Source organism: Serratia sp. A07 (assembly GCF_058725505.1).
In genome coordinates, this window is the sequence record NZ_JBZXDO010000006.1 from 112,325 (window position 1) to 167,397 (window position 55,073).

The window sequence follows — 55,073 nt, forward strand, 5'->3', positions numbered from 1 at the left end:
TCCGCCGCCATCGCCAGGCGGATACTGTTGGGTAATGAAGTCATCGCGAATACGGCTCCTGCGGTTTGCGCACTGAGTTTAATGAACTGACGTCGATTGGTGACCGGCAAAATCAAGCTCCTTTTGAGTCGGCTGCAACGCCGCCCCGTCGTGGGCGACAGCCTGTGAAATAAGAGTCATTTTCAACAAGGTAGGCGTTTGGCGGCGCGGAGTCAAAGCCCACGGCCGCCGCGTTGAGTCAGGATTGAGGATAGTGGATCAGATCGTGGATACGCACCGTTTGTGAACTGGCGTTGCGGTAAGCGTGCGGCCGATCGGCCTGAAAGCGCATCGCCTCGCCGGCGGCCAGGCTGTGCCATTCGCCGTCTATCGCCAACTCCAACCGGCCGCTGATCACGATGACATGCTCGATCACGCCCGGCTCATGGGGCGACGACTCGCTGAGCGCGCCCGGCGCAAGATCGATGACGAACATATCGAAACCCAGCTGACGATCGTAGGGAAACAGCGGCACCACGCGCATATCGGCGTTGTCCTGATCGTACACCGGCAGATCGCCGTAGCGGTGCAGCGTCGCCTGCTGCTGCGCGGGGGAGGCCTCAAGAAAAGCGGAGAACGCCACGTTGAAACCGGTGGCGATCTTCCACAGCGTCGCCACCGTCGGGCTGGATTCGCCGCGTTCGATCTGCCCGAGCATCGCCTTGCTGACGCCGGTGTATTCCGCCGCCTGCGTCAGGCTCCAGCCGCGCTGCGCGCGCAGCGTGCGAAGGGTGTGTGCCAAATGGCCGGCAAGTTCCTGCATCCAGTTCTCCTCTGCGTGTCGAGCCCGATTATACCCGCTTGTACGCTATAGCGCACGGTGCTATGCTGATTTCTCAACGTGCGTTATAACGCACAATCACCGATTGGAGCCACTCATGCGCCCAGCCCTCTCCCTGCGCCATCTGACCCTGCCCGCCATCATGGCCGGCTTTGTCGCCGTTCTGGTGGGTTACACCAGCTCCGCCGCGATCATTTTCCAGGCCGCCGCCGCTGCGGGCGCCACGCCGGCGCAGATCGGCGGCTGGCTGAGCGCGCTGGGGATCGCGATGGGCGTCACCTCGCTCGGACTCTCGCTTTACTACCGTACCCCGATCCTCACCGCCTGGTCGACGCCCGGTGCGGCGCTGCTGGTCACCAGCCTGCCCGGCACGCCGATCAACGAGGCGATCGGCGTGTTTATCTTCGCTTCCGGTCTGATCCTGCTGTGCGGCGTCACCGGGCTGTTCGCCCGCCTGATGGACTACATTCCGCAGGCGATTTCCGCCGCGATGCTGGCGGGGATCCTGCTGCGTTTCGGCCTGGACGCCTTCGCTTCGCTGCAGCTCAATTTCCCTCTGAGCGCCGGCATGGGGCTGGCCTATCTGCTCAGCCGCCGTTATCAACCGCGCTACGCCATCGTGCTGACGCTGGCGGCCGGGCTGGCGATCGCCGCGCTGCAGGGCAATATCCAGCTGACGCAGCATGCGCCGGCGTTCGCCATGCCGGAATTTATCGCGCCGCACTTCAGCTGGCCGACGCTGCTGGGCATCGGCGTACCCTTCTTCGTGGTGACCATGGCTTCGCAGAACGCTCCCGGCATCGCCACGCTGCAGGCGGCGGGCTACCGCGTGCCTACGTCACCGCTGATCGCCTGGACGGCGCTGACCGCGTTGCTGCTGGCGCCGTTCGGCGGCTTCTCGGTGTGCATCGCCGCGATCACCGCCGCCATATGCATGGGGTCGGACGTGCATCCCGATCCGCAGCGGCGCTATATGGGCGCGGTGGCCGCCGGCGGTTTCTACCTGCTGGCCGGGCTGTTCGGCGGCGCCATCGGCCTGCTGTTCAGCGCGTTGCCGGTCGCCCTGATCCACACCATCGCCGGGCTGGCGCTGCTCGGCACCATCGGCGGCAGCCTGCAACGCGCCCTGCATGATGAAAAGCAGCGCGACGCGGCGCTGATCGCCTTCCTCATCACCGCCTCCGGCGTCACGCTGCTCGGCATCGGTTCGGCCTTCTGGGGCATTGTCGGCGGCGCCATCGCCCACCTGCTGCTGTCGCTGCCGCGGCGAGGAACGGCAGCATAAAATGCCAACCGCACGCCGTGCATTGACAAGCACGGCGGTGACGCCTTCACTGGATGGGCACACTGCGATTTCCGCACGAGGCCCACATGAAAGAAAAGGAACAATGGTCCCAGGTCGATCGCTATATCGCAGACAGCCTGGTAGAACAAGATGATGCCCTGTTGCAGGCGCTGGCGACCAACGCCGCCGCCGGGCTGCCGGCGCATGATGTGGCACCGAATCAGGGCAAACTGCTGCAGCTGTTCGCCCGCATGGTGAACGCCAAACGCATTTTGGAAATCGGCACGTTGGGCGGCTACAGCACTATCTGGCTGGCGCGCGCGCTACCGGCGGATGGCAAATTGATCACGCTGGAAGCAGATGAAAGCCACGCCGCCGTCGCCCGCCGGAATATCACTCGCGCCGGTCTCGACGGCCTGGTTGAGCTGCGCTTCGGCCCCGCCATGACTCACCTGCCGACGCTGCACACCCTGGCCCCCTTTGATCTCATCTTCATCGACGCCGACAAACCCAGCAACCCCGATTACCTGCGTTGGGCGCTTAAACTCGCGCGCCCGGGCACGGTGATTATCGGTGACAACGTGGTGCGCGATGGCGCAGTCACCGACGCCGCCAGTACGGACGCCCGTGTACAAGGCGTACGCGAGTTCTTCACGATGATGGCGCAGGAACCCCGTTTGACCGCCACCGCCTTGCAAACCGTGGGCAGCAAGGGCTGGGACGGATTTTCTCTGGCTATCGTCAATTTTTAAGTGACAATGTCACCAAGGAAGCCTATGACTGAGAAAGCCGCGCTGTTAGCTCAGCGCTTGATACGCAATGTCGAACGGGTAGATAAGCAACACGATCGGCGGCCGCCGCTGTATGACAGCGTCGGCGCTCGCCTCGGCACCGGCACCGCCGCCGACAAGCTGGGCGCCTCCTTCGATTGCGTGGCGCCGGGCATGCGTTCCTGCCCCTACCATTTTCACTACGCTCAGGAGGAAATGTTCATCATTCTGGAAGGCAGCGGTACGCTGCGGGTGGCCGGAGAAATGCTGCCGATCGTCAGCGGGGATGTCATCTTCATTCCGCCGGGCCCGGAATACCCGCACCAGATCATCAACACCTCCGATGCGCCGCTGAAGTACCTGTCCGTCAGCACGCGCGAGCAGCCGGAGCTGGTGATGTACCCGGATTCCGGCAAATACCAGGCGATGGCGCGCAGCGCAGACGGCGAGCAGGTACGCTACCTGCAGCGCCCTTCAACCTCGCTCGATTACTGGCAGGATGAACCCTGAATCGCCGTCCGGGAGCGGGAGATCCAATGCGCGCGCCGCCAGCTCGGCCACGCGGAAGTCGATATCCGCCGCCTGCCCGTCTTCCATAAACCAGGCGGCGGAAAGCCCCGACCAGGCCAGGATCCATTGCAGCAAGCGGCGGCGCTCCAGCCCGGCCAAGCGACAGACCTGTTCCACGCGCCGCTGGAAAATGGCCGGATCGGTGGCGATGCCGTAGTTGGGATTACAGAAGATATTGGCGTAATCGAAGCCCCGTTCGCCGTACAAGCGCTTGGGATCGATCGCCAGCCAGCCGCGTTCGCCGAAGTCCAGCACGTTGTCATGGTGGATATCGCCGTGCAGCACGCTTTCTTCTCGCGGGCTGCTCAGCAGCTCCGCCGCCGTCGTGGCGCTGAGACGCAGCATGCCGCCGTGCGCCTGTGCCGCCGGCCACAGCGAGCTGAACCACTCCTGCAGCGGGATCAGCTCGGGCAACGGCGCGGCACGCGGCGCATGCAACGCGGCGATCGCCCGACAAAGGATCTGCGTGGCCTGCTCATCGTCGCCGTCACGCACCAGCTGCGCCAGCGAACCTTCACCCTGCGCGCGCTCCAGCAGAATGCCGTCGTCGTGCCACGCCAGCACCTGCGCGGCGCCTTCCCCGCGCCACCAGCACATCAGCTGGCCGCCGAAGCGCTCTTCCTGCTCGCGAGCGATCTTCAACATAGCCGCCTCGCCCCGGTAACGCACCGGCATCAGCAGGCTGCTGTGGGTTTCGAAGGCTTTGCCGTCCTGTTCCAGTTGCCAGCGTTGCAGGTAGGGAGTAAAAAGCGGGTTCATCGTCTCATGCGTCCTTGTGGCCGATCTGCGCCGCACTGTCACATTCGCGTGAGAGACGACGTATAAAATAAAGAGGGATGATACTCTCAGATATCATCGGTGTGCGGCGTCTGGCCGCCGTTTCCTCAGTATCCTAACCAAGTTTGTCGATTTTATTAACCGGTCTTGCGCGGGGTTTGATCATGACATCATTAAAACGCACGAATTATCCGCAGTTGCCTACGCCGGGCGGCCCCTATGTGCATGCGGTGCGCCACGGCGATCGCCTGTACGTGTCGGGATTGACGGCCTTCGCCACCGACGCGCAAGGCTTGAGCGCGCCGGAACAGACGCAGGAGATCCTCGAACAGCTGGCGACCATCGCCGCCAGCGAAGGCGTGAATCTCAAGGCATTGATTAAAATCAGCGTGTTCCTGACCGACATTGCCGATCTGGCGGGGGTGCGCCCGGTGCTGTTTGACTATTTCGATGGCGCGCTGCCGGCCTGTTCATTGGTGGCGGTCAGCGCGTTGTTCTCACCGCAGGTGTGCGTAGAGATAGAGGCGGTAATGGCGTTGCAATAATGCGCGGCTAGAGCGCGCCCTCATCCGGCACGCAGGGGCCGATCTTGAACCAGGCTTTGGCGATCTGCCCCTGTTCCACTTCGTAGATGGCGATGACATCCATTTTGCCGCGCCCCTGCGGGAAGTTGCGCGTCACCACTTCCTGATTGACCACCATGTTCCCCACCGCCATGCGTTTTATCCGTTCGCCGTACAGACTCGGCTCCTGGAAACGCACCAGATGCCGTTCGCGGATCGCCGCCTTGCCGCTGGCCAGCAGCGTGTCGGGATGTTCGTAATACTGCGCGTCGTCCGCCCAGCAGGCCATGAAGGCGTCGATGTCGCGGGCGTTATAGGCGTCAAGCTGTTGTTGAACCACATCCTGCGGGCGTGCCGTTTTATCGTTCATCACATCCTCCTGCCGAAGTTAACCGCCGCATGTATCGAACCCAACACGTTAACCGCCCAGTGCTGCAGCTTGATGACACGGCGAGAATTGAATAAAAACCCAAAAATAGCGAATAAATAACCTACCACGCCCAATGGACAATTCAAGCACCCGCGCACAAATTTTCTGCGCCGCGCCAGGGGCGGTGAAAACCGCATGGCACCGCGCGTTAATCTTTGCGACGGTGAGGGAAATTCTGTTAATTTAGCGTGAACAGCCTGATGATAACGAAATGCTATGCAGCAAAAGCCGGTGTTGGACGAAGCCAGACAGTTAAAGCGACTCAACGCCGCCACGCGGCGTCAATCCCATATGTATAAATGGATCGCGCTGATTGCGGCGCTGGATGCGCTGCTGGTGTTTTGGTATGACCGGGATATGCGCAACGTCACCTTCTCGGGAGCGGTTGCGCTGGTGTGCGGCTATCTGTGGATCCGCGATCGCAACAAGGCCCGGGGTTACCGGCGCGAGTTCGACCGCAAATTCGGCAAGCGCAGCGGCGATTAAGGCTGCATCGCTTCCAGCACTTTAGCGCTGTCGACAATCTGCACGAACTTCACGATTTTGCCGGCGCGCAGCGTATAAATATGCGCAAAAGAGGCGCTGAAGGATTTGCCGGTGGCACGGTAGGTGCCGTGATAAAAACCTTGCGCGATCACATTGTCGCCGGCGTCGTAAAAGTGGTCGACATCGGCGCGGTAGCCTTGCCATTCGCTGCCCAGGCGCTGATGCACGTTCTTGATATTATTTTCCGGGCCGATATAGGTACCGGCATAGGGGAAACCGGCGGCTTCGGTCCACTCGGCATCGGGGGCCAGCGCCGCCAGCAGATTACGGCCGTTTTCTTCGGAACTGCCTTCATAGGTTGCGCGCACTATCTCAAGAGGGGTTGGCATGTCTCTTCTCCAATGGCTGATGAGGATATTCCGGCCATCTCCGCGGACACAGGCTCTCACCAAGCGGAGACGGCGGAATGCAGCTATTCTAGGTTGCTTGTTTCGCTGCAAAAACCGCAGTTATGACAATAGTGGGTTGCACTTTAGTAAACAATAGCCGTTTTACTGTCATTCTCCCGGCATCCGGCGCGGCTATGCTGATTGACCGATTTCCCCCAACAGGAGCTGAACGTGTCTTTACCTTCGCTGACGCAAGAGCTGTTACAACCTTTCTCACCCTACCAGGCGCTGGCGCAAACGTTGCTGCCGCTTACCCTCGAGTCGGACGACGGTTCGCATGACGTCGCGCACCTGCACCGGGTCTGGAAGAACTGCCGCCGAATCAGCAAGCTGGAAGGCGGCGACCGGCGCATTCTCTGCGCGGCGGTGCTGCTGCACGACGCCGTCGCGGTGGAAAAAAATTCGCCGCAGCGCCATTTGGCCTCGCGCATGGCGGCGGAGCAAGCCACGTTGACGCTGACCCGGCTGGAATGGGCGCCGGCGGATATCGCGGCGGTGGCTCACGCCATCGAAGCGCACAGTTTTTCCGCCGGCATCCCCCCGCAAACGCTGGAGGCGAAGATCCTGCAGGATGCCGATCGCCTCGACGCCATCGGTCTTATCGGCGTGGCGCGCTGCTTCTATATCGGCGGCCGCATGCGCAGCGCGCTGTATGACGCCGCCGATCCGCGGGCCGAGCATCGTCAATATGACGACAAGCGTTTCAGCCTGGACCACTTCGAAACCAAGCTGTTCAAACTGCAAGACGGCTTCCAGACCGCCGCCGGGCGGCACATGGCCGAACTGCGCACCGAACGCATGCGGCGCTTTGTCGACGATCTGCTGGAAGAGGTGTAATGCCGGCTTACCGGGTATTTTCGTTATGCCCATAACATTTTCGGTCACATAACGCCGCTAAACTGTAAGTCAACTTCACCGAACGGGCGGCACAGATGAAAAAGTTGACGTTGAAAGAGATGACGGAAAGCGAACAGCGGGAAGTGAAAACCGAACTGGACAAGGCGCGCAAAAGCCATGGGCGGCCACTGACCAACGCCGAACAGCACAAGGTCAAGGATGAAGTGGTGGCGCGCATCATGGCCGCCAGAGCGAAGCTCGCCAAGGCGGAGCGTGCAGAACGCAAGGCCAACCGCTACCGGCCGAGCGGCGACACCTTCAGCTGGTCCGCCACCATCGGCTCCCGCCCGCCGCGCTGAGCCGGCCAAACCCTCCCCGCCGCCGCGGGGATTTTTATTTATTAGCCAAACTCATTCCCGCCGACGAATCATGAATAACAATGTTATCAATCTGTTGTAAATTGACAGCCTGATGAAGACTATTCATTATCACCCCACTTCCCCTTTTCGCGAGACCGCTATGGCCTACCCACGCAACGCTGACATTCTGATGACGCCTGCGTTGCCTATTGGCGGTTTGGCGGCGGTAAAATCGAAGAAACAGACGCTCATTTGACCGGGGCGAGCTGTCCCGTCAGATGAGCTGACTGGATGGCACGCAACGCCCCGCCTTCAATTTTCTCATCTGGCTTCTCTGTCGGTCACACAGAAGGAATATTTTATGGCCTCATTTTCGGGTATTTGGGTGGCGATGGTTACCCCTTTCAATCACGATGCCGTCGATCTGCCGGCGGTGAAACGCCTGGCGCGGCACCTGCTCGACGCCGGCATCGAGGGTCTGGTGGTCTGCGGCTCCACCGGTGAAGCCGCCGCGCTGAGCAAAGAAGAACAGCTGGCGGTGCTCGACGCCGTGCTGGACGTGGCGCCCGCCCATCAGGTGGTGATGGGCCTGTCCGGCAATAACATGGTCGCCACGCTGCAAATGCAGCAGGCTATTCAGCTGCGCGATATCGCCGGCGTGCTGATCCCGGCGCCTTACTACATCCGCCCTTCGCAATGCGGCCTGATCGACTATTTCACCCAGCTGGCCGACGCCTCAACCGTGCCGGTGATCCTGTACAACATTCCGCAACGCACCGGCATCGCCATGGAGCTGGCCACGCTGCGCCGGCTCGCACGCCACCCGCGCATCGCCGCCATCAAGGACTGCGGCGGCAACCCTGACGCCACCATGGCGCTGATCGCCGACGGCGAGATCGATGTGATGACCGGGGAAGACAATCTGATCCTCACCACGCTGTGCCTCGGCGGCACCGGCGCCATTTCCGCCGCGGCCCATGTTCACCCGGAACGCTTCGTTCAGCTGACGCAGCAGGTCGCCGCCGGCGATCTGGCCGCGGCGCGCAGCAACTTCTATGAGCTGCTGCCGATGATCCACCAGATGTTCAGCTTCCCCAATCCGGCGCCGGTCAAGACGGTGCTGGCCCAGCAGGGGCTTATCGCCAACGAGCTGCGCTCGCCGATGCAGGTGGCACCGCAGGCGCTGCAGCAGCAGATCGCCGCAACGCTGGCGCAGCTGCAGCCCGCCGAGGCGATCATCGGTTAAATTTGTTAGCTAAGCCGCTGTAATTTTGGCGCTATGGGACTACGATGAGAGGTTAAGCATGCCCGTCATTCGTCATCAACAAGGAGCTTCCGATGAAACTGTTCTATAAAGCCGGCGCCTGTTCGCTGTCCCCGCATATCGTGCTGCGTGAGGCAGGGCTGGATTTTACGGCGGAGAAGGTCGACCTGGCGCAGAAGAAAACCGAGAGCGGCGCCGATTACCTCACCATCAATCCCAAGGGACAGGTACCGGCGCTGCAGCTGGATGACGGCAGCCTGCTGACCGAGGGCGTGGCGATCGTGCAATACCTGGCGGATCGCGTGCCGGACCGCAACCTGATCCCGGCGGCGGGCACCCTGTCGCGCTACCACGCGATCGAATGGCTGAACTACATCGCCACCGAGCTGCACAAAGGATTCAGCCCGCTGTTCAACCCGAAAACGCCCGAGGAATATAAAACCATCGCGCGCGCCAAGCTGGAGCAGCAGTTCAGCTATCTGGATTCGGTGCTGGCGAAGCAGCATTTCCTGTTGGGAAGCCGTTTCAGCGTGGCTGACGCCTACCTGTTCACCGTGTTGCGTTGGGCGTTTGCCCTGCAGTTCGACGTGCGCAAGCACGCCCATCTGGCGGCCTGGTTCGATCGCGTTGCGGCGCGCCCGGCGGTAGATGCGGCGCTGAACGCCGAAGGATTGAAGTAAACATCGGGCCCCGGCGACTGTCGCCGGGGCCGAATGCCACTTACAGTTTGACCGCTTTGAACTCGCTGCGCGGCTGCACGATCCGATCCTGCGCCGCCACCACCTGCAGTTCGTACTCGCCCATCTCCTGCGTGGTCAGCATCACCTCATACACGGCGGCGGTGACGTGCTCCAGCGCTTTATCCAGCGCCTCGCCCTTCAGCAGATCCACCAGCAGCAGACCGCTGGTCAAATCGCCGACGCCGACCGGCTGACGCGCGCCGAAGTCCACCAGCGGCCGGCTGATGTGCCAGGCCTCGTCCGCCGTCACCAGCAGCATTTCGAAACAGTCGGCATGATAGCCGGCGCGGGCCAGGTGCTTGACCAGCACCAGCCGCGGCCCTTTGCCGATCAGCGCGCGGGCGGCCTGCACCGCATCGGCCACGTCGGCGACGGCCATCTGGCTCAGCATCTCCAATTCCAGCAGGTTCGGCGCCATCATGTCGCTGCACGGCAGCGCCTGGCGGCAGTGAAACTCGGCCACGCCCGGCGCCACGATGCAGCCCTTTTCCGGATGCCCCATCACCGGATCGCAGAAATACCAGGCATTCGGGTTCGCCTGCTTAACCTGACGCACGATCTCCAGAATATGGTCACCCTGCTCCGGCGAACCGATATAGCCACTCAACACCGCATCACAGCACTTCAGCTGATCGATATTGGCAATGCCCTGCGCGATCTCGGTCAGGTGGCTGGCCGGCATGACGCAGCCGGTCCACTGACCGTATTGCGTATGGTTGGAGAACTGCACCGTGTTTAGCGGCCAGACGTTGACGCCCATGCGGCGCATCGGGAACTCCGCCGCACTGTTGCCGGCGTGACCAAACACCACGTGCGACTGGATAGAAAGAATGTTTTTCATCGACAGAACTCGTTCGGAATACGGCAGCCGGGCGGCTGCCCAAAAATAAAGGGGCCGCCAGGGCCCCTTACCGTCATTATTCGTTATTGCCAATCCACCAGGCAGTAGTGTTTCTTGCCGCGGCGCAGCAGCGTGTAGCGGCCGAACAGACGGTCTGAATCGCTGAAGCGGTATTCGGCATCGGACTGCTTCTCGCCGTTGATGGTCACCGCGTTGGAACCGATCATGGTGCGCGCCTGGCCGCGTGACGGCACCAGTTCGGCATTCACCAACGCCTGCTGCAGATCGGCGTCGCCATCCAGTTTGATGGTCGGCATGCCGTCCTGCGCCAGCTGGGCGAAGTCCGCTTCGGTCATGTCGTGCAGCGCGCCGGAGAACAGGCTCTGGGTGATGCGCTTCGCGGCCGCCAGGCCTTCCGCACCGTGCACCATGCCGGTCACTTCTTCCGCCAGCACGTACTGGGCGCGTGGCGCCTTGCCGCTGTTCTTGTCTTCTTCTTCCAGCGCGTTGATGTCTTCCAGGCTCATGAAGGTGAAGAACTTCAGGAAGCGGTAAACGTCGGCATCGGCGGTGTTGATCCAGAACTGGTAGAACTTGTACGGGCTGGTTTTTTCCGGCGCCAGCCAGACCGCGCCGCCTTCGGTTTTGCCGAACTTGGTGCCGTCTGCTTTGGTGATCAACGGCACGGTCAGACCGAACACCTGCTTCTGGTGCTGGCGACGCGTCAGATCGATACCCGAGGTGATGTTGCCCCACTGATCGGAACCGCCGATCTGCAGCTCCACCTGGTGGCGGTTGTACAGCTCGGAGAAATCGAAGCCCTGTAGCAGGTTATAGGAAAACTCGGTGAAGGAGATGCCGGAGTCGTCGCGATTCAGGCGCTGCTTAACCGCTTCCTTATTGATCATCTGGTTGACGGAGAAGTGCTTGCCGATGTCACGCAGGAAGGTCAGCACGTTCATGCCGCCGAACCAGTCGTAGTTGTTGGCCGCGATGGCGCTGTTGCTGCCGCAGTCGAAATCGAGGAACGGAGAAACCTGCTTGCGGATCTTCTCGACCCACTCGTTCACCGTATCGATGGTGTTCAGCTTGCGCTCCGCCGCTTTGAAGCTCGGATCGCCGATGAGGCCGGTGGCGCCGCCCACCAGTGCGACCGGCTTGTGGCCGGCCAGCTGGAAGCGCTTCAGGCACAACAGAGGAACCAGATGGCCCAAATGCAAGCTGTCAGCGGTCGGATCGAAACCGCAATACAGTGCAATTGGCCCTTGCGCCAGTCGCTCCGCTAACGCTTCCTCATCCGTAACCTGGGCAACGAGGCCCCGCTCTTGCAGTTGTTTAATCAAGTTGCTGCTTGCCATCAATGACTCCATGTATAAACGAATGCACCTTTGCCGGTACACGGCCTTTCGCCCAGTGGCGAAATAAAAAATTCAGGGTAGCGCATAGAATAAAGCGCCGGCGGCGTCAGCACCAGCGCTTAGAGGGGATTTTCCGTCTTCAGGGTGCCAGTCGGTCAATTTTCCAGTCATTCCCGTCCCGCTGATACAGGAAACGGTCATGCAGGCGATGGGCGCCGCCCTGCCAGAACTCGACGGAGTCGAATTTTACGCGGAATCCGCCCCAGAAACTCGGCAACGGCACCTCGCCCTGCTGGAACTTCTGCTTCAGCTCGAGGAATTTGCTTTCCAGCACGCCGCGCGCGGAAATGCGCGAAGATTGCTGCGATACCCAGGCGCCGATCTGGCTGTCTTTCGGGCGACTGTTGAAATACTTCAGCACGTCGAGGGTCGACAGACGCTCCACCTGGCCGAGGAAAATCACCTGGCGATCGAGCATGTGCCAGGGGAACAGCAGGCTGATATGCGGGTTGTGCGCCAGCTGCTGCGCCTTGCGGCTGCCGAGGTTGGTGTAGAACACCAGCCCCTGCTCATCGAAATGCTTGAGCAGCACGATGCGTTGATAAGGCTGGCCGTGTTCGTCGACGGTCGCGACGCACATGGCGGTAGGATCGGCCAGGCGGGCGTCGCAGGCCTGTTTCAGCCAACGCTCGAACAGTTCGAGCGGATTGGCGGTCAGATCGTTGCGGCGTAGGCCGCCTCGGGTGTATTCACGGCGCAGGTCCGCAACATCAAACTCATTCTTTTCAATCATCTGGGTTATCGACCAACTGAAAAATCCGTCGTTACATTCTGCGCCTGCGGCGCCAGGAACTCAATCGCTCCGACGCCGCCGCCGACCGTCACTCCGTCAACACGCAGTCGCTCATGACTACCTTGCCGTTGCGCTCAAGATAGGCGTTACGGTCTTTCGACCAAAAAGTGTATTTGCCGTCGCTGTATTTGGCACCGGTCAGCGCCAGCACCTGCTTGAGATGCAGCTGTTCGCCATCCATCAGCAGGCTGACTTCGCTCGCCTTGCCGTCGAGCGCCACCGTCAGCGGCGTAGTGCCGCACTGGTAGTGCATCGTCTGGCTGCTTTGCGGCAGGATGTAGCTGCAGCCGGACAGCGCCAGCGCGCCGGCGACGAAAATGACTTTTTTCATGCTGTTGCTCCTTAGAAAAATCCTTCACAGGCTATCCTAACAGAGCTAACGGGCCCCCAATGGCAAAACCGGATAAATCCCACCCAACACCGTTTCACGGCTGGCGCCGGTCACCGAAGGCAGGTTGCCGGCCTGGCCGGACAGCGTGCGAAACGCCAGCCAGGCGAAGGCCAGCGCCTCCATGTCGTCGCCGCTGACGCCGAAATCGTCGGTCAGCCCGACCTCCGTCCCCGGCAGCAGCGCAGACAGGCGCGCCATCAGCAGCACGTTGCGCGCCCCGCCGCCGCACACCAGCAGGCGCTCGCACCCGCCGGCCAGCAGCACCTGTTCGCTGATGCTGACGGCGGTCAGTTCCGTGAGCGTGGCCTGCACGTCGACCGGCGCCATCGCCGGCAATCCGGCCAGCTGCCGCTCCAGCCAGGCGATATTGAAATACTCGCGGCCGGTGCTTTTCGGCGCCGGCAGCGCAAAGTAAGGATCCGCCAGCATCTGCTGCAACAGCGGTAAACAAATCCGCCCCTGCATGGCCCAGCCGCCGTCCTGATCGTAAGGCTGCGCACGGTGGCGCCACACCCAGGCGTCCATCAGCATGTTGCCCGGCCCGGTATCGAAACCGCGCACCGGCGTACCGGGCAACAGCAGAGAAAGGTTGGCGATGCCGCCGACGTTCAGCACCATGCGCCTCTCGACGGGATGCCCCAGCAACGCCTGATGAAACGCTGGCACCAGCGGCGCGCCCTGCCCGCCGTAGGCCATGTCGCGCCGGCGGAAATCGCCGACGGTGGTGATATTGGTCAGCGCGGCGATGCGGTTGTTATCGCCGAGCTGCATCGAGAAACGCGCGTCGCCTTCCGGTTCGTGCCACACCGTCTGGCCGTGGCAACCGATGGCGGTGATCTGCTCAGCGTCGATGCCGGTTTGCTTCAGCAAGCCGAGCACCGCCTCGCCGAACAGCGTGCCCAGTTGAGCGTCCAGCCGGCCGACGGCCGCCAACGTGGTCTGCTGCCCCTGGCACATGCCCAGAATCTCTTTTTTCAGCGCCATCGGCATCGGGTGGCTATAGCTGGCCTGCTGCGCCACCATGCGATCGTCGATCGCGGCCAATACCACATCGATTCCGTCCAGACTGGTGCCGGACATGACGCCTATATAGCGGCCTGACTTCATAGCAACATCCTCTAACCCGCGCGGTAAGCAAATTTTATCCTGACAAATAAACCAGAATTGCCGGATTAACGCCATGAATTATGATGCTTTTTTTACAGGCCGTGAGCCAGACACCGCCTCCCGGCGCCGCTGTGGCACATGTAATGTGTTAAACCGTGCCATAACAGGCAACGGAATGTCGCCAAGGCTGTCATAAAGGTAAACCGCGGTTTATTATTGGTTGAACAGAGAAAAGTTAAGCTGCGTGCAGCGATGGAGCATGGCGGTGTGTCAACTTTCAGCCATACTTTGTCTATCATTTTCACTGAATCTTGCCTGGAGAGCATTGCCAGGTTATGGACTACTACCATCAGGAGTTTTGTATGATCAAGCGTCTTCTCGTCGTTGCCGTCGCCGCCGTTACGCTGGCCGGCTGTGCCAATGAATCCATGTCCGGCGATGTCTACTCGTCCTCGCAGGCCAAGCAGGTGCAGAACGTCACCTACGGGACGCTGGTTTCCGTGCGTCCGGTTAAAATCCAGGGCGGCGAAGGCTCCAACGCCTTGGGGATGATCGGCGGCGCGGTGATTGGCGGCCTGTTGGGTAACACCGTAGGCGGCGGCACCGGCCGCACGCTGGCTACCGCGGCGGGCGCCATCGCCGGCGGCGCGGCGGGCAACAGCATCGGTGAAGTGGCCGGCCGTACCTCAGGCTACGAGCTGGAAATCAAAACCGACCAGAAAGAGAACATCGTGGTGGTACAGAAAGCGGGCGACACCAAGTTCAGCCCAGGCCAGCGCGTGCGCATGGCGCGCATGGGCGACACCATCACCGTCTCTCCGCTGTAAGTCAGTCGGCGACAAACGGCAAACCGGAGGCAATCGCCTCCGGTTTTATTTCTGATGCTGTGAAACTGTAATCGTAGAAAATAAGAATATTATTATTTGTTCTGCAGTTCGGTGATATTTTGTTCTAACTTGCCAATCAGCCCTACCAACAGATGCACTTCGTCGGCGGTAATGCCGCTTAAAATCTCACTGCGTGTCGACGTGATCACACTGTCCACTTCCCTGATGATCGGATCGGCCGCGTCGGTCAGCTTGATGCGCTTCGCGCGGCGATCGTTGGCACAGGTGTGGCGCGTGATCAGCCCCTTCTCCTCCAGTTGGTCCAGCGTGCGAACCAGTGATGGTTGCTCGATACCGATCGCCTTGGCCAGCTGGATTTGCGACTGCTCCGGCGGCAAGCGATTGATATTGTGCAAAGTGACCCAGTGCGTTTGGGTCAGCTCCAACGGCTTGAGCCGATGATCGATGAGCGCGCGCCAAACACGAACTAATCGTGCTAAATCTGAACCTAATGTTGACTCCACTTCCCCCTCCTTATAATTAGCATGCTAACATTACCTCCCAGAGTTTAGACTATTTTGGGTAACTCACATTAAAAACACAAATGTATATAATGTATATTGTGGAAATAGCCACTATTTTTAGCCGCTATTGTTTAATCGTTATGCAAATATTCAACATATTCACCCTTAGGGATTGTTAATGTGAATACATCATGGTTACACACCTCATCCCCCTTACCCGATTTGGTCCTGGGGGCATCGCTTTATTTTCCACCTATATTTAAAGCTTTTTTACTAGGACTGGTCTTATGGCTGCTGATTCATCAGCTGCTGAGAGACTGGATGTATTCCGGTGAAATCTGGCATCCCATGTTGATGGACCTGTCCATTTTCGTTCTGACCGTCAGCGGTTCCTTATGGATTTTAGCGAGTTGGTAACCCATGCAGCATAAAACATTAAAATACTTTTCTACGGTGATCGTCTGCGCCATTGCCGTCTGCGCCGGTTGGTGGCTCTGGAATTATTATATGCAATCCCCATGGACCCGTGATGGAAAAGTGCGCGCCGAACTCGTCAATATCACCCCTGAAGTCTCTGGAAGATTAGAGAAAATAAGCGCGAATGACAATCAGTTCGTACCTGCGGGAAGTCTGATTTTTACCCTCGACCCGGTGCCCTACCAGATCGCGCTGGACAATGCTGAGGCCGCGGTGGCAAAAGCGCAATCCGATCTGGCCAAGGCAGACCACGAGGCCGCCCGCCGCCGCGGTTTGCCGCGTAACGTTATTTCCGCTGAAGATTTGGACGCGTCCAATTTAGCCGCTCAGGCAATGAAGGCCGCCTATAAAGCCGCCCTGGCCAACCTGGAACAGGCCAAATGGAATTTGAGCAAAACCAAAATTTACGCACCAACCGACGGCTATATCACCAATCTGCAGGCGCGGGTCGGGAACTACGCCAACGCCGGCACGCCGCTGGTGGCGTTGGTGGATGTACATTCGTTTTATGTACTCGGTTATTTCGAAGAAACCAAGCTGAAGCATATAAAAGAAGGCAATAAAGCGGACATCGTTTTATATAACGGCAACACGCCGCTGCAGGGGGAAGTAGAGAGCATCGGCCGCGCCATTTACGATCAGAGCGTCGACAGCAGCAACGATCTATTAATGGACGTTAAGCCTAATGTTCCCTGGGTACGTTTGGCTCAGCGCGTGCCGGTACGGATAAAATTGCTCAACGTGCCCGCCGATTTGACGCTGGTCGCCGGCACCACCTGCACCATTTCGATTCATCAGCGGAACTAAAGTGTGAACCTGCCTTTTTTGGAGTGGAGCCGCACCCCCTGGGGTAAGGCGACCGGCGGCCAATGGCGCTATGCGCTGCGCAATTCGCTGGCGATGTGTCTCGCACTGTGGGTGGCGTTCGTGCTCGAGCTCGACGAGCCCTCTTGGGCGCTCACCTCCGCAGCGGTGGTGAGTTTCCCCACCGTCGGCGGCGTGATCAGCAAAAGCATCGGCCGCATCTTCGGCAGCCTGATGGGTGCCGCCGCGTCGGTGGCGATCGCCGGCCACTGTCTGAACGATCCCTGGCTGTTTACGCTGTTCATCGCCGCGTGGATCGGGCTGTGCACCTATATCTCCAACCATTACCAAAACAACGTCTCTTACGCGTTCGCGCTGGCGGGCTATACCGCCGCCATCATCGCCTTCGGCACGGTCAACGTCACCGATACCCAGCAGATTTTCGATATCGCGCAGGCGCGGGTTTGCGAAGTGATCACCGGCATTCTGTGCGGCGGATTGATGATGATGATCCTGCCCAGTACCTCCGACGGCGAAGCGCTGCTGACCTCGCTGCGGCGCATGCAGCTACGCCTGTTGGAGCACGCCGCCATGCTGTGGCAGCCGGAGATCACCGCCCAGATGCGCACCTCGCACGAAGGGGTCATCGGCCAGATCCTGACCATGAACCTGCTGCGTATTCAGGCGTTCTGGAGCCACTACCGGCTGCGGCGGCAAAATAACCTGCTCAACTATCTGCTGCACCAGCAGCTGCGCATTACCAGCGTTATCTCCAGCCTGCGCCGCAAGCTTCTGAACTGGCCGGATCGCCCCGCCAATCTGATGCCGGTGCTGACGCAACTGCTGGACGAGCTGCGCGATCCCGCCACCGACAAATACCGTTTGGCGCGCCTGCTTCAGCAGATCGCGCCGCAAGAGCCTACGGACTACCGCCATCGCGCCTTCTGGCTGCGCCTGCGCCATTTCTGCTGGCTTTACCTGCGCTGCAACCGCTGGCTGCAGCGGCTGGAGAGCGCCACGGCGGTCAGCGATCTCCAGCCGCCGCGCGTCACCTCGCTGGCGCGCCATACCGACAGCTACGAAGCCGCCTACAACGGCCTGCGCACCTTTTTGTGCATCGTGATCGGCTGCGCCTATTGGATCAACACGCAGTGGGACGCCGGCAGCGCGGCGCTGACGCTCACCGCCATCAGCTGCGTGCTCTACTCCTCGACGCCTTCACCGATCAACAGCGTCAGCACCTTGCTCAAGGCGGTGCTGCTGCTCTCGGTCGTCTGCTTCGTAGTAAAATTCGGTTTGATGATCCAGATTGACGACTTCTGGGTGTTCTGCGCCTTCCTGTTTCCGATCCTGGTGACCATGCAGATGCTCAAGCTGCAGAATCCGCCTTATGCCGCGCTTTGGGGGCAGCTGATCGTCTTTATGGGGTCGTTCCTGACCGTCAGCAACCCGCCGAGCTATGACTACCAGTCCTTCATCAATGACAACATCGCTAAAGTCGTCGGCGTGCTGCTGGCCGGGCTGGCGTTTCAGATCCTGCGCCCCAGCTCGGACAAACGCAAAAGCCGCCGCATTATCCGCGCGCTGCGGCGCGATTTTATCGATCAGTTGAGCAAACGGCCGCAGCAGAGCGAAAGCCAGTTCGAATCGCTGATCTACCATCGCATCAGCCAGCTCAATCAAAGTCAGGATCAGGAAGCGCGCACCTGGCTGCTGCGCTGGGGCGTGGTGCTGCTCAACTGCAGCCATATCGTCTGGCAGCTGCGCGACTGGCAAACCCGTTCCGATCCGCTGTCGGCGGTGCGCGATGTCTGCATCCACTGCCTGCGCGGTATCATGACGGAGAAAGGCGTGCAGCACAGTTCGCTGGACGCCACGCTGCAGGAGCTGCTGCGCATGAGCAACGCGCTGGCGCACCACCCGGAACAGGCGGCACGCGATTTGGCCGGTCTGATTTGGCGACTCTACTGCTCGCTGCAGCAGTTGCAGCAGGCGATGGGCCAGCCCGCCACCGCGCCGGCCGTTAGCGGCGGGTGATCACTTGATCACCCCGCAGGCGAAACGCTCACCGCCGCCGCCGAGCGGCAATGGGTGATCCGAGTGGTTATCGCCGCCGGCGTGCACCATCAGCGCCTTGCCCTCAATTTCACTGATTTTTTTCAGCCGCGGCGCCAACACCGGATAGTTCGCCATGCCGTCGGCGGTCACATAGATGGCAGGCAAATCACCCAGATGCCCGTCGGCATACGGCCCGAGGTGCTTCCCGGTCTTTTGCGGATCAAAATGCCCGCCGGCCGCCAGCGCCGCCACCGCTTTGCCGTCCTTCATACCCGGCTCGCAGCTGCCTTTTTCATGCACGTGGAAGCCATGTACCCCGGCCGGCAACGCTTTCAGGCTCGGCGTGAACAGCAAGCCGTACGGCGTTTCGCTGATGACCACCTTGCCGATATCCTGACCGATCCCCTGCCCGGTCACCAGGTGCATCTCGACGTCGGTTGTCGCCGCCTGAGCCGCGCCACACGCCATCAGGCCAAGTGCTGCATACCAATAACGTTTCATCAATCAGTCTCCTTAATGTCTCTGCAGAGCTATCAGTATAGGAGAGCCAGCGCCGGCACTGTTAACCAACGCACAATCTCGCCAATTTGATTCGCAGGCCTAATATTTAGGGCTAATACTATTTCTACCGATGTTGGTCCTCTGACCAGCTGTCGTTCGGCTAACGTTGTTTCCCTGTTTCCACCGCCGACGCATGAGAGTTCACTCCCCGGCCAGGCGGCATAATTCATAAGGAACTGATATGGGCATCTTTAGCTATAAGGATCTGGACGAAAACGCGTCGAAAGCGCTGTTTTCCGACGCCTTGGCCATCTCTACCTACGCTTACCACAATATCGATAACGGCTTCGACGAAGGCTACCACCAGACCGGTTTCGGGCTGGGCCTGCCGCTGACGCTGATCACCGCGCTCATCGGCAGCACCCAATCGCAGGGCGGCCTGCCCGGCCTTCCCTGGAACCCCGACTCAGAACAGGCCGCGCAGGAGGCGGTGAACAATGCCGGCTGGTCGGTCATCAGCGCCGCGCAGCTGGGTTACGCCGGCAAAACCGATGCACGCGGCACCTACTACGGTGAGACCGCCGGTTACACCACCGCTCAGGCCGAGGTGCTGGGCAAATATGACAGCGAAGGCAATCTCACCGCCATTGGCATCTCATTTCGCGGTACCAGCGGCCCGCGCGAGTCGCTGATCGGCGATACCATTGGCGATGTGATTAACGATCTGCTGGCCGGTTTCGGGCCGAAAGGCTACGCTGACGGCTACGCGCTGAACGCCTTCGGCAATCTGCTGGGCGACGTAGCGAAGTTCGCGCAGGCGCACGGGCTGAGCGGCGAGGACGTGGTGGTCAGCGGCCACAGCCTCGGCGGGCTGGCGGTCAACAGCATGGCCGCGCAGAGCGACGCCAACTGGGGCGGCTTCTACGCGCAATCCAACTATGTTGCCTTCGCCTCGCCGACCCAGTACGAAGCCGGCGGCAAGGTGATCAACATCGGCTACGAAAACGATCCGGTGTTTCGTGCGCTCGACGGCACCTCGCTGACCCTGCCGTCACTGGGCGTCCACGATGCGCCGCACGCCTCCGCCACCAACAATATCGTCAACTTCAACGACCATTACGCGTCGGACGCCTGGAACCTGCTGCCGTTTTCCATTCTCAACATTCCGACCTGGCTGTCGCACCTGCCGTTCTTCTATCAGGACGGGCTGATGCGGGTGCTGAACTCCGAGTTTTATTCGCTGACCGACAAGGACTCGACCATCATCGTCTCCAACCTGTCGAACGTGACGCGCGGCAATACCTGGGTGGAAGACCTGAACCGCAACGCGGAGACGCACAGCGGGCCAACGTTTATCATCGGCAGCGACGGCAATGATTTGATCAAGGGCGGCAAAGGCAACGACTATCTCGAGGGCCGCGACGGCGACGATATCTTCCGCGACGCCGGCGGCTACAACCTGATCGCCGGCGGCAAAGGCCACAATACCTTCGATACCCAACAGGCGCTGAAGAACACCGAGGTCGCCTACGATGGCAATACGCTTTACCTGCGCGACGCCAAAGGCGGCATTACGCTGGCGGACAACATCAGCACCCTGCGCAGCAAAGAAACCTCCTGGTTGATTTTCAACAAAGAGGTGGATCATCAGGTGACCGCGGCCGGATTAAAATCGGATTCGGGCCTCAAAGCCTATGCCGCTGCCACCACCGGCGGCGACGGCGATGACGTCCTGCAGGCTCGCAGCCACGACGCCTGGCTGTTCGGCAACGCCGGCAACGACACGCTGATCGGCCATGCCGGCGGCAACCTGACCTTCGTCGGCGGCAGCGGCGATGACATCCTGAAGGGCGTCGGCAACGGCAATACCTTCCTGTTCAGCGGCGATTTTGGCCGCGACCAACTGTATGGCTTCAACGCCACCGATAAGCTGGTGTTTATCGGCACCGAAGGCGCCAGCGGAAATATCCGCGACTACGCCACGCAGCAAAACGACGATCTGGTGCTGGCCTTCGGCCACAGCCAGGTCACGCTGATCGGCGTCTCGCTCGATCACTTCAACACCGATCAGGTGGTGTTGGCCTAAGGATCGGCGTAAAAAAAGCCGGGCGCTTCGTCGCCCGGCTTTCCTCTTTTTTGCTCCGCCTTAAGGCACGTCATACCCCAGCGCCGCCTTGCGAATGCGGAACCACTGCTGGCGGTTCAGTACCAGCTTCTGCGCCTTCAGCGCCGAGCGCACCCGCTCAATCTTGCCGGAGCCGATAATCGGCAGCGGCGACGACGGCAGACGCATCACCCAGGCGTACACCACCTGTTCAATGGTATCGGCGCCGATCTCTTGCGCCACCCGCTGTAGCTCGTCGCGCAGCGGCTGGAACTCGGCGTCGTTGAACAGGCGCCCGCCCCCCAGGCAGGACCAGGCCATCGGCTTGATGCGCAGTTGCTGGCACTGGTCGAGCGTGCCGTCGAGAATGGCCGGCTGGTGAATCGGCGAGATCTCCACCTGGTTGGTCGCCAGCGTGAACGGCAGGCGCGACTGCAATAGCTGGAACTGCGCGGGCGTAAAGTTGGAAACGCCGAAATGGCGCACCTTGCCGCTTTTATGCAGCGCGACGAAGGCTTCGGCCACGTCGTCGGCATCCATCAACGGATCCGGCCGGTGGATCAACAGCAGATCGAGGTAGTCGGTATGCAGATGGCGCAGCGATTGTTCCGCGCTCTGTACGATATGGTCGCGGTCGGTGATGTAATGGCCGATCGGGTTGCCGGGCTTGGCGGTGGTGGCGATGCCGCACTTGGTCACCAGCTCCAGCGACTGGCGCAGCGCCGGCTTCAGGCGCAGCGCGTCGCCGAACGCCTGTTCGCAGGCGTAACCCCCGTAGATATCCGCGTGGTCGGCGGTGGTGACGCCCAGTTCAACATGCTGTTCGATGAACGTCAGCAGCTGCTGCGGCGACATGCCCCATTCCATCAACCGCCAGTAACCGCAAATCATGCGGGAAAATTCAGGCCCCTGCGGCGCGAGACGTATACGTTCTACCATTGCGAAAACCTCATGACATTAGTTGTCAGCCAGCATACACAAGCCGGTGAGGCACAGGGAAGCGGTAAGCCACACGAACGTGCGGCAGATCAGGAAAGGTTAAAACAGCGACGGCTGTTCCGGCAGCGGCTCGTCGGGCGCTTTATTGGCGCGTTGCAGGCGCAGGAAGCGTTGACGGCAAAGGCGCAGCACCTCGCGCTTCTGCGCGTCGCTCATGCTCATCCAGCCGAAGCGCTCCTCGCGGCTGCGCAGGCAGCCACGGCAGAATCCGCGGTCGTCGGCCTGACAAATACCGCGACACGGGCTGGGGATGTCGAAAAATTCAAGCTGCTGCGCCACGGGGCCTCCTGCGTTCTCTTGCTAATTGAAGACGCCATCGCCGCCGCTGGCAAGTCCCTTTTCGCCATTGCGGCGAAAATAGTCGCGCAAATAGCGCAGCGCCTGGCGGCTTTTCTCCGGAACGTTACGCTCGAGCGTCAGCGCGTGCAGCCGCAGCGGCGCCGGCCGCCACTCCGGCAGCAGCAGCAACAGCTCGCCGCGCTGAAGCTCGTCGCCAATTTCATACAGCGGCTGAATGGAAATGCCCAGCCCGGCGCGGGTAAAGGCGCGCATCACGTTCATGCTCTCGCTGACGATCTGCCCTTCCGCCAGCCGCAGCTTAACCTGCTGGCCGGACTGGTGCAGCAGGTCCAGATGGGCCCCGCTGTAGCCGCTGGAGATCCAGCGGTGCTGCACCAAATCCTGCGGTTTTTCCGGCACCCCATGCTGGCTGAGATAACGCGGTGCGGCGCACAGCACCATCGGCCACGCCGTGAGCGGGTGCGCGATCATATTAGCGTCCGCCAGCTGCCGGTTGGCCCGCAGCGCAATGTCGACCCGCTGCTCTATCATATCAACGATGCGATCGTCCGCCAGCACCCGCAGCGTCAGCTTGGGATGCGCCTGCAGCAGCGGCGCCAGCGCCTCCGCCAGCGATCGGCCGCCGATGCCGACCGGGGTGGCGATGCGCAGCTCACCCACCAGCGTATCCCGCAGCTCCGCCAGCCGCTGTTCCGCCTGCTGCGCCTGTTGCAGCATCGCCTCGCAGCCGGGGTAAAACGCCGCCCCCGCCTCGGTCAGCGCCAGACGACGGGTGGAGCGGTGCAGCAGCGGCACCCCGAGCGCCTTCTCCAGCGAGCGCATATGCTGGCTGACCGCCGACGGCGTCATGCCCAGCCGCCGCGCCGCGCCGGCCAGCGACCCCTCCGCCACCACGGTGGCGAATATCGCCATTCGATTGAGTTTATCCACGATTATGAAGTTTTACTTAATCAAGAAAGCATGAATATGGCACTAATCACGGCTATTGTTAAGGGCTAGAGTATAAACCACGCAGCAGGCATATCGGCCTGCTTCATGATACTGAACACATCCCCGAAGGAGCATACAGATGAAAGTAGCCATTATTGGAGCAACCGGTTTTGTTGGCCGCCGCGTGGTAGATGAAGCGCTGGCTCGCGGCATTCAGGTGACGGCGATCGCCCGCCAGAAAAAAGAGTTGCCGGAGCACGCCAATCTGACCGTCGCACTGGGCGACGTTGCCGATACCGCCTGGCTGGCGGGGCAATTGCGCGGTCAGGATGCGGTGATCAGCGCCTACAACCCCGGCTGGGGCGAAGACAACCTGTATGAAAAGACCGCTCGAGGCGCCCAACAGATCCTCACCGCGGTCGAACAGGCCGGCGTCAAGCGCCTGCTGGTGGTCGGCGGCGCCGGCAGCCTGGAAGTGGCGCCGGGCGTTGAACTGGTGGATACGCCGCAGTTCCCGGAAAATATCCGCCCCGGCGCGCAGGCGGTACGCGATCTGCGCAACAAGCTGCGCAATGAATCGGCGCTCGACTGGACCTATCTCTCGCCGGCTGCCCTGCTGGAACCGGGCAAACGCACCGGTCAGTTCCGCCTCGGCACCACCCAGCTACTGATGAACGGCGAAGCGCCGGCCAGCATTTCGGTGGAAGATCTGGCGGTCGCCATCGTCGATGAGATTGAAAAACCACAGTTTATTCGCGCGCAGTTCACCGCCGCCTACTAAACTGCCTCATTGCCAGGCCGCCCGGCCTGGCCTTTTCCCTGCGTTCACCGCCGCCAGTATTCTGAATTTCTAAGGTTTTCTTAAGTTTCATCCGGTAGATTTCAAGGCATTATCTCCTCTCAGGATCCAGATTTGGCAATGTGGTTACGTCAACGCTTACAGTGCAACAGCCTCGGTTTTATCCTCGCCACCGCCCTGTTCTTCACTCTGTTTCAAAACGCGTTATTCCTGCACCGCGCCTGGTCGTATATCACCTTCGATAGCGTCCACAGCGTCATTTTCGCCGCCAGCATGCCGGCGGTGATTTTCTGTGCGCTGAATATCATCTTCAGCGTGTTGACCGTGCCCTACCTGCGCAAGCCGCTGATCGTCTTTTTCTTGCTGGGCAGCGCCGCAGCCAACTATTTCATGTACAGCTATGGCGTGGTGATCGACGGCAACATGATGCAGAACGCCTTCGAAACCAATACCCAGGAAGCGACGGCGCTGCTGACGCCGCGCATGGGATTGTGGCTGGCGCTGCTCGGCGTTCTGCCGGCGGTGGCGGTCTGCTTCGCCCATATTCGCCAGACCCGCCCCTGGTGGTATATGGTCGGGCTGCGCGCCGCCAACGTCATGCTGTCGTTGGTGGTGATCCTGATCGTCGCCGCGCTGTTCTACAAAGACTACGCTTCGCTGATCCGCAACAATAAAAGCGTGGTGAAGATGTTGACGCCTTCCAACTTCGTCGCCGGCACGCTCAAATTTACCGAACAGCGCTATTTCACCCGCAATCTGCCGCTGGTAAAAATCGGTGAAGACGCGCGCAAAGGGCCGCTGATCGCCGGGCAGGCCAAGAAAACGCTGGTGATCCTGGTGGTGGGCGAAACCGCCCGCGCCGAAAACTTCTCCCTCGGCGGCTACGAGCGCGAAACCAACCCGCGCCTGAAGCAGGACGACGTGGTCTACTTCAAGAACGCCAGCTCTTGCGGCACCGAGACGGCGATCTCTGTCCCCTGCATGTTCTCCAACATGCCGCGCAGAGAGTACGACGCGACTCAGGCGGCACACCAGGAGGGCATGCTCGACGTGCTGGCGCATGCCGGCGTCAACGTGCTGTGGCGCGATAACGACGGCGGCTGCAAAGGCGCCTGCGACCGGGTGCCGCACATCGACATGACCAAATTGAAACTGCCGCAGGACTGTGACGGCGAAGTTTGCATGGATAACGTGCTGCTGTATAAGCTGAACGACTACATCAATAGCCTGAAAGACGACGGCGTGATCGTACTGCACCAGATGGGTAGCCACGGCCCGGCTTACTACCGCCGCAGCACGCCAGAATTCCAGACGTTTTCGCCGACCTGCAACAGTAATCAGATCCAGGATTGCAGCCATGAACAGCTGGTGAACACCTACGACAACTCGATCTTGTATACCGACGCGATGCTCGATGCCACCATCAAGTTGCTGCAGCAGTATGACGACCGCTTCAATACCGCGCTGGTCTATTTGTCCGATCACGGCGAGTCGCTGGGGGAAAACGGCATGTACCTGCACGGCACGCCTTATGTCTTCGCGCCGAGCCAGCAAACGCACGTGCCTTTCCTGATGTGGATGTCGGCCGACTATCAGCGCAACTTCGGCGTCGATCGCCAATGCCTGAACGCGCTGGCGGAAAAGGACGATGTGTCGCAGGACAACCTGTTCCATACCCTGCTGGGCATGCTGAACGTACAAAGCCGCGAATATCAATCCCGGCTGGATATCCTGCAGCGTTGCCGCAACGCGGCGTAAGCGCTTAACTTCCTCGTGCCGCTGGGGCACAATAGTTCGCAGACAACCGGCGTTTTGTGCGCCGGTTTTTTTATTCCCATTGACCTAGACCAATCGGTCTATTATGCTCGGCACCATGATGACCAAATCAACGCATTGCAACGTGGACACACGTGAACATCTGCTCGCCACCGGCGAAACTCTCAGCCTGCGCCTGGGCTTTACTGGCATGGGGCTGAGCGAATTGCTGGCCACTGCGGGCGTGCCGAAAGGCTCGTTCTACCACTATTTCCGCTCGAAGGAAGCCTTCGGCGAAGCGATGCTGCAACGCTATTTCGCGCATTATGATGCAGAAATGCAGGCGCTGTTTGCCGATGAGCACGGCGATGCCCGCCACCAGCTGCTCGGCTATTACGCCCAGGCCATCAGCTACCACTGCCGCAGCGAATGCCATAACGCCTGCCTGGCGGTGAAGCTTTCCGCCGAGGTGAGCGATCTGTCAGAACCGATGCGCCATGCGCTGGAAACGGGCACCGCTCGCGTGATCGGCCACCTGCAGGAGGCCATCGAACGCGGTATCGCCGAGGGCTCGCTGTCGGTGGCCATGAGCCCGGCAGCGACCGCAGAGACGCTGTACTCACTGTGGCTCGGCGCTTCGCTGCGCGCCAAGATCCGCCACTCGCTGGCGCCGTTGACCAGCGCGCTGGAAAGCATCGAGTTGCTGCTGCGCCCGCCGCAACCGTAACGGTAACAATTTCTTTTTATTGAAAAATGCAGTTCGTGGTTATTTATCGCCCACCACTAGACGACCGGTCTATTAAATACAGGATGCACTATGAAGACTGAAAAATTGCTCTCTCCGCTGAAGGTTGGCGCCATCACCCTGCCCAACCGCGTGTTTATGGCTCCGCTGACGCGTCTGCGCAGCATCGAGCCGGGCGATATTCCTACGCCGCTGATGGCGGAATATTACGCACAGCGCGCCGGCGCGGGCCTGATCGTGACCGAAGCGACGCAGGTTTCCTTCCAGGCGAAAGGCTACGCCGGTGCGCCGGGGTTGCATACGCCGGAGCAGATCGCCGCATGGAAAAACATCACGCAGGCAGTGCATGATAAAAACGGCCATATCGCCGTACAGCTGTGGCACGTAGGCCGCATCTCCCACGCCAGCCTGCAGCCGGGCGGGCAAGCGCCGGTCGCCCCTTCGGCAATCAACGCCGAAACCCGCACCACCGTGCGTGATGAAACCGGCGCCTGGGTGCGCGTACCGACCTCCACGCCGCGCGCGCTGGAAACCAGCGAGATCCCGGGCATCGTCAACGATTTCCGCCAGGCGACCGCCAACGCGCGGGAAGCCGGCTTCGACTTCATCGAACTGCATGCCGCCCACGGCTATCTGCTGCATCAGTTCATGTCGCCGGCCTCCAACCAACGTACCGATCAATACGGCGGCAGCATCGAGAATCGCACCCGCCTGACGCTGGAAGTGGTCGACGCGGCGGTCGCCGAATGGGGTTCTGAGCACATCGGCATCCGCATCTCGCCGCTGGGGCCATTCAACGGGCTGGACAACGGTGAAGATCAGGAAGACGCGGCGCTGTATCTGGTGGAAGAGCTGAACAAGCGCAACATCGCCTACCTGCACATCTCCGAACCGGACTGGGCCGGCGGCAAGCCGTATTCCGACGCCTTCCGCGACTCGGTGCGTGCCCACTTTAAAGGGGTGATCGTCGGCGCCGGTGCCTACACCGCCGAAAAAGCCGAAGCCTTGATCGAAAAAGGTTTCATCGACGCGGTGGCCTTCGGCCGCAGCTACATCGCCAACCCGGATCTGGTGGAGCGCTTCCGTCAGCACGCGCCGCTGAACGAACCTAAGCCGGAAAGCTTCTACGGCGGCGGCGCCGAAGGGTATACCGACTATCCGTTTCTGGCGAAGTAACCCGTCCTGATCCCAAACGGCCATGCGACTGCCTGGCCGTTTTTTTATGCGCCGCACGCAAAAAAGCCCGCACGGGGCGGGCCGGTGTTCCCTGGTGTTGTGCTCTACTGCCGTTCAATTTTTACACGCTTGCCGTCGAAATAGATAATTGATTGTGCAGATCAATTACTCCGTATCGATCGGTACGCTCGATCAATATTTAGACATCACCGTCGCGAGCCCCATGAGTGACATTGTCACTTATTCGTTACGTTGAATTCCCTTGCGGGACAAGGCTATACTCGCTTGTGCTTCAATCCACCCGCCGTCTGCCACGGCACAGTCAATTCAGAGGAATTATGCGCTTACTCCATACCATGATCCGCGTCGGTGACCTGCAACGCGCCATCGACTTCTACACCAAGGTATTAGGCATGCGCCTGCTGCGCACCAGCGAAAACCCAGAGTACAAATACTCGCTGGCTTTCGTCGGCTATACGGAAGAGAGCGAAGGCGCGGTTATCGAACTGACCTATAACTGGGGCACCGACAGCTACGACATGGGCACCGCCTTCGGCCACCTGGCGCTGGGCGTGGACGACGTTGCCGCCACCTGCGACAGCATCCGCCGCGCAGGCGGCAAGGTCACCCGCGAAGCCGGCCCGGTGAAAGGCGGTACCACGGTCATCGCCTTCGTCGAAGATCCGGACGGCTACAAAATCGAGCTGATCGAAAATAAACATGCCGGTCAGGGCCTCGGCCACTAAGCCTCCCCTTCAGGGCGCGCTGCGCCCTGCTGATTCTCCGCGCGATAGCGCCTGCAACCGGGCGCAAAATTTGCCATAATGCGCGCTGCATTCGATGAAGATAAGAAACTGATGGCCGAGAAAAGTGATCTTAACGCCCTGAGTGGTCGTTTTCGTGGGTTTTATCCCGTAGTAATAGATGTTGAAACCGCCGGCTTCAACGCCAATACCGATGCGTTGCTGGAGATCGCCGCCGTCACGCTGAAAATGGATGAAGACGGCTGGCTGCAGCAGGACGAGACCCTGCACTTCCACGTGGAGCCTTTCGAGGGCGCCAACCTGCAGCCGGAAGCGCTGGCGTTCAACGGCATCGATCCGCACAACCCGCTGCGCGGCGCGGTCAGCGAATATGACGCGCTGCACGCCATTTTCAAAGCGGTGCGCAAAGGGCTCAAGGATCGCGGTTGTAACCGGGCCATTATCGTGGCACACAACGCCAACTTCGATCACAGCTTCCTGATGGCCGCGGCCGAGCGCGCCGGCCTGAAGCGCAACCCGTTCCATCCGTTCGCCACCTTCGACACCGCCGCGCTGAGCGGCCTGGTGCTGGGCCAAACGGTGCTGGCGAAAGCCTGCATCGCCGCCGGCATGCCGTTCGACAGCAGCCAGGCGCACTCCGCCCTGTACGACACCGAACAAACCGCCCTGCTGTTTTGCGAGCTGGTTAACCGCTGGAAACGTCTCGGCGGCTGGCCGCTGCCCGCCGGCGACCTCGCCGAATAAGCCCAATAAAAAAGGCGGCCCAGTTTGCACTGGCGCCGCCCATTGCGCGATAACCGCAAGCCTGTCGATTAAGACTGTTGGTCTTCCTGCGCTTTATACTTTTCCGCAGTTTCTTTGATCAGCTGCTGCAGTTCGCCGCGCTGATACATCTCGATGATGATATCGCAACCGCCGACCAGCTCACCGTCTACCCACAGCTGCGGGAACGTCGGCCAGTTGGCATATTTTGGCAGCTCGGCGCGGATGTCCGGGTTTTGCAGAATATCCACGTAGGCGAAACGCTCGCCGCAGGCGGACAGCGCTTGCACAGCCTGTGCGGAGAAGCCGCAGCTCGGCAGCTTAGGCGAACCTTTCATGTACAGCAGAATCGGGTTTTCAGCGATCTGGTGCTGAATTTTTTCAAGTGTCGTCGTCATTTATTGCTTCCTCAAGCCACATTTCATGGCTACAACATGCATCACGCGGGCTATTGTAGCGGCTGGAACAGTCGCAAGAAAACGCCATCTTTTGCAAGGATATTCGCCCGCCGCCGATCGCGTTTCACCGGCCACGTCATTCCGGTCAAAACATACGTCGAGAATAACATTTTTAATCCGACCATTTCACTAATATATTGCGTCGCGATGACGGCGAGGATTAATTATATCCCCACCGCCAACTGGCGCTTTTTCATACATCAACAGGCTGATTTTGAACCAAAAAAAATGTCATTAACGTTTTCTCACAATATGGATTATTATTTATGAGTTCTTCGCTGTTTTATATGGCGAAATTCGGGAATACTGTAACTCTTTCGATATCCGTTTCGGGGCCAAGGTTGGTGACGTCGACATGCGTTTAATTCTTACGCTCTTTGCGCTGCTGTTTACGCAGCTCTTCTTCAATTTGGCGCACGCTGCGCCACAGGCGCGTGTTGCCGCCGAGCAGCGTAAAAGCCATGCCAATGAAGCGCGGCCCGATGACCGCAGAAAAAAGAAAGCGGACAAAGCCGCCAAAAAAGCCAAAGTGACGGCCCCCGAGAAAAAAACCAAGACCGCCAAGGCAAAAAGCGAGAAAAGCGCGAAAAAGATCGTCAGCGCCAAACCCAAGGCCAAAGCGCAGAAAACCGCCAAGATTAAAGTCACCCCGCCGAAAAAAGGCTATAAAAAAGGCTATGGTCGCCACCGCGAAGCCGGTATGGCCACCGCCAAACTGGCGCGTGAAGAAAAGCCGTTGAAACTCAGCCCCGCGCACAAAAAACGCTACCAGCACGCCAAGCAGACCGCGATGGCCAAGCTGATGGGACAGATGGGCAAACCTTACCGCTGGGGCGGCAGCTCGCCGCGCACCGGCTTCGATTGCAGCGGCCTTATCTATTACGCCTATAAAGACGTAGTGAAAATCAAGATGCCGCGCACCGCCAACGAGATGTATCACCTGCGCGATGCGGCGCCGATCAAGAAAAGCGAACTGGAAAGCGGCGATCTGGTGTTCTTCCGCATCAACAACCGCGGCGTGGCGGACCATGTCGGCGTCTACCTCGGTAACGGCAAGTTCATCCAGTCGCCGCGCACCGGTGAAGAGATCCGCATCAGTCAGCTCGACAACGACTATTGGCAGAACCACTACATCGGCGCACGCCGCGTAGTGACGCCGAAAACCATTCGTTAATGCCCTGTTCTGCGCGGTTGCGGCCCCGGTCGCAACCGCCTGCTCAAGCTATCGTCCATCGCACTTCCCCACGCGCATTTCTCGCTTTTCCTCCTGTTTTTTATGATGAAAATTGTTAAGATTGAATGACCACAATAAAAAACGGCCCATACGGCTCTCGCCCCGGCGGGAAGCGAATGGCGCTGTAAAGGAGGAAGCAATGTCGTTTGAATTACCTGCATTACCGTATGAGAAAAACGCGCTCGAGCCGCACATCTCCGCCGAGACCCTGGAATACCACTACGGCAAACACCACAACACCTACGTGGTTAACCTGAACAACCTGGTGAAAGGCAGCGAGTTCGAAGGCAAATCGCTCGAAGAGATCATCAAGACCTCTAACGGCGGCGTCTTCAACAACGCCGCGCAGGTGTGGAACCACACCTTCTACTGGCACTGCCTGTCGCCACAGGGCGGCGGTGAACCGCAGGGCGAACTGGCGGCGGCAATCGTCAAATCCTTCGGCTCTTTCGCTGCGTTCAAAGAGCAGTTCACCGATGCCGCAGTGAAAAACTTCTGTGCAGGCTGGACCTGGCTGGTGAAAAAACCGGACGGCGCGCTGGCGATCGTCAACACCTCCAACGCGGCCACCCCGCTGACCGGTGAAGACAAACCACTGCTGACCGTTGACGTATGGGAACACGCGTATTACATCGATTACCGCAATGCGCGTCCAAAATACCTGGAAAACTTCTGGGCGTTGGTCAACTGGACCTTCGCAGCGGAAAACCTGGCGTAAGCGCAGGTTCTGAGGTGATAAGGCGCAGCCAAGCTGCGCCTTTTTTATAACCGGGGGTAAATCAGTTCAACGCGGCAACGAAGCTGAAAGCGATAATGACCGCCAATGCGCAGACGGTGGTGAACAGCGACATCTTCAATTCGGTATCCATGACAACTCCTTTAAAATGGGCTTTCCTAAGCATAAAAGGCGCACAATTAGTACGTCAAATCATTTTCCCACAGTTCGCCGATTAAATCTTGTTATCATTTCCCGGTTTATAATCTCGATTACCTCTTCCACTTTTGTTCAATATGCGACAAAATTCGCAGTTCACAACTGCGTACCGGCATCCATGCCCCTCCTGATTAAGCGCTGAAGACTTCAACACACTAAAAACTCAGTTTTCGCTTCTCTGGAGAAGGATCTACGTAGGCAAACGATTAACATCACACTTACATGCTGTAAACATGTGAGTTCAGGAGTCATTCCTTACATGGCAACGATTAAAGATGTGGCCAAACGCGCGGGCGTTTCCACCACCACCGTTTCGCACGTCATCAATAAGACTCGTTTCGTCGCCGAAGAGACCAAAGCGGCCGTGTGGGCCGCCATCAAAGAACTGCACTACTCGCCGAGCGCCGTGGCGCGCAGCCTGAAAGTCAATCACACCAAGTCGATCGGCCTGCTGGCCACCTCGAGCGAAGCGCCCTACTTTGCCGAAGTGATCGAGGCGGTGGAAAACAGCTGCTACAGCAAAGGCTACACCCTGATCCTGTGCAACTCGCACAACAATCTCGACAAGCAGCGCGCCTACCTGGCGATGCTGGCGCAAAAGCGCGTCGACGGCCTGCTGGTCATGTGCTCCGAGTACCCCGATCAGCTGCTGGGCATGCTGGAAGACTACCGCAACATCCCGATGGTGGTGATGGACTGGGGCGCCGCGCGCGGCGACTTCACCGACACCATCATCGATAACGCGTTCGAAGGCGGCTATCTGGCCGGCCGTTACCTGATCGAGCGCGGCCACCGCGATATCGGCGCCATTCCGGGCCAGCTGTCGCGCAATACCGGCGGCGGCCGTCACCAGGGCTTTATGAAGGCGCTGCAGGAAGCGCATATCGACATTCGCGAAGAGTGGATCGTCCAGGGTGACTTCGAGCCGGAGTCCGGCTACAAGGCGATGCACCAAATCCTGTCGCAAAAGCAGCGGCCGACCGCGGTATTCTGCGGCGGCGACATCATGGCGATGGGCGCCATCTGCGCCGCCGACGAGCTGGGGCTGCGGGTGCCGCAGGATATTTCCGTGATCGGCTACGACAACGTGCGCAACGCCCGCTACTTCACCCCGGCGCTGACCACCATTCACCAGCCTAAAGAACGCCTGGGCGAAATGGCCTTCACCATGCTGCTGGATCGCATCATCAGCAAACGCGAAGAGTCGCAGGTGATCGAAGTGCATCCGAAGCTGATTGAACGCCGCTCGGTCGCCGACGGCCCGTTCATCGACTACCGCCGCTAATCCCCCGCGCCGGAAGCCTGCGCGGCTTCCGGTTCCGCCTCGCTCAGCCACTCCTGGTTCAGCGTCTCCCCATCGCCCAGATACGCCAGCAGCCAGCTCATCGCCGGTGAGGGTTTATCCTGCTGCCAGGTCAGGCAGCAAGGGCTGGCGGGAAACGGCTGCTGCAGCTGCAACGCCTTCAGCTCACCGCGCTGCACCCGCGGCAGCGCCCGATGTGCCGGCATCATGCCGACGCACAGCCCGGCGCACAAACAGTCGAGCGCCGAAGTCCAGTCCGGCACCACCAGCCGCCGCTGGTTATCCAGCGTCCAGGTGACGCGCTTGGGCAGATTGCGCGAGGTGTCCTCCAGGCAAAGCGAAGGGTACGGCCGCAGCTGATCGTCATTCAGCGGGCCTGTCAGTTGCGCCAGCGGGTGCTGCGGGCTGACCACGCACAGCCAGTTCATATAGCCCATGTCGCGGAAGGCGAAGCCGCCGCCGACCGGCACCGCACGGGTGGCGCCGATCGCCATGTCCGCCCTGCCGTCCACCAAGGCATCCCACACGCCGTTGAACACCTCGGGTTGCAGCATCAGTTCGACGTCGGGGAAATGACGGTAGAAATCCAGCACCAGTTGGCGGCTGCGCTGCGGTTTGACGATGATGTCCACCGCGATATTCAGCTGGCCGCGCCACCCGTTGGCCACCTGCTGACAGTGGCGGCGGGTGTCGAGCATTTTTTTGATAACAACTCGCGCATCTTTGATAAACAGCGCGCCGGCCGGCGTCAACTCCACATCGCGGTGACGCCGCTCAAACAGCGGCACCGCCAGCCATTGCTCCAGCTGCCGTACGGTATAGCTCACCGCCGACGGCACCCGGTGCAGTTCCTGCGCCGCCGCGCTGAAACTGCCGGTGCGCGCCACCGCGTCGACCACTTCAAGAGAATATTCAGACCACATCGCTTTGCCTTCAATTTTTTTAACAGCACTTTGCAAATATTACCGTTTCACAAGCAGAGATCCAGCCGGATACACTGGCCGGCGCTAAAAACCTGCGACATTAAAATATTAACGAGAAATACCATGCGAAATTCCTTTGGCTTTATGTTCTACCTCGCCGGCCTGAGCATGCTGGGTTATCTGGCGACCGATATGTACCTGCCCGCCTTCGGCGCCATGCGGGAAGAACTGCAAATTTCCGCCGGCGCGGTGAGCGCCAGCCTGAGCATCTTCCTGGCCGGCTTCGCCTTCGCGCAGCTGCTGTGGGGGCCGCTCTCCGACCGTCTGGGCCGCAAACCGGTCTTATTGATCGGCCTGACGCTGTTCGCTCTCGGCTGCCTGGGCATGCTGTGGGTAGAGAACGCCGTGCAGCTCTGGATCCTGCGCTTTATTCAGGCCGTCGGCGTCTGTTCCGCCGCCGCCATCTGGCAAGCGCTGGTGGTCGACCGCTATCGCGAAGGCCAGGCCAATCGCGTATTCGCCACCATCATGCCGCTGGTGGCGCTGTCGCCGGCGCTGGCGCCGCTGCTGGGCGCCTGGCTGTTGAACCACGCCAGCTGGCGCGCGATCTTCGCCGTGCTGCTGGCCATCACCGTACTGCTGCTGCTGCCGACGCTGATGCTCAAAGAGCGCGCCAAAACGCAGCCCACCGCCGAGGCGCCAAAAAACGGCGTCAGCTTCTGGCGACTGTTGAAATCCCCGGTGTTCAGCGGCAACGTCACCATGTACGCCGCCTGCTCGGCAGGCTTCTTCGCCTGGCTGACCGGCTCGCCGTTCATCCTCGGTGATATGGGCTATGGCCCGAGCGACATCGGTCTGAGCTATGTGCCGCAGACGCTGGCTTTCCTGCTGGGGGGCTATGGCTGCCGCGCCGCGCTCAAGCGCATCAATGGCAAAACCCTGCTGCCGTGGCTGCTGGTAGCTTATGGTGTCAGCATGGTGGCGCTGTATCTGGTGGCGACCCTGACCGCACCGACGCTCACCACGCTGCTGATCCCGTTCTGCGTGATGGCGCTGGTCAACGGCGCCGGCTATCCGATCATGGTGGCGAATGCGCTGATGCCGTTCCCGGAAAGCAGTGGCAAGGCCGCCGCGCTGCAAAATACGCTGCAGCTGGGGCTGTGTTTTGTGGCGAGCATGCTGGTGTCGGCGTTCATTGCCCAGCCGCTGTTGGCGACGGTGACGGTAATGGTATCGACGGTGATCCTGGCCGCGCTGGGGTATTTCCTGCAGCGGGGAAAAGCCGTTGACGCGCAGCAAAAGGCGCAGCGGGAACATGCTAACTCAGCGTCATAATTACCAAGTTTAATAATCACTTAAAGAATATGCGTGCCGAGTGCGATTTACAGTTGAGTCAACGCCTCGGCACGCCTATACTCAAAAACAACCTTGTAAAGTAACACCTTATAATCTCTATATCTCAATTAGCACTTGTGTACGCGCTTTGCGTCACACTCTTTTTTAAGGATGCGTTTATCCCGCGCCGTTCGCGCCGGGTCGTTTCTTTAAATTTCCTCTGTTCATAGTCGGATATCAGACGCCGCGGGCCTATTTTCCGCCGGTAAACGTATGCACCCGCAGAAATTGTCTAAGCTGTTTCCTAACGGGTCATCAGTCAGAAGAAGGTGATGGAGAAGCTATGAGTTCATCGTGTATAGAAGATCTGAGCATCCAGGACAATCAGTGGTACCGTATCGCGCATGAAATGCTCGGCCTGGCCGGCATTGAAATCAACGGATCGCGCCCCTTCGATATTCAGGTTAAAAACCCCGATTTCTTTAAACGCGTCCTGCAGCAAGGGTCGCTGGGGCTGGGCGAAAGCTATATGGACGGCTGGTGGGAATGCGAGCGGCTGGATATGTTCTTCCAGCGCGTGGTCAGCGCCGGGCTGGAGAAGAAACTCCCCCACCACCTGAAAGATACCCTACGTATCGCCGCCGCGCGCCTGACCAACCTGCAATCGAAAAAGCGCGCCTGGATCGTCGGCAAAGAACATTACGATCTCGGCAACGATCTGTTTACCCTGATGCTCGATCCTTACATGCAATATTCCTGCGGCTACTGGAAAGACGCCACCACGCTGGAGGAAGCGCAGGAAGCGAAGCTGCGGATGATCTGCGAAAAACTGCAGCTGCAGCCAGGTATGCGCCTGCTGGACATCGGCTGCGGCTGGGGCGGTCTTTCCGCCTATGCGGCGAAGCATTACGGCGTGTCGGTAGTCGGCGTAACCATTTCTGCCGAACAGCAGAAGCTGGCTCAGGCGCGCTGCGCCGGGCTGGATGTGCAGATCCTGCTGCAGGATTACCGCGATCTGCATCAGCAGTTCGATCGCATTGTCTCGGTCGGCATGTTCGAGCACGTCGGGCCGAAAAACTACCGCACCTATTTCGACGTGGTGGAGCGCAATCTGGCGCCGCACGGCCTGTTCCTGCTGCACACCATCGGCTCCAACAAGACCGATATGAACGTCGATCCGTGGATCAACAAGTACATTTTCCCGAACGGCTGCCTGCCTTCAGTGAGCCATATCGCCGAAGCCAGCGAGGGCCATTTCGTGATGGAAGACTGGCACAACATCGGTGCCGACTACGATCGCACGCTGATGGCCTGGTTCGAACGCTTCAAACAGGCGTGGCCGCAGCTTGCCCCGCGCTATTCCGAACGCTTCGAGCGGATGTTCAGCTACTACCTGAACGCCTGCGCCGGCGCGTTCCGGGCGCGCGATCTGCAGCTGTGGCAGGTGGTGTTCAGCCCGAAAGGCGTTGAAGGCGGCATTCGCGTCGCGCGCTGAACGCTTTCCCGATAAAAAAGCCCCGGCAACATCATCGCCGGGGCTTTTTTTTGCTCTTTCGGACGCTGCGGGTTAACCGCAATAAACTCGAATGATTTTATCGTTGCTATCGCCAAGGAAGTTCAGGCGGCGCAGGTTGAAATCCATGGTAACGGCAGAGTTGTACGGAATGGCGCGCACCTTGGCGTCGATCCGCACGCCTTCCAGCGAGGTCATCGGCTTACCGACGAAGTTTTGATACTGCGAAGCGCCGCAGGTATCATCCGCATCGGCCATTTGCGCGCCGGCGCCCTGCTCAGGTGAGCTGCTGCAGGCGCTCAGCGCCAGCAACGCGGTTAACAACAACGTTTTCCCATAAAACTTCACGCGTTTCTCCTCTCTGCTTATGATTCGATACCGGCGGCAACGCCAGAATCGCTGTCAGTCTTTGTGCGCCGGCGCCATCGCCGCCGCCAGCGTCGCTTCCCGGTTGGCCAGCACGCGCTCGACGGTATCCACCACCGCCTGCGTTTGCGGATCGATTTCGATGTTCACCTTATCGCCCAGGCGTTTCTTACCCAGCGTGGTGCGATCCAGCGTTTCCGGGATCAGGTGCACGCAGAAACGGTTATTCACCACTTCGCCGATGGTCAGGCTAATGCCGTCGATGCCGATGAAACCTTTGTGCAGCACATATTTCATCAATTCCGCATTCGGCATGCGCAGCCATACCTGGCGATTATTTTCCGAGGTATAAATCTTGGCCACTTCCGCCGTGCAGATAATATGGCCGGACATCAAATGGCCGCCAATTTCGTCATTGAACTTTGCCGCGCGCTCGATATTGACGATGTCGCCGAGCGCCAAGTCGCCGAGGTTGGTCAGGCGCAACGTTTCCTTGATCAAATCGAAGCTGACGCGGTTGCCTTCCACCGCGGTCACGGTCAGGCAGCAGCCGTTATGGGCCACCGACGCGCCCAGCTCCAGCCCCGGCAACAGCTCGGCAGGCATCTCGATCACGTGGGTGCGGAAATTGGGTTTCTCATCAATGGCGACCAGCGGCGCGGTGCCTTGTACGATACCGGTGAACATATGTGCCTCTTCTTACTAATAGGTTAAAACGCTCCCGGCAGTTTGCCCCAGTTGGCGCTGAAAACCAAATCCGCGTAGGCAAAAAACGCGGGCCTGCGCATTTAATAACTATTTATCTGCGGCGTTTGCTTAACGACGCCGAGCAGGTACAATATTTTTGACAAAATTCCGCTATTTTAATTGTTGTCCTCTCGCGGCAGCCCTCCCTCCCACATATATAAATAGAAAGGTGTATGCGTGCAGAAGTACTTAATTGAAGCGCGTAGTTTATTGGCTCTCGCTATCCCGGTCATCATCGCGCAAATATCGCAAACCGCCATGGGCGTGGTGGATACCATCATGGCCGGCGCCTACAGCGCCACCGACATGGCGGCGGTTGCGGTCGGCACTTCAATCTGGCTGCCGGCCATCCTGTTCGGCCACGGCCTGCTGCTGGCGCTGACCCCGGTTATCGCCCAGCTTAACGGCGCCGGGCGGCGCGATCGCATCGCTCACCAGGTGCGCCAGGGTTTTTGGCTGGCTTCCGGCGTGTCCGTGCTGCTGATCGTGGTGCTGTATAACTGCAAGTTCGTCATCGACATGATGCACAACATCGACCCGCAGCTGGCGGATAAAGCCGTCGGTTATCTGCACGCCATCATGTGGGGAGCGCCGGGTTACCTGTTCTTCCAGGTGATGCGCAACCAGTGCGAAGGCCTGTCCAAAACCAAGCCCGGCATGGTGATCGGCTTCCTCGGCCTGCTGGTGAATATCCCGATCAACTACATCTTCATCTACGGCAAGTTCGGCATGCCGGAGCTGGGTGGCGTCGGCTGTGGCGTCGCCACCGGCAGCGTCTACTGGATCATGTTCCTGATGATGCGCTGGTACGTGAAGCGCGCGCCCTCGCAGCGCGACATCAAACGCCAGGCAGGCGATCTCGGCGGCCCAGACTGGGCGGCGCTGAAGCGCCTGATCGGCATCGGCATGCCCGTGGCGCTGGCGCTGTTCTTCGAAGTCACGCTGTTCGCCGTGGTGGCGCTGCTGGTTTCGCCGCTGGGGATCGTTGCGGTCGCCGGCCACCAGATCGCGCTTAACTTCAGCGCGCTGATGTTCGTGCTGCCGCTGTCGCTGGGCGTCGGCGCCACCATCCGCGTCGGTTACCGTCTGGGGGAAGGTTCGGTTGAAGGCGCCCGTGTCGCCGCCTACTCCGCCATCGGCGTCGGCATCACCATGGCCGTCTGCACCGCGCTGTTTACCGCCACCTTCCGCGAACCGATCGCCCTGCTGTACAACGACAGCCCGGCGGTGGTGGCGATGGCGTCGCAGCTGATGCTGCTGGCGGCGCTGTACCAAATCTCGGATTCTGTCCAGGTGATCGGCAGTGGCGTGCTGCGTGGTTATAAAGACACCCGCGCGATCTTCTTTATCACCTTCATCGCTTATTGGGTGTTGGGCCTGCCGAGCGGCTATCTGCTGGCGTTAACCGATGTGGTGGTGCCGGCAATGGGGCCAAGCGGTTTCTGGATCGGCTTTATCATCGGCCTGACCTTCGCCGCCATCATGATGGCGCTACGCATGCGCTGGCTGCAGAAACAGCCGACCGCCGTCATCCTGCAGCGATCCACGCGCTGAGCCCGCGCCCGGCCGGTTTCATCCCCGGCCGGGCTGCGGTTTGCGGAAAAAAACGCCGGACTGCGCACAACCTCAGCAATCGCGTGAAATACCGAATAAAATTGCGCTTTTCCCCTTGCCAGCACGCGGGTAGCTCGTTAATATTCGTCCCCGCTGTCAGCCATGACAGACAGGAAAAGATGCGTCCGTAGCTCAGTTGGTTAGAGCACCACCTTGACATGGTGGGGGTCGGTGGTTCGAGTCCACTCGGACGCACCAAATTCCTGAAGCCGTACAGTGCGTCCGTAGCTCAGTTGGTTAGAGCACCACCTTGACATGGTGGGGGTCGGTGGTTCGAGTCCACTCGGACGCACCAAATTCCTGAAGCCGTACAGTGCGTCCGTAGCTCAGTTGGTTAGAGCACCACCTTGACATGGTGGGGGTCGGTGGTTCGAGTCCACTCGGACGCACCAAATTCCTGAAGCCGTACAGTGCGTCCGTAGCTCAGTTGGTTAGAGCACCACCTTGACATGGTGGGGGTCGGTGGTTCGAGTCCACTCGGACGCACCAAATTCCTGAAGCCGTACAGTGCGTCCGTAGCTCAGTTGGTTAGAGCACCACCTTGACATGGTGGGGGTCGGTGGTTCGAGTCCACTCGGACGCACCATATTGCTGATTCATCTCTCCCCCTATCGCGTTATACTTCCCGTTGTTTCGTCTCTGCCCGACCGCCTGACTTTTATGTCGATCGCGCCGTGCTACCGCCATCAGCCACCAGGAACGCCACATGACCACCTTTACCGCCAAAACCGCCTTTTTATCGCTCGACAATGGCCTTGCCCGCCGTGAAGGCGTGATGAGCGACGGTTCACCGGCGGCAGAAGTGCGTTTCGAGGCCGGCGCCTTCGGCCAGCTGCAAAAGCCCCCGCACGCGCGGCAAACCCGGGTGATCTCCGGTGAATTCGAGTTTACCCTCGGCGGTGACACCCGGGTGGTACGGGCCGGCGAGAGCCTGATATTGCCGGCCAACGTCGCCAGCGGCTGCTTCTGCCTGAGCGCCGGCGTGCTGCTGGAAATTCCCCAAACGCGTTAAACCTGTATTTACAGCATGGTTATTTGCGCAACAAGCGGCCCGCAACGCGTTGCATTTGCGCCACATTTGCCCCCGTTTTGACATATCCGCCGCGCCGCCGCGGTTTTTTATTTTGTTTCCCACCGCTTAGCCTTTATAATGCGCAACGTCTATCAGTTGAATGGTTTCAGCCCTTGATCTGCGAAAACGCTATAACAACACGATCTGATCTTACCCCGTTGCGCAGCATCCCCGCGCCCCCGCGCGGGCTGAATTTTTCCGCCCCGCTTCAACTGTCGTCACCTATCCTTAACTATGTTTTTCACCACCAGGCACGGCCCAAATTCCCTACCGGCGTAAACCGCGCCGGTCAAATTCGTTTTTTTATCCATCACAACTTGTAGAAAACTCCGCCATGAAAAAGACCAAAATTGTTTGTACCATCGGTCCAAAAACCGAATCGGAAGAAATGCTGACCAACCTGCTCAATGCGGGCATGAACGTGATGCGTCTCAACTTCTCTCACGGCGACTATGAAGAGCACGGCAACCGCATCAAGAACATGCGCGCCGTGATGGCGAAAACCGGTATCAATGCTGGCATCCTGCTGGATACCAAAGGCCCGGAAATTCGCACCATGAAACTGGAAGGCGGTAAAGACGCCTCGCTGGTCGCCGGCCAAACCTTCACTTTCACCACCGACCAGAGCGTGATCGGCAACAGCGATCGCGTAGCGGTCACCTACGCCGGCTTCGCCGCCGACCTGAAGATCGGTAACACCGTGCTGGTAGACGACGGCCTGATCGGCATGGAAGTCACCAACGTGACCGAAAACGAAGTCATTTGTAAGGTGCTGAACAACGGCGATCTCGGCGAGAACAAGGGCGTCAACCTGCCGGGCGTTTCCATCCAGCTGCCTGCGCTGGCCGAAAAAGACAAACGCGACCTGATCTTCGGCTGCGAACAAGGCGTCGACTTCGTGGCGGCGTCCTTCATCCGCAAGCGCTCCGACGTGCTGGAGATCCGCGAACACCTGAAAGCCCACGGTGGTGAGCAAATCCAGATCATCTCCAAGATCGAAAACCAGGAAGGCCTGAACAATTTCGACGAGATCCTCGAAGCGTCCGACGGCATCATGGTTGCCCGTGGCGACTTGGGCGTCGAGATCCCGGTCGAAGAAGTGATCTTCGCCCAGAAGATGATGATCGAGAAATGCAACCGCGCGCGTAAAGTGGTGATCACCGCCACCCAGATGCTCGACTCCATGATCAAGAACCCGCGCCCTACCCGCGCGGAAGCCGGCGACGTTGCCAACGCCATCCTGGACGGTACCGATGCCGTCATGCTGTCCGGCGAGAGCGCCAAGGGCAAATACCCGCTGGAAGCGGTCAACATCATGGCCACCATCTGCGAGCGTACCGATCGCGTGATGCCTAGCCGCATCGATACCCTGAACGACCGTCGCAAGCTGCGCATCACCGAAGCGGTGTGCCGCGGTGCGGTTGAAACCGCCGAGAAACTGGACGCGCCGCTGATCGTCGTCGCCACCAGCGGCGGCAAGTCAGCGAAATCCGTGCGTAAATACTTCCCGAACGCGGTGATCCTGGCGCTGACCACCAATGAAACCACCGCGCATCAGCTGGTGCTGAGCAAGGGCGTTATCCCGCAGATGGTCAAGGAAATCGCCTCTACCGACGACTTCTACCGCATCGGTAAAGAAGCCGCGCTGGCCAGCGGCCTGGCGCAGAAAGGCGACGTCGTGGTGATGGTTTCCGGCGCGCTGGTGCCGAGCGGCACTACCAACACCGCCTCGGTACACGTGCTGTAATATAAAACGTGACATAATTACCTTGTTCAAAACGCCGCTTTGCGGCGTTTTTTTTATCGGCAGTAAACTATTTTTCTCAAAACGCAACCGCGATCCGCTCATTATTTAGCTAATAACAAATCGGAGTAGTCCCATGGAAGCCGGCTGTTTTCCCTCGTTTTTTTAACTAATTTGTAAAACCAGATGCAAGTTTGAGCGAACGATCAAAATAAAGCACCTCAACACTAAAAAATTATTCTCTTTCGAAAAAAGTTTGTGTAATACTTGTAACGCTACATGGAGATTAACTCAATCTAGAGGGTGTTATAATGAATCGTACTAAACTGGTACTGGGCGCGGTAATCCTGGGTTCCACTCTGCTGGCTGGCTGCTCTAGCAACGCTAAAATCGATCAACTGTCTTCTGACGTTCAGACTCTGAACGCTAAAGTTGATCAGCTGAGCAACGACGTGAACGCAATGCGTTCTGACGTTCAAGCGGCTAAAGACGACGCAGCACGCGCTAACCAGCGTCTGGACAACCAAGCTCACGCTTACAAAAAGTAAGTTAGCTTTGGTTATTGAAAACGGCGCACATTGTGCGCCGTTTTTTTTTGCCTGCTCATCGGCCCGGGGGTTCTCCTTCGGCAGACAAAAAAAAGAGGCTCAGCACGCTGAACCCCTCTTCGACCGCTCAGTCCTGCAAACTTAGTTCACTGAACTGATTGGCGCTGCCTTGAATGGGCTCTTATTCACCGCAGGCGCCGCTACAGGCGTTAAACTCACCTCAGACGGGTTCTCCCCCACGTTGACCAGCACCGGCATGCCAGAACGGCGTACAACCGCGCTATCGAACACGGCGCGATCGGTTTGCCCATCTGCAGCGAAGGCTTTCTCCGCTTTAGACAACGCAATCGGCATGGTCTGCGGATCGTCGCTTTCTACCCGCGACAGCGGCTGGTGCACTTCCACATAGCGTTTGCCGTCCGGCTCAACCGAAATCTTCACCGGATCGTTGATCACCTGCACCCGCGTACCGCGTGGCACCTGGTTGAACAGCGCTTCGATATCCGTCGGACGCAGACGAATACAGCCGGAGCTGACGCGCATGCCGATCCCGAAGTTGGCATTGGTGCCGTGGATCAGGTATTCACCGCGCCCCATCGCCAGACGCAGGGCGAACAGCCCCATCGGGTTCTCAGGGCCGGCCGGCACCACCGCAGGCAGCGTCACGCCTTGGGACTGATAGCGTTTGCGGATGTTGGCGGTAGGCGTCCAGGTCGGGTTGGGGATCTTCTGGCTCACGGAGGTCACTTCCAGCGGCGTGTGCATCCCGGTCTGGCCGATGCCGATCGGATAGACGATCACTTTGTTCTCGCCTTTCGGATAGTAGTAAAGGCGCAGCTCGGCCAGGTTGACGATGATCCCTTCACGCTTGGTGTCAGGCAGCAGCATTTGGGTCGGAATGGTCAGCACCGTACCCGGCTTAGGCAGGAACGGGTCGGTGCCAGGGTTGGCTTCCAGCATGCCCAGCAGGCCAATCTTGTAGTCGGCGGCGATCGCCTCCAGCGGACGGCCGTCGTTTGGCACGGTATAAGTGGTGTTTTCACCGATCAGACGGCTGTCCGGCGGCGGCAGCGGGTACTCGGTCGCACTGGCGGCCTGCGTGCCGGCCAATACGGTGGCGAAGACCATGCCCATTAAACTCAACGCACGTTTCATTATCATCCCTATATTTTTTATGACGGTTCGTCCCCAAGGCTAACGAGCGCCCGGCGGCGGGTAAATCAGACAATACCTGATTAATACTAGCAATGCTGACATCAAAGGCAATAAGTTCTCTAAAAATCAACACGTTATAACGTAATCACCGCCGTTGATTGTCAACGAAACGTCAACGGATAAGCTGCTGAAATATCACTGAATTGGGGATGTTATCTGGGGGGAAAGCGTGGATTGTAAAGGCTCATTGACAAAACGAATGTATCAATGAGCCCTCAAGAACGGGGGCGTTCAGGCTCAGGCCAGCTGCGTGGCTTTACTGCGAATGGCGCGGATCATCGCCTCCAGCCCCTGTGAACGCGAAGGCGTCAGGTGTTGGCTGAGCGCCAGCTCGGCGAAAAACGGCCGCACGTCGAGCTCGACAATCTGCTGCGGCGTCAATTGGCGATACAGAATAAACACCACCGCCAGCAGGCCTTTGACGATCGCCGCGTCGCTGTCGCCGTGAAACTCGACCTGCCCTTGCTCATCGAGGCGCATCACAATCCACACCTGGCTCTGACAGCCGGAGATCAGGTTGCCGGCCTGCCGCTCAGCCTCGTCCAGCGGCGGCAATTTGGCGCCGAGTTCAATCACGTACAGGTATTTCTCCTCCCAGTTCAAACAGCGGGAGAAATTTCGCACCAATTTATCTTTGTCCGGCAAATTCGCCATGGGGATCCTTTTGTACCGCCGGGGACGCGCCCCGGCCTAGCCTAATAGCTGATGAATGCGTTGCAGCCCGGCCACCAGCCGGTCCACCTCTTCGCGGGTATTATATAACGCCAGCGAAGCGCGGCACATGCTCGGCACCTGATAAAACGCCATCAGCGGCATGGCGCAGTGATGGCCGGTGCGAATGGCGATGCCGTACTGATCGAGGAAGCTGCCGACGTCATAGGCATGGTGTTCCCCCAGATTGAAGGCGATCACCCCGGCGCGATGGGCCGGGCCATAGACTTTCAGCGTCGGCACCTGGCTGAGCGCCTTCAGCGCGTAGTGCATCAGCGACTGTTCATAATCGTGGATCGCATTCAGGCCCAGGGCTTCAACGTAATCAAACGCCGCCCCCAGCCCCATGATGCCGGCGGTGTTCGGCGAACCGGCCTCGAAGCGCCACGGCGGATCGGCGAAGGTGGTGCCCGCCGTCAGGCTGACCTGGCGGATCATCGAGCCGCCCCCTTCCCACGGCGGCATCTGCTGCAGCAGCGCCTGGCGGCCATACAGCATGCCGATGCCGGAAGGACCGTACAGCTTGTGGCCGGAAAACACATAAAAATCGCAGTCCAGCGCCTGGACATCGACGCGCTGGTGCATCACCGCCTGCGCGCCGTCCACCAGCACCGTCAAATTCGGCGCCAGGGCTCTGGCGCGGGCGATAATGTCGCGCACCGGGTTGACGGTGCCCAGCACGTTGGAGACCTCGGTCAGCGCCAGCAGTTTACAGGACGCATCGACCAGTTCCGGCAGCCGCGCCAGATCCAGCGTACCGTCCGGCTGTAGCGGCCACACCCGCAGCTGCAGCCCGCGCTCCTCCGCCAGCATCTGCCACGGCACGATGTTGGCGTGGTGCTCCATCTCGGTGATGAGAATCGCATCGCCCGGCTGCAGCAGGTGGCGGCCAAAGCTGTTGGCCACCAGATTGATGCCTTCGGTGGTGCCCTTGACGAACACCATCTCTTCCGCCGAGGCGGCGTTGATAAAGCGCGCCGCCTGCTCCCGCACCGCTTCCATCTGCTGAGTCGCCTCGGCGCTCAGGGTGTGGATGCCGCGATGCACCGCCGCATAACCGTGGCGGTAGAACTCCAGCTCGCGGTCGATCACCGCCTGCGGTTTCTGCGCGCTGGCGGCGCTGTCGAGATAGGCCAGCGGTTGGCCGTTCACCTCACGCGCCAGCAGCGGAAAATCTCCGCGCACGCGTTCAATCGGATAACTCATGCAGCCTCCCCCGGCAGGCGCTGGGCGATGCGCGCCAGCACCCGTTCCCGGATGGTGTCGTTGGCGATGCCTTCGGTCAGCTCGGCGGCGAAGGCAAAGATAATCATCTGCTGCGCCGCATGTTTGTCGATGCCGCGCGACTGCAGATAGAACAGCTGCTCTTCATCGATACGCCCCACGGTGGCGCCGTGGCTGCATTTGACGTCGTCGGCGTAAATCTCCAGCTGCGGCTTGGTATCCACTTCCGCCACCTTACCCAACAGCAGGTTATGGTTGGTCATCTGGCCGTCGGTTTTGATCGCGTGCTTGGCCACTTTGATCATGCCGTTGAACACCGCCTTGCCGCGATCGCTGACCACGGTTTTATGCAGCTGGCGGCTTTCGCAATAGCCTTTGTTGTGCTCCAGATAGGTGCGGGTATCGCAGATCTCTTTGCCCACCGGCAGCACCAGGCTGTTGATCACCAGGTTTGCGCCTTCGCCGTTCAGCTGTGCGCTGGTGTTGTGCCGCGTCAGGCCGGCACCCAACAGGAAGCTGTCGCTTTTCACCCGCGCGTCGCGGCCGATAACCAGATCGTTATGGGCAAAGTGGTAGCTCGGCTGGCTCTCAAACGCCAGCTTGCAGTGCAACAGCCCGGCGTTGTCCGCCACGTTGGCGGTCAGGCGCGCGCCGGTGAAGTGCGCGGCCTCGCCCAGGCTGACATAGTGTTCAATCACTTCCGCCTCGGCGCCGCGCCCGATCTCCAGATGGTGACGATGATGCACGGTGTTCACTTCCCCGGTGGCGCCGCGTCCGCTGCTGATGTGCAGCAGGTACAGCGGGCGGGCCGGGGCCTTGCCGGCCGGCAAACGAATCAGGCTGGTTTCCTGCGCCAGGCTTTCGGTCAGGTGCAGGAAAATCTCCGGCTGGATCGGCTCCGGCAGCGCCTGCGGCGTGCCGTAGGCGGTCAACTCGAACTGGTAGTCGCCCAGATCGCCATCGCTGAGCGCGGCGCTGTAGCGGCCGTCGATAAACACCAGCCGACAGGCATCGATGCCGAGCGCCAGCGCCTCAAGCTGCTCTGCGCTCACCGGCGCGGGCTGCGGATCGAGGAACTGCTGCTCCAGCAGGCTCTCCAGCGGCGTGTATTTCCAGTTTTCATGCTTGCGCGTCGGCCAGCCGAGGCGCAGCGCCTGCTGCCAGTGCGCCAGCGCATGCGGCGAACGCTCGCCGCCGCGGCCTTCGAACAGGCGATACAGCTGCTGCAGCGCGTTTGAATTACTGTTGGTCGGTAAGCCAGCCATAGCCCTGCTCCTCCAACTGTTTCACCAGCGAGAAATCGCCGGATTTAACGATGCGCCCCTGGGACAGCACGTGTACGTAATCCGGTTTGATGTAGTCCAGAATGCGCTGATAGTGGGTCACGATGATAAAGGCGCGCTTGCCGTCCCGCAGCGAGTTGACGCCGTTGGCGACGATCTTCAGCGCGTCGATGTCCAGGCCCGAGTCGGTTTCATCGAGAATGCACAGATCCGGCTCCAGCGCCGCCATCTGCAGAATATCGTTGCGTTTTTTCTCACCGCCGGAGAAGCCGACGTTGACCGAACGGGTCAGCAGATCGGCCGGCATATCCAGCAACGCGATTTTCTCTTCGATGAAATCGGCGAAGTCAAAGCGATCAAGCGGCTCCTGCTCGCGGTATTTGCGCACCGCGTTGACCGACGTCTGCAGGAAGAAGTGGTTGCTGACGCCAGGGATCTCCACCGGGTACTGGAAGGCCAGGAACACGCCTTCGCCGGCGCGATCTTCCGGATCCAGCTCCAGCAGATCCTTGCCCTTGAAGGTGACTTCCCCTTCGGTCACTTCGTACTCTTCACGCCCGGCCAGCGTGGCGGACAGCGTGCTCTTGCCCGAGCCGTTCGGCCCCATGATGGCGTGCACTTCGCCCGGTTTGATCTCCAGATCCAATCCCTTGAGGATCTCGTTGCCTTCCACGCTGACTTTCAAATTCTTGATGCTTAACATGCTGTGTCCTCAGATAGCGCCGACGGCGCTAAAAATGCGGCGATTAACCCACGCTGTGTTCCAGGCTGATGGCCAGAAGTTTCTGCGCCTCGACGGCGAACTCCAGCGGCAGCTCGGAGAAAACGTCCTTGCAGAAACCGTTGACGATCATCGAAATGGCGTCATCCTCGCTGATGCCGCGCTGCAGGCAGTAGAACAGCTGGTCGTCGCCGATCTTCGAGGTAGTGGCTTCGTGCTCCAGCTGAGCGCTGTTGTTGCGTGCTTCAACGTAAGGGAACGTGTGGGCACCGCTGTCCGGCCCGATCAGCATCGAGTCGCACTGGGTAAAGTTACGGGCGTTTTCCGCCCCCGGCAGGATTTTCACCAGGCCGCGATAGGTGTTCTCGCTGTGGCCGGCGGAGATGCCTTTGGCGATGATGGTCGACTTGGTGTTTTTGCCGATGTGGATCATCTTGGTGCCGGTGTCCGCCTGCTGATGGCCGCTGGTCAGCGCCACCGAGAAAAATTCGCCGATCGAATTGTCGCCCTGCAAAATCACGCTCGGGTATTTCCAGGTGATGGCCGAGCCGGTTTCCGACTGGGTCCAGGACATTTTCGAGCCGGCGCCTTCACACAGCGCGCGCTTGGTGACGAAGTTGAGGATGCCGCCCTTGCTCTCGCCGCCGGAGAACCAGTTCTGCACCGTCGAGTATTTCACTTCGGCGTCTTTATGCAGGATCACTTCCACCACCGCCGCGTGCAGCTGGTAGCTGTCGCGCACCGGGGCCGAGCAGCCTTCGATGTAGCTGACATAGCTGCCTTCGTCGGCGATCAGGATGGTGCGCTCGAACTGGCCGGTTTTGGCGGCGTTGATACGGAAATAGGTCGACAGCTCCATCGGGCAGCGCACGCCTTTCGGCACATAGACGAAGGTGCCGTCGGAGGCCACCGCGGCGTTCAGCGCAGCGAAGAAGTTATCGTTGGAGGGCACCACGCGGCCCAGGTACTGACGCACCAGATCCGGGTATTCCTGGATCGCTTCGCCGAACGAGCAGAAGATCACCCCGCTCTCCGCCAGTTTTTCACGGTAAGTGGTAGCGACCGAGACCGAGTCGAAGATGGCGTCCACCGCCACCTCGCTGCCCTCGCGCACCGGCACGCCGAGCTGATTGAACGCCAGCTCCACTTCGCTGGTCAGGTAATCTTTTTCCGTCGCCGCGCCCGGTTGCTGCTCGGCGCCGGGTTGCGAACCGCAGGCATCGTCGCAGCTGCCGCAGGACGGCGCCGAATAGTAACTGTAGTCCTGGTAGTTCAGGCGATCGTAATTGGCCTTCAGCCAGTGCGGCTCTTCCATCTGCAGCCAGGCGCGGTAGGCCTCAAGGCGGAATTCCAGCATCCACTCGGGTTCGTTGCGCTTGGCCGAGATGGCGCGCACCACCTCTTCGTTGATGCCTTTGGCCAACTCATCGGTTGCCAGCTGGGTGAAGAAACCTTCTTTGTAGCGACCTTCGCTGACCCAAGCCTGCACTTCATTAGGCATTTCTACATTGCTTCGTGTCATGTTGATTGCATCGCTCAAACGCCAAAGCTCTCGCCGCACCCGCAGGCATGCTGAGCTTTAGGGTTGTTGAATTTGAATATCTGATTCAGCCCTTCGCGGACATAATCTACCGTGGTGCCGTCGATGAACGGCATAGCCTTCAGCGGCACATAGAGTTTGGCGCCGTCGCGCTCAAACAGCAGATCGTCATCGGCGGGTTCGCGGGTCAGATCCAGCACATAGGCAAAGCCGGCGCAGCCGGATTGTTTCACCCCTAGCTGCAGCCCTTTCACCTGCGGATCCTGCTGCATCAGTTTCGTTATTTGTCGTACGGCGCTGTCGCTGAGCGAAATGCCTTGCCAGACATTTTCATCCAGAGAAAAAGTGCCGACATTTTCCGTTTGCATAGGGTCTACCTCACACTCGTGTTTGGCCACAGCCAATCTGGGTTGCTTATATGTTAGTGATAACGATTATCACTTCAACCGTTTGTTTTGCGGGGGTATCCGCCGCGAGCGCGGTTTTTCGCTGCGGCGCGCGGCAAGCCAACGGGACACCCGTGGCGGCTTGCGGCGTCAGGCGGCAAGGTGTGCATGCTATCCCTATGAATTCGTTATCTATCCTGCATCACCGTACCGCACTCCCCGGTGGCCCGTCAGCGTTACAGCGCTGCGGTGCGTTGCCGATCTAAACATTCATAGAAAATACCTATTTCTGCATTCTGTCTGTCGTAAATGTGCGTTTATCGGCATTTCGTGGCGCGGCGCAAGCGCGCGGCCCTCAGGTTAAAGTTTAGTCGCTCAGGATTAAGTTGGGTCGGCGGCGGTCTTTTACCCTCCTGAGCAATAAAAAAACGCCGCGCCGGGATTGATCGGCAACGCGGCAGTTTATATGATAATGATTATCATTCAATTTGAATTTGAGCGCGAAGCCAATGACTCTTTCGATCAACGCATGGTTGCTGGGCAAGATTGATGAATACAAATTCAGCGTGCGCGACGCCACGGTGGACTTTTATATGGCCGAAGCGGCGCTGCGGCGCCCGGAATGCAATATCGACCATCTGAAGCGGTACAACAGCGTCAGCCTCACCATGGCCAATCTGTGCCTGGAGAACGGCGACGACGACAGCTACCTGCACGCGCTCAGCAAACTGCACAACCGGCTGATCGTCGAGATCAACAACCCACAGCGCTGCCAGCTGTTTCGGGTGCAAAGCTACCACTTCGCCCGCCACACGCTGACGCTGATCTGCCAAAAATATGCAATGGAAGGCACCTGGGAGAAGGCGAACGCGTTTCAAAAGGACTTCGTCAAACGCGTGCCGTTTCAGCTGTAAGGCGAAAGGCTCCGCAGGCCGAACGCCTGCGGAAACCGGCGGGAATCAGTCGATGACCGCCGTGGTCAGACGCGAGGTGCAGCACAGCCGATCGCGCGCGTCGAAGATCTCGATTTGCCACACCTGATGGCGACGGCCGACGTGCAGTGCGCGACACACCCCGCGCACCTGGCCATCGAACACCGCGCGCAGGTGGTTGGCGTTGATCTCCAGCCCCACCACTTTCTGCTCGCCTTCGCTGCACAGGTAGCCGGCCATCGATCCCATCGATTCCGCCAGCACCACCGATGCCCCGCCGTGCAACAGCCCGAACGGCTGCCGGGTGCGGCCATCGACCGGCATAGTGGCCTCGAGGAAATCTTCGCCCAGCTGGGTAAACTCGATGCCCACATGGCTGACCATGCAGCCGTCGCCGGCGCGGTTCAGCTGCTCCAGCGATGTTTCACGTTTCCACAATTTCACTCAATCATCTCCAGAAGTGCCTGTAATGGGTGGCGCACGCCATTGCCCTCGATGCGTTTCACCTGGCTGCGGCAGGAATAGCCGGTCGCCAGGCAGCGCTGCCGCGGCAAACGCTGCAGCGTCGGATGCCATGATAGCTCATAAATGCCGAGCGAGTTTTGCAGGTTCTTGGCTTCATGGCCGTAAGTGCCCGCCATGCCGCAGCAGCCGACGCTGACGTTCTCCAGTTTAGCGCCGAAGCGGGCGAAGATCGCCGCCCACTGTTGGCCGCTGGCCGGCAGCGCGGTGGTTTCGGTGCAGTGGCCGAACAGATACCACGGCTCGCCGGTCGCCGGCTGTTCGGCGCGATCCGCAATCCGCTGCTGCAGCCATTCATGCACCAGCTGCACCTGGAAATCGCCGCGTTCGGCGCCGAGGATCTCGCGGTATTCGTCGCGGTAGCACAGCACCAGCGCCGGATCAACGCCCACCAGCGGCATGCCGAGCTGCGCCACACGGTTGAGGAAATCGGCGGTTTTGCGCGCGGTGCGGGCAAAGCGCGTCAGGAAACCTTTCACATGCTGCGCCTTGCCGTTCGGCGAGAACGGCAGCAGCACCGGTTGATAGCCGAGCTTCTCCACCAGGCGGACAAAGTCCGCCACCACTTTGGCGTCGTAATAGCTGGTGAACGGATCCTGAACGATAAGCACGTGTTCTGCGCGCTGCTCGGCGCTTAGCCCTTCCAGCTGCTCCAGCGTCAGCGTGGTCGCGCGGTGGCCGGACAGCTGCTGACGCAGCGTCGGGCTGGACAGCAGCGGCAGATCGACCATGCCGATGGCGTTGCGGCTCATCTCCCGCAGCCACGGCTGGCGGAAGAAGAAGTTGAACACCTTCGGCGCGCGGGCCATCAACGGGGTATAGCTCTCCACGCCGGCGACCATGTAGTCGCTTACCGGGCGCAGATAGCGGGTGTGGTAGAGCTGCAGGAAGCGCGAACGGAATCCCGGCACGTCAATCTTGATCGGGCACTGGGTGGAGCAGGCCTTGCAGGCCAGGCAGCCGGACATCGCCTCTTTCACTTCGTGCGAGAAGTCATACTCGCCCTTGCCCGCGTGCCAGCTGTTGCGGGTCTTTTCGATCAGACCGCGCAGGCTGACTCGCTGCTGCGGCAACTGTTTTTCCAGCGCCAAAGGATCGACGCCCTGCTCGGCCAACAGACGCAACCACTCGCGCACCAGCGTCGCCCGCCCTTTCGGTGAATGAATGCGGTTGCCGCTGATCTTCATCGACGGGCACATCGGGCTGCGCACGTCGAAGTTGAAGCACAGGCCGTTGCCGTTACACTCCAGCGCGCCGCGGAATGAGGTGCGCACCTCGACCGGGATCTGGCGATCGAAGGTGCCGCGCTTGACCGCGTCCACCTGCATCATCGGCGCATCCACCGCCAGCGGCGAACAGATCTTGCCCGGGTTCAGACGGTTATCCGGGTCGAATGCCGCCTTGATGCGGCGCAGCTCTTCATACAACGTTTCGCCGAAGAACTCAGGGCTGTATTCCGCGCGGAACCCCTTGCCGTGCTCCCCCCACAGCAGGCCGCCGTATTTGGCGGTCAGCGCCACCACCCGATCGGAGATCTGCTTCATCAGCACCTCCTGCTGCGGGTCGCACATGTCGAGCGCCGGGCGCACGTGCAGCACCCCGGCATCGACGTGGCCGAACATGCCGTAGCTCAGGTGGTGGTCGTCGAGCAGTTGACGGAATTCGACGATATAGTCCGCCAGGTGTTGCGGCGGCACGCAGGTGTCCTCGGCGAACGGAATCGGCTTGGCGCGCCCTTTGGCGTTGCCCAGCAGCCCGACCGCCTTCTTGCGCATGTTGTAAATGCGCTCGATGCCCGGCAGATCGCCGCAGATTTGGTAACCGATCACGCCGCCCTGCCGCTGCGCGATCAGTTCGTCCAGCCGTTGGCACAGGGTTTCCATCTGGCCATCGATCAGCGCCCGATCGTCGCCGGCGAACTCGACGATGTTCAGCCCGAGCATCTCTTTATCCGGCACGTCGGCGATCAGTTCGTTCACCGAGTGCCAAACGATGTCTTCACGCGCCAGGTTCAGCACCTTGGAATCGATGGTTTCCACCGACAGCGCCTTGGCTTCGACCATAAAGGGCGCATTGCGCAGCGCCGAGTCGAAGGAGTCGTATTTTACGTTAACCAAACGGCGCACTTTCGGCAGCGGCGTGATGTCCAGCCGCGCCTCGGTGATAAACGCCAGCGTGCCTTCGGCGCCGGTCAGGATGCGCGTCAGATCGAAGGTTTGCAGATCGTCGCTCAGCACGTGGCGCAGATCGTAACCGGTGAGGAAGCGGTTGAGCTTGGGGAATTTCTCCAGGATCAGCGCACGCTGCTCGCGGCAGCGGTTGAGCACCGTGCGGTAGATGCGCCCTTCGGCGGTCTCTTCCAGAGCAATCGTTTCCGCCAGCGCCGTCGGCATGGCGCGGGTATCGATCATCTCACCGCCCAGCAGCACCGCCCGCAGGCCCAATACGTGATCGGAGGTTTTGCCGTACACCAGCGAGCCCTGGCCGGAGGCGTCGGTGTTGATCATGCCGCCCAGCGTGGCGCGGTTACTGGTGGACAGTTCCGGCGAGAAGAAGTAGCCGAACGGCCGCAGATATTGATTCAGCTGATCCTTGATCACCCCGGCTTCGACTTTTACCCAGCCCTGTTCGACGTTGATCTCCAGAATGCGGTTCATATGGCGCGACATATCGACCACAATGCCGGTATTGAGCGACTGGCCGTTGGTGCCGGTGCCGCCGCCGCGTGGGCTGAAGGTCAGCGTCTTGAATCGCTCTTCCCCGGCCAGGCGGGCGATCAGCGCCACGTCGGCGGTGGAACGGGGGAACACCACCGCATCGGGCAACAGCTGATAGATGCTGTTGTCGGTGGCCATCGTCAGCCGGTCAGCGTAGCTGGTGGCGGTGTCGCCGTTGAATCCGTTTTGCTTCAGTGCTTCCAAAAAGTCGAGCCCCCGTTGAACGAGGCCGGGCGCCTGAGAAATCTGTGGGATCATTCGCTTTTTTGACCCTGTCCGTCTATTTTTTATGCGCTGATGTACGCTGAATCGGGCCTTTAATTCAGACCCACCCTATTTTTTAGTGACACTAAAAACTAACATACTCGTTTAGTGAAGGCATTCACATTATTACCGCCCTGCGAGCGCCGCCACAGGCGGCCGCCCGGCGGTGAGAAACCGACCGACAGGCACCCCGATTCCCCGGTGCCAGGGATTTAATTGACCAGGATGAGAAGCCACTGATGCCACTCCCGCAATCGCGTTACGACTTACCGCGAATTATTTTCGGCGTGCTGTTTATCGCCATCATGATCGTCGCCTGTTTTTGGGTGATCCAACCGTTTA

60 protein-coding genes and 5 tRNA genes (2 of these 65 running past the window's edge) are annotated in these 55,073 nt (G+C 59.8%); 36 read left to right on the plus strand and 29 right to left on the minus strand.

Annotated elements, in window-relative coordinates; genetic code table 11:
- On the minus strand, nt 1-44 hold the beginning of the coding sequence (locus tag AC4PR2_RS08840; RefSeq protein WP_084826311.1) for a prolyl oligopeptidase family serine peptidase. Its footprint begins 2,050 nt before the window's first position; only the first 44 of its 2,094 coding nucleotides appear in the window; the start codon lies at nt 42-44; the stop codon falls past the left edge of the window.
- Nucleotides 45-238: 194 nt separating this feature from the next.
- Nucleotides 239-802 carry a helix-turn-helix domain-containing protein gene (locus AC4PR2_RS08845; protein ID WP_033638405.1) on the minus strand — a complete coding sequence of 188 codons (564 nt, stop codon included), beginning with the start codon at nt 800-802 and terminating at the stop codon, nt 239-241.
- A 115-nt stretch (nt 803-917) separates the two neighbouring features.
- On the opposite strand from AC4PR2_RS08845, the gene AC4PR2_RS08850 reads away from it, so the two are divergent.
- From AC4PR2_RS08850 to AC4PR2_RS08860, 3 genes are all read left to right on the plus strand, one after another.
- Nucleotides 918-2,105, plus strand: a complete 1,188-nt coding sequence (locus tag AC4PR2_RS08850) for a benzoate/H(+) symporter BenE family transporter (protein WP_197658835.1) — start codon at nt 918-920, stop codon at nt 2,103-2,105.
- Nucleotides 2,106-2,191: 86 nt separating this feature from the next.
- Nucleotides 2,192-2,857: an O-methyltransferase gene (locus tag AC4PR2_RS08855; protein WP_337046723.1), complete on the plus strand. Its 666-nt coding sequence runs from the start codon at nt 2,192-2,194 to the stop codon at nt 2,855-2,857.
- A gap of 24 nt (nt 2,858-2,881) precedes the next feature.
- The gene (locus AC4PR2_RS08860; protein WP_048233594.1) at nt 2,882-3,385 is read left to right on the plus strand and encodes a cupin domain-containing protein; all 504 of its coding nucleotides are present in this window, start codon (nt 2,882-2,884) and stop codon (nt 3,383-3,385) included.
- Here AC4PR2_RS08860 and AC4PR2_RS08865 read toward each other — a convergent pair.
- Nucleotides 3,350-4,204, minus strand: a complete 855-nt coding sequence (locus tag AC4PR2_RS08865) for an aminoglycoside phosphotransferase family protein (protein ID WP_060419154.1) — start codon at nt 4,202-4,204, stop codon at nt 3,350-3,352. The two genes, AC4PR2_RS08860 and AC4PR2_RS08865, sit on opposite strands and share 36 nt — an antisense overlap.
- 182 nt (nt 4,205-4,386) lie before the next feature.
- Here AC4PR2_RS08865 and AC4PR2_RS08870 point away from each other — a divergent pair, with 182 nt between their 5' ends.
- Complete coding sequence (locus AC4PR2_RS08870) at nt 4,387-4,767, plus strand: RidA family protein (protein WP_038874872.1); 381 nt, start codon at nt 4,387-4,389, stop codon at nt 4,765-4,767.
- A 7-nt stretch (nt 4,768-4,774) separates the two neighbouring features.
- Here the strand turns inward: AC4PR2_RS08870 and AC4PR2_RS08875 are convergent, their stop codons facing one another.
- On the minus strand, nt 4,775-5,155 hold the full coding sequence (locus AC4PR2_RS08875; RefSeq protein WP_492175042.1) for a nuclear transport factor 2 family protein: 381 nt from the start codon (nt 5,153-5,155) through the stop codon (nt 4,775-4,777).
- A 276-nt stretch (nt 5,156-5,431) separates the two neighbouring features.
- Here AC4PR2_RS08875 and AC4PR2_RS08880 point away from each other — a divergent pair, with 276 nt between their 5' ends.
- Nucleotides 5,432-5,701: a hypothetical protein gene (locus tag AC4PR2_RS08880; protein WP_004938382.1), complete on the plus strand. Its 270-nt coding sequence runs from the start codon at nt 5,432-5,434 to the stop codon at nt 5,699-5,701.
- Here AC4PR2_RS08880 and AC4PR2_RS08885 read toward each other — a convergent pair.
- On the minus strand, nt 5,698-6,090 hold the full coding sequence (locus AC4PR2_RS08885) for a nuclear transport factor 2 family protein (RefSeq protein ID WP_492175043.1): 393 nt from the start codon (nt 6,088-6,090) through the stop codon (nt 5,698-5,700). The two genes, AC4PR2_RS08880 and AC4PR2_RS08885, sit on opposite strands and share 4 nt — an antisense overlap.
- Nucleotides 6,091-6,291: 201 nt before the next feature.
- Here AC4PR2_RS08885 and AC4PR2_RS08890 point away from each other — a divergent pair, with 201 nt between their 5' ends.
- The 4 genes from AC4PR2_RS08890 (at nt 6,292) to gstA (ending at nt 9,290) form a co-directional block, all read left to right on the plus strand.
- A complete protein-coding gene (locus AC4PR2_RS08890) occupies nt 6,292-6,987 on the plus strand; it encodes an HD domain-containing protein (RefSeq protein WP_050596009.1) in 696 nt (231 codons plus the stop codon).
- A gap of 95 nt (nt 6,988-7,082) precedes the next feature.
- Nucleotides 7,083-7,346 (plus strand): YjbD family protein, encoded by a 264-nt coding sequence (locus AC4PR2_RS08895; protein ID WP_004938373.1) that lies wholly within the window; start codon nt 7,083-7,085, stop codon nt 7,344-7,346.
- A gap of 361 nt (nt 7,347-7,707) precedes the next feature.
- On the plus strand, nt 7,708-8,592 hold the full coding sequence (gene dapA, locus AC4PR2_RS08900; protein ID WP_049273328.1) for a 4-hydroxy-tetrahydrodipicolinate synthase: 885 nt from the start codon (nt 7,708-7,710) through the stop codon (nt 8,590-8,592).
- A gap of 92 nt (nt 8,593-8,684) precedes the next feature.
- Nucleotides 8,685-9,290 carry a glutathione transferase GstA gene (gene gstA, locus AC4PR2_RS08905; protein ID WP_038874842.1) on the plus strand — a complete coding sequence of 202 codons (606 nt, stop codon included), beginning with the start codon at nt 8,685-8,687 and terminating at the stop codon, nt 9,288-9,290.
- A gap of 40 nt (nt 9,291-9,330) precedes the next feature.
- Here the strand turns inward: gstA and pdxY are convergent, their stop codons facing one another.
- From pdxY to anmK, 5 genes are all read right to left on the minus strand, one after another.
- Nucleotides 9,331-10,191 carry a pyridoxal kinase PdxY gene (gene pdxY / locus AC4PR2_RS08910; protein WP_443014467.1) on the minus strand — a complete coding sequence of 287 codons (861 nt, stop codon included), beginning with the start codon at nt 10,189-10,191 and terminating at the stop codon, nt 9,331-9,333.
- An 83-nt stretch (nt 10,192-10,274) separates the two neighbouring features.
- Nucleotides 10,275-11,549: a tyrosine--tRNA ligase gene (gene tyrS / locus AC4PR2_RS08915; protein WP_197804170.1), complete on the minus strand. Its 1,275-nt coding sequence runs from the start codon at nt 11,547-11,549 to the stop codon at nt 10,275-10,277.
- Between the two features lie 139 nt (nt 11,550-11,688).
- Nucleotides 11,689-12,342: a pyridoxamine 5'-phosphate oxidase gene (pdxH, locus tag AC4PR2_RS08920; protein WP_049201958.1), complete on the minus strand. Its 654-nt coding sequence runs from the start codon at nt 12,340-12,342 to the stop codon at nt 11,689-11,691.
- Nucleotides 12,343-12,430: 88 nt separating this feature from the next.
- Nucleotides 12,431-12,733 (minus strand): MliC family protein, encoded by a 303-nt coding sequence (locus tag AC4PR2_RS08925; RefSeq protein ID WP_004931294.1) that lies wholly within the window; start codon nt 12,731-12,733, stop codon nt 12,431-12,433.
- 45 nt (nt 12,734-12,778) lie between these two features.
- Nucleotides 12,779-13,900: an anhydro-N-acetylmuramic acid kinase gene (gene anmK / locus AC4PR2_RS08930; protein WP_060419157.1), complete on the minus strand. Its 1,122-nt coding sequence runs from the start codon at nt 13,898-13,900 to the stop codon at nt 12,779-12,781.
- 362 nt (nt 13,901-14,262) lie between these two features.
- On the opposite strand from anmK, the gene AC4PR2_RS08935 reads away from it, so the two are divergent.
- A complete protein-coding gene (locus AC4PR2_RS08935; protein ID WP_025159710.1) occupies nt 14,263-14,727 on the plus strand; it encodes an outer membrane lipoprotein in 465 nt (154 codons plus the stop codon).
- 92 nt (nt 14,728-14,819) lie between these two features.
- On the opposite strand, the gene slyA is transcribed toward AC4PR2_RS08935, so the two are convergent.
- Complete coding sequence (slyA, locus tag AC4PR2_RS08940; RefSeq protein WP_038874827.1) at nt 14,820-15,251, minus strand: transcriptional regulator SlyA; 432 nt, start codon at nt 15,249-15,251, stop codon at nt 14,820-14,822.
- A gap of 180 nt (nt 15,252-15,431) precedes the next feature.
- On the opposite strand from slyA, the gene AC4PR2_RS08945 reads away from it, so the two are divergent.
- From AC4PR2_RS08945 to AC4PR2_RS08955, 3 genes are read left to right on the plus strand one after another with little or no spacing between them, the layout of a single operon-like run.
- On the plus strand, nt 15,432-15,668 hold the full coding sequence (locus AC4PR2_RS08945) for a DUF1656 domain-containing protein (RefSeq protein WP_004931303.1): 237 nt from the start codon (nt 15,432-15,434) through the stop codon (nt 15,666-15,668).
- Between the two features lie 3 nt (nt 15,669-15,671).
- Nucleotides 15,672-16,535 (plus strand): efflux RND transporter periplasmic adaptor subunit, encoded by an 864-nt coding sequence (locus tag AC4PR2_RS08950; protein WP_060440051.1) that lies wholly within the window; start codon nt 15,672-15,674, stop codon nt 16,533-16,535.
- 3 nt (nt 16,536-16,538) lie between these two features.
- Nucleotides 16,539-18,569 (plus strand): FUSC family protein, encoded by a 2,031-nt coding sequence (locus tag AC4PR2_RS08955; protein WP_492175044.1) that lies wholly within the window; start codon nt 16,539-16,541, stop codon nt 18,567-18,569.
- Here AC4PR2_RS08955 and sodC read toward each other — a convergent pair whose 3' ends face one another.
- Entirely contained in the window at nt 18,570-19,091 is a 522-nt protein-coding gene (sodC, locus tag AC4PR2_RS08960; RefSeq protein ID WP_060419163.1) for a superoxide dismutase family protein, read from the minus strand. It abuts the gene before it with no gap.
- Between the two features lie 241 nt (nt 19,092-19,332).
- Between sodC and AC4PR2_RS08965 the strand changes: the two genes are divergently transcribed.
- Complete coding sequence (locus AC4PR2_RS08965) at nt 19,333-21,177, plus strand: polyurethane esterase (protein WP_197804173.1); 1,845 nt, start codon at nt 19,333-19,335, stop codon at nt 21,175-21,177.
- A 60-nt stretch (nt 21,178-21,237) separates the two neighbouring features.
- On the opposite strand, the gene AC4PR2_RS08970 is transcribed toward AC4PR2_RS08965, so the two are convergent.
- From AC4PR2_RS08970 to AC4PR2_RS08980, 3 genes are all read right to left on the minus strand, one after another.
- A complete protein-coding gene (locus tag AC4PR2_RS08970; protein ID WP_038874812.1) occupies nt 21,238-22,134 on the minus strand; it encodes an aldo/keto reductase in 897 nt (298 codons plus the stop codon).
- Between the two features lie 99 nt (nt 22,135-22,233).
- Nucleotides 22,234-22,473 carry a DUF1289 domain-containing protein gene (locus AC4PR2_RS08975; protein ID WP_019455980.1) on the minus strand — a complete coding sequence of 80 codons (240 nt, stop codon included), beginning with the start codon at nt 22,471-22,473 and terminating at the stop codon, nt 22,234-22,236.
- Between the two features lie 21 nt (nt 22,474-22,494).
- Nucleotides 22,495-23,424, minus strand: coding sequence for a LysR substrate-binding domain-containing protein (locus AC4PR2_RS08980; protein ID WP_187135399.1), 930 nt, complete (start codon nt 23,422-23,424; stop codon nt 22,495-22,497).
- A gap of 139 nt (nt 23,425-23,563) precedes the next feature.
- Between AC4PR2_RS08980 and AC4PR2_RS08985 the strand changes: the two genes are divergently transcribed.
- The 6 genes from AC4PR2_RS08985 to rnt all read left to right on the plus strand — a co-directional run bounded on the left by AC4PR2_RS08985 (nt 23,564) and on the right by rnt (nt 29,407).
- Nucleotides 23,564-24,205 carry an NAD(P)-dependent oxidoreductase gene (locus tag AC4PR2_RS08985; RefSeq protein WP_060440054.1) on the plus strand — a complete coding sequence of 214 codons (642 nt, stop codon included), beginning with the start codon at nt 23,564-23,566 and terminating at the stop codon, nt 24,203-24,205.
- Between the two features lie 138 nt (nt 24,206-24,343).
- Nucleotides 24,344-25,981, plus strand: coding sequence for a phosphoethanolamine transferase EptA (gene eptA / locus AC4PR2_RS08990; protein WP_197804175.1), 1,638 nt, complete (start codon nt 24,344-24,346; stop codon nt 25,979-25,981).
- A 103-nt stretch (nt 25,982-26,084) separates the two neighbouring features.
- Nucleotides 26,085-26,705, plus strand: coding sequence for a TetR/AcrR family transcriptional regulator (locus AC4PR2_RS08995; RefSeq protein ID WP_047727651.1), 621 nt, complete (start codon nt 26,085-26,087; stop codon nt 26,703-26,705).
- A gap of 90 nt (nt 26,706-26,795) precedes the next feature.
- Nucleotides 26,796-27,899: an alkene reductase gene (locus AC4PR2_RS09000; RefSeq protein WP_060432117.1), complete on the plus strand. Its 1,104-nt coding sequence runs from the start codon at nt 26,796-26,798 to the stop codon at nt 27,897-27,899.
- 338 nt (nt 27,900-28,237) lie between these two features.
- A complete protein-coding gene (gloA, locus tag AC4PR2_RS09005; RefSeq protein ID WP_004931325.1) occupies nt 28,238-28,645 on the plus strand; it encodes a lactoylglutathione lyase in 408 nt (135 codons plus the stop codon).
- A gap of 78 nt (nt 28,646-28,723) precedes the next feature.
- The gene (rnt, locus tag AC4PR2_RS09010) at nt 28,724-29,407 is read left to right on the plus strand and encodes a ribonuclease T (protein ID WP_038874795.1); all 684 of its coding nucleotides are present in this window, start codon (nt 28,724-28,726) and stop codon (nt 29,405-29,407) included.
- Nucleotides 29,408-29,475: 68 nt separating this feature from the next.
- Here rnt and AC4PR2_RS09015 read toward each other — a convergent pair whose 3' ends face one another.
- On the minus strand, nt 29,476-29,823 hold the full coding sequence (locus tag AC4PR2_RS09015) for a Grx4 family monothiol glutaredoxin (RefSeq protein WP_004931329.1): 348 nt from the start codon (nt 29,821-29,823) through the stop codon (nt 29,476-29,478).
- A 415-nt stretch (nt 29,824-30,238) separates the two neighbouring features.
- On the opposite strand from AC4PR2_RS09015, the gene AC4PR2_RS09020 reads away from it, so the two are divergent.
- Together AC4PR2_RS09020 and sodB are read left to right on the plus strand one after the other, a co-directional pair.
- Nucleotides 30,239-31,057, plus strand: a complete 819-nt coding sequence (locus AC4PR2_RS09020) for a C40 family peptidase (RefSeq protein WP_048233575.1) — start codon at nt 30,239-30,241, stop codon at nt 31,055-31,057.
- 199 nt (nt 31,058-31,256) lie between these two features.
- The gene (gene sodB / locus AC4PR2_RS09025) at nt 31,257-31,835 is read left to right on the plus strand and encodes a superoxide dismutase [Fe] (protein ID WP_492175046.1); all 579 of its coding nucleotides are present in this window, start codon (nt 31,257-31,259) and stop codon (nt 31,833-31,835) included.
- A gap of 61 nt (nt 31,836-31,896) precedes the next feature.
- On the opposite strand, the gene cydH is transcribed toward sodB, so the two are convergent.
- Nucleotides 31,897-31,986, minus strand: coding sequence for a cytochrome bd-I oxidase subunit CydH (gene cydH / locus AC4PR2_RS09030; protein ID WP_019455989.1), 90 nt, complete (start codon nt 31,984-31,986; stop codon nt 31,897-31,899).
- Between the two features lie 324 nt (nt 31,987-32,310).
- Here cydH and purR point away from each other — a divergent pair, with 324 nt between their 5' ends.
- Nucleotides 32,311-33,336, plus strand: a complete 1,026-nt coding sequence (gene purR, locus AC4PR2_RS09035; RefSeq protein ID WP_033638375.1) for an HTH-type transcriptional repressor PurR — start codon at nt 32,311-32,313, stop codon at nt 33,334-33,336.
- Here the strand turns inward: purR and punR are convergent.
- Entirely contained in the window at nt 33,333-34,277 is a 945-nt protein-coding gene (punR, locus tag AC4PR2_RS09040) for a DNA-binding transcriptional activator PunR (RefSeq protein ID WP_060419177.1), read from the minus strand. The genes purR and punR overlap by 4 nt on opposite strands.
- 123 nt (nt 34,278-34,400) lie before the next feature.
- Here punR and punC point away from each other — a divergent pair, with 123 nt between their 5' ends.
- Nucleotides 34,401-35,612 carry a purine nucleoside transporter PunC gene (gene punC / locus AC4PR2_RS09045; RefSeq protein WP_308342687.1) on the plus strand — a complete coding sequence of 404 codons (1,212 nt, stop codon included), beginning with the start codon at nt 34,401-34,403 and terminating at the stop codon, nt 35,610-35,612.
- Between the two features lie 343 nt (nt 35,613-35,955).
- Nucleotides 35,956-37,107 (plus strand): cyclopropane fatty acyl phospholipid synthase, encoded by a 1,152-nt coding sequence (cfa, locus tag AC4PR2_RS09050; RefSeq protein WP_194571405.1) that lies wholly within the window; start codon nt 35,956-35,958, stop codon nt 37,105-37,107.
- 72 nt (nt 37,108-37,179) lie between these two features.
- Here cfa and AC4PR2_RS09055 read toward each other — a convergent pair whose 3' ends face one another.
- A complete protein-coding gene (locus AC4PR2_RS09055) occupies nt 37,180-37,473 on the minus strand; it encodes an I78 family peptidase inhibitor (protein WP_038874785.1) in 294 nt (97 codons plus the stop codon).
- A 54-nt stretch (nt 37,474-37,527) separates the two neighbouring features.
- A complete protein-coding gene (locus tag AC4PR2_RS09060) occupies nt 37,528-38,178 on the minus strand; it encodes a riboflavin synthase (RefSeq protein WP_016927930.1) in 651 nt (216 codons plus the stop codon).
- Between the two features lie 237 nt (nt 38,179-38,415).
- On the opposite strand from AC4PR2_RS09060, the gene AC4PR2_RS09065 reads away from it, so the two are divergent.
- From AC4PR2_RS09065 to AC4PR2_RS09105, 9 genes are all read left to right on the plus strand, one after another.
- The gene (locus AC4PR2_RS09065) at nt 38,416-39,792 is read left to right on the plus strand and encodes an MATE family efflux transporter (RefSeq protein WP_060419181.1); all 1,377 of its coding nucleotides are present in this window, start codon (nt 38,416-38,418) and stop codon (nt 39,790-39,792) included.
- A gap of 181 nt (nt 39,793-39,973) precedes the next feature.
- Nucleotides 39,974-40,050 (plus strand) — tRNA-Val (locus tag AC4PR2_RS09070).
- Between the two features lie 20 nt (nt 40,051-40,070).
- A tRNA-Val gene (locus AC4PR2_RS09075) sits at nt 40,071-40,147 on the plus strand.
- A 20-nt stretch (nt 40,148-40,167) separates the two neighbouring features.
- A tRNA-Val gene (locus tag AC4PR2_RS09080) sits at nt 40,168-40,244 on the plus strand.
- 20 nt (nt 40,245-40,264) lie between these two features.
- A tRNA-Val gene (locus AC4PR2_RS09085) sits at nt 40,265-40,341 on the plus strand.
- 20 nt (nt 40,342-40,361) lie between these two features.
- Nucleotides 40,362-40,438, plus strand: a tRNA-Val gene (locus AC4PR2_RS09090).
- A 120-nt stretch (nt 40,439-40,558) separates the two neighbouring features.
- Nucleotides 40,559-40,864, plus strand: a complete 306-nt coding sequence (locus tag AC4PR2_RS09095) for a cupin domain-containing protein (protein ID WP_060419183.1) — start codon at nt 40,559-40,561, stop codon at nt 40,862-40,864.
- 394 nt (nt 40,865-41,258) lie between these two features.
- Nucleotides 41,259-42,671, plus strand: coding sequence for a pyruvate kinase PykF (gene pykF, locus AC4PR2_RS09100; RefSeq protein ID WP_060419184.1), 1,413 nt, complete (start codon nt 41,259-41,261; stop codon nt 42,669-42,671).
- Between the two features lie 308 nt (nt 42,672-42,979).
- Complete coding sequence (locus AC4PR2_RS09105) at nt 42,980-43,216, plus strand: major outer membrane lipoprotein (RefSeq protein ID WP_004931354.1); 237 nt, start codon at nt 42,980-42,982, stop codon at nt 43,214-43,216.
- Between the two features lie 141 nt (nt 43,217-43,357).
- On the opposite strand, the gene AC4PR2_RS09110 is transcribed toward AC4PR2_RS09105, so the two are convergent.
- The 7 genes from AC4PR2_RS09110 to sufA all read right to left on the minus strand — a co-directional run bounded on the left by AC4PR2_RS09110 (nt 43,358) and on the right by sufA (nt 50,278).
- Nucleotides 43,358-44,371 carry a L,D-transpeptidase family protein gene (locus tag AC4PR2_RS09110; protein WP_197804180.1) on the minus strand — a complete coding sequence of 338 codons (1,014 nt, stop codon included), beginning with the start codon at nt 44,369-44,371 and terminating at the stop codon, nt 43,358-43,360.
- Nucleotides 44,372-44,668: 297 nt separating this feature from the next.
- The gene (gene sufE / locus AC4PR2_RS09115; RefSeq protein ID WP_060440061.1) at nt 44,669-45,085 is read right to left on the minus strand and encodes a cysteine desulfuration protein SufE; all 417 of its coding nucleotides are present in this window, start codon (nt 45,083-45,085) and stop codon (nt 44,669-44,671) included.
- A 36-nt stretch (nt 45,086-45,121) separates the two neighbouring features.
- Nucleotides 45,122-46,348, minus strand: coding sequence for a cysteine desulfurase SufS (gene sufS, locus AC4PR2_RS09120; protein WP_087763495.1), 1,227 nt, complete (start codon nt 46,346-46,348; stop codon nt 45,122-45,124).
- Nucleotides 46,345-47,631 carry a Fe-S cluster assembly protein SufD gene (gene sufD, locus AC4PR2_RS09125; RefSeq protein ID WP_055317084.1) on the minus strand — a complete coding sequence of 429 codons (1,287 nt, stop codon included), beginning with the start codon at nt 47,629-47,631 and terminating at the stop codon, nt 46,345-46,347. The genes sufS and sufD overlap by 4 nt, the downstream gene beginning before the upstream one ends.
- Nucleotides 47,606-48,352 (minus strand): Fe-S cluster assembly ATPase SufC, encoded by a 747-nt coding sequence (gene sufC / locus AC4PR2_RS09130; protein ID WP_004931365.1) that lies wholly within the window; start codon nt 48,350-48,352, stop codon nt 47,606-47,608. The genes sufD and sufC overlap by 26 nt, the downstream gene beginning before the upstream one ends.
- Nucleotides 48,353-48,395: 43 nt before the next feature.
- Nucleotides 48,396-49,892, minus strand: a complete 1,497-nt coding sequence (sufB, locus tag AC4PR2_RS09135) for a Fe-S cluster assembly protein SufB (protein WP_033638360.1) — start codon at nt 49,890-49,892, stop codon at nt 48,396-48,398.
- A gap of 14 nt (nt 49,893-49,906) precedes the next feature.
- Nucleotides 49,907-50,278: a Fe-S cluster assembly scaffold SufA gene (gene sufA / locus AC4PR2_RS09140; RefSeq protein WP_004931368.1), complete on the minus strand. Its 372-nt coding sequence runs from the start codon at nt 50,276-50,278 to the stop codon at nt 49,907-49,909.
- 527 nt (nt 50,279-50,805) lie between these two features.
- Between sufA and AC4PR2_RS09145 the strand changes: the two genes are divergently transcribed.
- Entirely contained in the window at nt 50,806-51,210 is a 405-nt protein-coding gene (locus tag AC4PR2_RS09145) for a hypothetical protein (protein WP_047727659.1), read from the plus strand.
- A gap of 45 nt (nt 51,211-51,255) precedes the next feature.
- Here AC4PR2_RS09145 and menI read toward each other — a convergent pair whose 3' ends face one another.
- Nucleotides 51,256-51,672, minus strand: a complete 417-nt coding sequence (gene menI, locus AC4PR2_RS09150; RefSeq protein WP_016927938.1) for a 1,4-dihydroxy-2-naphthoyl-CoA hydrolase — start codon at nt 51,670-51,672, stop codon at nt 51,256-51,258.
- A complete protein-coding gene (gene ydiJ, locus AC4PR2_RS09155) occupies nt 51,669-54,725 on the minus strand; it encodes a D-2-hydroxyglutarate dehydrogenase YdiJ (RefSeq protein WP_492175049.1) in 3,057 nt (1,018 codons plus the stop codon). The genes menI and ydiJ overlap by 4 nt, the downstream gene beginning before the upstream one ends.
- 245 nt (nt 54,726-54,970) lie before the next feature.
- Here ydiJ and ydiK point away from each other — a divergent pair, with 245 nt between their 5' ends.
- Nucleotides 54,971-55,073 carry the 5' portion of an AI-2E family transporter YdiK gene (gene ydiK / locus AC4PR2_RS09160; protein WP_049200275.1) on the plus strand. The gene runs 998 nt beyond the window's last position, so the window shows 103 of its 1,101 coding nt (coding positions 1-103); its start codon is at nt 54,971-54,973; its stop codon lies off the right edge, out of view.

Bases quoted from the DNA above. Each gene is read 5' to 3' on its own strand.
- tyrS (WP_197804170.1), bottom strand. From the start codon at position 11,549: ATGGCAAGCAGCAACTTGATTAAACAACTGCAAGAGCGGGGCCTCGTT.
- AC4PR2_RS08850 (WP_197658835.1), top strand. From the start codon at position 918: ATGCGCCCAGCCCTCTCCCTGCGCCATCTGACCCTGCCCGCCATCATG.
- pykF (WP_060419184.1), top strand. From the start codon at position 41,259: ATGAAAAAGACCAAAATTGTTTGTACCATCGGTCCAAAAACCGAATCG.
- sufS (WP_087763495.1), bottom strand. From the start codon at position 46,348: ATGAGTTATCCGATTGAACGCGTGCGCGGAGATTTTCCGCTGCTGGCG.
- anmK (WP_060419157.1), bottom strand. From the start codon at position 13,900: ATGAAGTCAGGCCGCTATATAGGCGTCATGTCCGGCACCAGTCTGGAC.
- cfa (WP_194571405.1), top strand. From the start codon at position 35,956: ATGAGTTCATCGTGTATAGAAGATCTGAGCATCCAGGACAATCAGTGG.
- AC4PR2_RS08995 (WP_047727651.1), top strand. From the start codon at position 26,085: ATGCTCGGCACCATGATGACCAAATCAACGCATTGCAACGTGGACACA.
- AC4PR2_RS08925 (WP_004931294.1), bottom strand. From the start codon at position 12,733: ATGAAAAAAGTCATTTTCGTCGCCGGCGCGCTGGCGCTGTCCGGCTGC.
- AC4PR2_RS08950 (WP_060440051.1), top strand. From the start codon at position 15,672: ATGCAGCATAAAACATTAAAATACTTTTCTACGGTGATCGTCTGCGCC.
- pdxH (WP_049201958.1), bottom strand. From the start codon at position 12,342: ATGATTGAAAAGAATGAGTTTGATGTTGCGGACCTGCGCCGTGAATAC.
- AC4PR2_RS09095 (WP_060419183.1), top strand. From the start codon at position 40,559: ATGACCACCTTTACCGCCAAAACCGCCTTTTTATCGCTCGACAATGGC.
- eptA (WP_197804175.1), top strand. From the start codon at position 24,344: ATGTGGTTACGTCAACGCTTACAGTGCAACAGCCTCGGTTTTATCCTC.
- punC (WP_308342687.1), top strand. From the start codon at position 34,401: ATGCGAAATTCCTTTGGCTTTATGTTCTACCTCGCCGGCCTGAGCATG.
- gstA (WP_038874842.1), top strand. From the start codon at position 8,685: ATGAAACTGTTCTATAAAGCCGGCGCCTGTTCGCTGTCCCCGCATATC.
- sodC (WP_060419163.1), bottom strand. From the start codon at position 19,091: ATGAAACGTTATTGGTATGCAGCACTTGGCCTGATGGCGTGTGGCGCG.
- AC4PR2_RS08865 (WP_060419154.1), bottom strand. From the start codon at position 4,204: ATGAACCCGCTTTTTACTCCCTACCTGCAACGCTGGCAACTGGAACAG.
- AC4PR2_RS08860 (WP_048233594.1), top strand. From the start codon at position 2,882: ATGACTGAGAAAGCCGCGCTGTTAGCTCAGCGCTTGATACGCAATGTC.
- AC4PR2_RS08895 (WP_004938373.1), top strand. From the start codon at position 7,083: ATGAAAAAGTTGACGTTGAAAGAGATGACGGAAAGCGAACAGCGGGAA.
- AC4PR2_RS08885 (WP_492175043.1), bottom strand. From the start codon at position 6,090: ATGCCAACCCCTCTTGAGATAGTGCGCGCAACCTATGAAGGCAGTTCC.
- rnt (WP_038874795.1), top strand. From the start codon at position 28,724: ATGCGCGCTGCATTCGATGAAGATAAGAAACTGATGGCCGAGAAAAGT.
- AC4PR2_RS09105 (WP_004931354.1), top strand. From the start codon at position 42,980: ATGAATCGTACTAAACTGGTACTGGGCGCGGTAATCCTGGGTTCCACT.
- cydH (WP_019455989.1), bottom strand. From the start codon at position 31,986: ATGGATACCGAATTGAAGATGTCGCTGTTCACCACCGTCTGCGCATTG.
- AC4PR2_RS08880 (WP_004938382.1), top strand. From the start codon at position 5,432: ATGCAGCAAAAGCCGGTGTTGGACGAAGCCAGACAGTTAAAGCGACTC.
- gloA (WP_004931325.1), top strand. From the start codon at position 28,238: ATGCGCTTACTCCATACCATGATCCGCGTCGGTGACCTGCAACGCGCC.
- AC4PR2_RS09000 (WP_060432117.1), top strand. From the start codon at position 26,796: ATGAAGACTGAAAAATTGCTCTCTCCGCTGAAGGTTGGCGCCATCACC.
- purR (WP_033638375.1), top strand. From the start codon at position 32,311: ATGGCAACGATTAAAGATGTGGCCAAACGCGCGGGCGTTTCCACCACC.
- AC4PR2_RS08870 (WP_038874872.1), top strand. From the start codon at position 4,387: ATGACATCATTAAAACGCACGAATTATCCGCAGTTGCCTACGCCGGGC.
- AC4PR2_RS08855 (WP_337046723.1), top strand. From the start codon at position 2,192: ATGAAAGAAAAGGAACAATGGTCCCAGGTCGATCGCTATATCGCAGAC.
- AC4PR2_RS09145 (WP_047727659.1), top strand. From the start codon at position 50,806: ATGACTCTTTCGATCAACGCATGGTTGCTGGGCAAGATTGATGAATAC.
- AC4PR2_RS08970 (WP_038874812.1), bottom strand. From the start codon at position 22,134: ATGGTAGAACGTATACGTCTCGCGCCGCAGGGGCCTGAATTTTCCCGC.
- AC4PR2_RS09015 (WP_004931329.1), bottom strand. From the start codon at position 29,823: ATGACGACGACACTTGAAAAAATTCAGCACCAGATCGCTGAAAACCCG.
- ydiJ (WP_492175049.1), bottom strand. From the start codon at position 54,725: ATGATCCCACAGATTTCTCAGGCGCCCGGCCTCGTTCAACGGGGGCTC.
- sufE (WP_060440061.1), bottom strand. From the start codon at position 45,085: ATGGCGAATTTGCCGGACAAAGATAAATTGGTGCGAAATTTCTCCCGC.
- AC4PR2_RS08985 (WP_060440054.1), top strand. From the start codon at position 23,564: ATGAAAGTAGCCATTATTGGAGCAACCGGTTTTGTTGGCCGCCGCGTG.
- dapA (WP_049273328.1), top strand. From the start codon at position 7,708: ATGGCCTCATTTTCGGGTATTTGGGTGGCGATGGTTACCCCTTTCAAT.
- AC4PR2_RS09110 (WP_197804180.1), bottom strand. From the start codon at position 44,371: ATGAAACGTGCGTTGAGTTTAATGGGCATGGTCTTCGCCACCGTATTG.
- sufD (WP_055317084.1), bottom strand. From the start codon at position 47,631: ATGGCTGGCTTACCGACCAACAGTAATTCAAACGCGCTGCAGCAGCTG.
- AC4PR2_RS09020 (WP_048233575.1), top strand. From the start codon at position 30,239: ATGCGTTTAATTCTTACGCTCTTTGCGCTGCTGTTTACGCAGCTCTTC.
- AC4PR2_RS09060 (WP_016927930.1), bottom strand. From the start codon at position 38,178: ATGTTCACCGGTATCGTACAAGGCACCGCGCCGCTGGTCGCCATTGAT.
- AC4PR2_RS08875 (WP_492175042.1), bottom strand. From the start codon at position 5,155: ATGAACGATAAAACGGCACGCCCGCAGGATGTGGTTCAACAACAGCTT.
- AC4PR2_RS08935 (WP_025159710.1), top strand. From the start codon at position 14,263: ATGATCAAGCGTCTTCTCGTCGTTGCCGTCGCCGCCGTTACGCTGGCC.
- sufB (WP_033638360.1), bottom strand. From the start codon at position 49,892: ATGACACGAAGCAATGTAGAAATGCCTAATGAAGTGCAGGCTTGGGTC.
- punR (WP_060419177.1), bottom strand. From the start codon at position 34,277: ATGTGGTCTGAATATTCTCTTGAAGTGGTCGACGCGGTGGCGCGCACC.
- sufA (WP_004931368.1), bottom strand. From the start codon at position 50,278: ATGCAAACGGAAAATGTCGGCACTTTTTCTCTGGATGAAAATGTCTGG.
- sodB (WP_492175046.1), top strand. From the start codon at position 31,257: ATGTCGTTTGAATTACCTGCATTACCGTATGAGAAAAACGCGCTCGAG.
- pdxY (WP_443014467.1), bottom strand. From the start codon at position 10,191: ATGAAAAACATTCTTTCTATCCAGTCGCACGTGGTGTTTGGTCACGCC.
- sufC (WP_004931365.1), bottom strand. From the start codon at position 48,352: ATGTTAAGCATCAAGAATTTGAAAGTCAGCGTGGAAGGCAACGAGATC.
- AC4PR2_RS08845 (WP_033638405.1), bottom strand. From the start codon at position 802: ATGCAGGAACTTGCCGGCCATTTGGCACACACCCTTCGCACGCTGCGC.
- AC4PR2_RS08965 (WP_197804173.1), top strand. From the start codon at position 19,333: ATGGGCATCTTTAGCTATAAGGATCTGGACGAAAACGCGTCGAAAGCG.